Source organism: Streptomyces sp. NPDC014727, assembly GCF_043083485.1.
Taxonomy (GTDB): Bacteria; Actinomycetota; Actinomycetes; order Streptomycetales; family Streptomycetaceae; genus Streptomyces.
Map to the genome: position 1 here is coordinate 1 of NZ_JBIBYR010000022.1, position 57,671 is coordinate 57,671.

Consider the following 57,671-nt stretch of genomic DNA (forward strand, 5'->3'; position numbering starts at 1 on the left):
GTGGGGGGGCTCGGGGGGGGCCTGGGGGGGGGGTGGGGGTGGGGGGGGGGGGGGTGGGGGGGGGGCCCCCCCCCCGGGGGGGGGGGGGGGGGGGGGCCCCGGGGCCCCCCCCACCCCGCATCCTGCGATCTCAACTACCGCAATGGAAGCGGGCGTCACCCCAGTCCGCGTGGTCGTTGCCGTTGCCGTCCCCGCCGTCGCCGACGACGAGTTCGACGTACTTGGCACCGGTGACGTCCGCCGTGAGCGGCCAGGCGTTGTCGGCCGCCTTCAGGACCGGTGACTTCACCTTCTCGGTGCCGTCGGCCGTGACGCTGAACTGCACGCTGCCGCGTGAGGTCTGTACGTCGTCCACGCCCACCTGGGCGGTGAAGCTGGTGCACCGGCCGCCCAGGTAGTAGCGGATCCTCGCCGGGGCATGGCTGCCGAGGCCCTTGGTGTAGACGGTGCCGCCGAGGGTCAGCGGGGTCCCGTCGCCGCTGCCCTGCTCACCGTTGGAGAGGTCCCGTTCGACGGGGCCCCAGCCGTTCTCGGCGACCGTCCAGTCGAGGTCGCTGGCCCAGCTGTCGGCGGTGGGCGGCGGCGGCAGGGTCCGTACGGAGGTCTGCGCGCCGAGCGTGCGGCGTGCGCCGCCGACCGTGTACGACGCCTCGGAACTCAGGCCGTAGGTCTGGTACTTGGCGTCCACCGGCGGGGTGACCCGCCAGCTGCCGGTGACCTGGGCGCCCGCCGCGACCGAGTCGAAGGCGACGGCGCCCGCGGGCTCCGCCTTCCAGCCCTGGGGGACGGTCAGGCTCAGCGCGACGCCGGTGGCTGCGGTGGCCTCGTAGTTGGTGAAGCTCGCCTTGACGGTGTTGGCCGCGCCCGGCTCCAGGGTCTCGGCGCCCGCGTCGACGGCCAGCGTGCCGCAGGCGGCGATCTCACCGGCCGGGGCCGGACCGAGGTCGGTCACGGTGAACGCGTCGAGGACGAAGTCGGCGCCGTCGGGCGCGTCGCCGCGCTTGCGCAGCCCGGTCCAGGTGTCGCCGCAACCCGCGGTGACGGTCTCGGAGAAGTGGCCGGTGGTGCGCTGCTGTCCGATGGGGGTGGCGCGGGTCTCGACCGAGCTCGGCTTGCCGTCCGCGGTGATCCGGTCGTAGCCGTCGACCCACTCGTATGCCCCGGCGTGGCTGGACTGGTAGTCGTACTCCACCTTGTACCGGTGGCCGTCGGTCATCGGCACGGTCCAGGGCGCGGTGCGGTAGACGAGTCCGCCGTTCTCCTCGTGGGCCTTGAGGGACTCCTTGCCGCCGATCACGTCGTCGACGAGCTTTCCGTTCCAGCCGGCCTGGGTGTACGGGGCGTGCAGCTGGGAGATGACGGTCCGGGGGTCGGTGGAGCCGCCCGCGTCACCCTTGAGGAAGGGCCCCCAGCCCTGGTCGACGTCCTCGAAGTCCTCGTACACGACCGTGTTCTTCCGGGTCGCCGGGGCATGGGCGACGATCCGTACGTCATCGGCGCGTACCGTCGCCGTGCTGCCTGCCGCCGCCTCGATGCGGAGCGTGGCGCGGCCGTCCGCGGGGGCGGTGAAATTGACCTTGGCGCGCTGGAAGTACGTGCCGTGCCAGTCGGACGCGGCGACGTAGTCCTTCGCGGTGGAGCGGTCCACGGCGACGGAGCGTCCGCCGATCGAGAGCGTCGTGTGCCGGGTCTTTCCGGGCTGGACCTCGATGAGCGCGGACGCGGTGTAGCGCCGGCCGGGCTTGAGGCCGTCGACGCGCTGCGAGAGCGCCGCGGTGGAACCACCGGAGAGCTCGGCGCTGTTGCGGCCCTTGTCGTCGGTGTCACGGGCGACGGTTCCGGTCTTCGACCAGGCCCCCAGCCCGTCGTCGTTGAAGCCCGGGTCGTCGACCGGGGTCCCCTCGCCCCACTTGGGGTCGGCGGCCTGCGGCGCGTGGTCCGGGTAGAGGACGTACGGCTGACCGGCCTCGGCCGTGAGCGTGATCTTCCCGTCGACGGGCTTGACCGTGCCGGACTTGACCCGGCCGTTGTCGGTGAGCTTGTAGACGGTGTACGTGCCGTTGGACGGCACCGCCCAGCTGCTCGTACCGCCGGACTTGCTGTAGTGGTACAGCTTCTTGCCGCCGTCCCACGGCAGCAGGTAGTCGGTGCCGCTCAGCACCTTGCGGCCGTGGTCGTAGAAGGTCCGCTTGCCGTCCTCGACCGTGCCCCGGACGTCTCCGGTGAAGGTGATGTCGTTGCCGTCCCAGCGGATGATCTTCTGCTGCTGGGCGTACTTGGCGGGCAGGTCGCGCTGCCAGACGTTGTCGTAGAAGGCGTTCCAGTCGGTCTCGCCGGTCCAGCCCTCGAACTCGTCGATGGCGGTCTGGCCGAGGACCGGGTCGTTGTTCCAGGTGTCCCGCTCGCCGTTGCGGATGAAGCGGATGATCTTCGAGTTGAGGCCCTTGTTGGTGGCCCCGCCGTAGTCGAGGTCATTGGCCCAGTGCGACCACAGAGTGCCGCGCTCGAACTTGTCGGACCATTCGCTGCCGACGTTCCAGCCCTGCTTCTGCACGGCCTGAAGGGTCTTGTCGGCGATCCAGCCGTGCGTGTAGTAGACGTCGATGTAGAGGAAGCTCAGATTGCGGTCGGTCTCGTCGCGCAACTGCTGGAAGCGCTTGGCCAGGTCGCCGCTGTTGATGTCGCGGCGCTGGTCGATGTAGTAGCTCTGCCCCAGCCAGTTCCAGCCCGGCCTGGTCTTGTCGACGAGCTGCTCGTCGAACTCCCTGGCCTCCGGGTACGCCTCGGTGGCGTTGACGTGGACGCCGAAGGTGGCGCCCCACTTCTTGCCGTCCTTGAGGAGCTCGTTGAGGTCCTTCAGCCCGCCGGCGCGCTTGTTGTAGTCGCCGCCGTAGTCGGGGTGGGCGGAGTCGTGCCCCTCGGAGGCGTACCCCTTGAGGAGGGCCAACTGCCCGAGGCCGTCCGTGGACAGCGAGATCCGCTTGACGTCGTCCAGGGTGCGCAGGAAGGGGTGGGTGGCCTGGCTGGCGAAGTTGAACGGGATGTGGGTGATGACCCGGTCCGGGGTGTCCTCGCTGCCGGGCGCCTTGATGCCGATGGAGCGGAACGCGACGGCTCCGTCCTGCCAGTCGACCTTCTTGTCGCCGTTGGCGTCGGGCGTGACGACGACCTTCGCCCAGGGGAGGTCGTCCCCGCTCTCGGGCTTCGGCGCGCCGTCGCCGCGGTAGGTCCACTGTCCGGACCAGACCCCGACCCGGACACTGCCGTCGTCCGCCTTGCGGGCCTGGTGCCAGAACCGGGCATCGTCACCACCGGTGGCACCGGAGGGCTTGTCGTACGAGGAGTTGGACTCGACGGCCGCCGCGAGGGAGCCGGTGTTGAGAAACGCGTACGAGGCGCCGGCCGGTGCCTTGTCGGGCGCGGTGTCCGCGGTGACCGGGGCGAAGACGTCGGCGGTCTTCGTCGAGTCGTTGTCCAGCCGGGTGAAGGCGGTGGCGGCGCCGGTGTCCGTGGAGCCGACGGAGACCAGGTCGTGGCCGGGTATGTCGATGGTGCCGACGCGGAACGCCTCGGTGTCGCGGACGGCCGTGACCTTGAAGGTGGTGGCGCGTCCGGAGACGGAGAGCGAGGCGTCGATCTCGATGCCGGGCAGGTCGGTGAAGACCAGCGTGTAGCGGGCGACCGCGCCGGTGACCGTGGGCGAGCCCTTGAGCTTCACGGGGTGCGCGGTGCCGTTCAGGGTGACGGCGGTGACCGGTTGCGTACTGCCGAGCAGTCGGCTGCCACTCGCCTTGTCGGTGTACGCCAGGACGCGGGGGAAGTCGTCGGCGACGGCGACCGAGAGCTGCGCGGACTGGATGACGGTGGCGTCCGCGGGCACGGCCGACTCGACTGCGGCGGGTGACGGGGCGGCGGCGTCGGCGGGGAGCGCGGTCCCCACCAGCGCCAGGACGGCGGCTGAGGCGGCGGCGACAGCGCCCGCCGAAGTGAATCTTCGTGACATGTGCTCTGAGTAGTCCCCGTGACTGGACAGCGTCAACGACGTGCGGCCCCTGGGGGCCCTCCAGTCCAAGAACCGCTTTGCGTAAGTCCAAGTGGACGGTACGTCTTGGCGGTTCGGCGCCCGGGGTGCGCGGCGCGGTCGTCAGCCGTGCCGTCCGTCCGCTCCGGGGTCGTCGGCGCTGCCGGACGCTGCGGGCTCCGCCGATTCGGCGTTCTTGCCTTCCGCCCAGGTCAGGGCGGCCACCAGGGAGCGGAAGGCCGTCCGGTAGACGCGCGGCCCGGTGCCCGTGTGGTGCTGGAAGTGGTGGCGCAGGTTGGCGGGTGTACCGAAGCCGGTGCGTGCGGCGATGCGTTCCACCGGGTCGTTCCCGCGCTCCAGCAACCGCTGCGCCGCCTGGACGCGGGCGCGCAGCAGGTACTGGAGCGGGGAGAGACCGGTCTCGGCCCGGAAGCGCCGGTTCAGGCCACGCACGGTGAGCCCCGCGTGGTCGGCGATGTCCTTCAGGGTCAGCGGGTGGTCGAGGTGGGCCTCCATCCACCGGGTGGTGGGCCCGAGGCTGTGCCGGGCCGCGGCGGGAGGAGCCGCGCGGCCCGGGGTCTCCTCGGATCCGGCGGGTGCGTGGAGCTGCATGAAGACCTGCCGCTCCGTCTCGATGGCGACCGGCGTGCCGTGGTCCAGGGTGATCAGGTGCAGGCAGAGATCGAGGCCGCCGAGCACTCCGGCCGCGCTGTGGAACGGGTCCGCGTCCACGACGGCGCCCTCCGGATCGACGTCGATCAAGGGATGGCGCCGGGCCAGTTCCGCCGCGTACTGTCGCCCGGTGGCCGCCCGGCGTCCGTCGAGGAGCCCGGTGGCGGCGAGGGTGAACGTCCCGGTGCCGAACGCGCCGATGCGGGCTCCCCGGTCCGCGGCGGCCCGCAGCGCGTCGGCGACCCCGGGGTCCGGCTCGTCATGGAAAGCGGCGTGGCCGGGCAGCAGTACGGTGTCGGCGTCCACCAGCCCTTCCAGGCCCCACGGCGTGTGGATGGCGAAGGGCGCCGGGGTGCCGGTCCCGCGAAAGCCCGGGGCGGTGCAGTACCGCAGCTCGTACGCGACATGCGGGTGGTGCCGGACGGCTGTGCCGAAGCACATTCCGGGCCCGGTGAGTTCATGGCCCGGCACCCCGTCGAGCGCGAGGACGGCGATCACTGGCATGTCCAGAATTTAGCCGAGGGTGACATCGGGACCTCTTTTTCCGGACAGGGCCGTTACGCAGGATGGGTGGTGCGCGGCACCGGGAGCGAGACGACGCCCGGCAGCCGGTTCGCACACCCACCACGCGCACGACGCGCATCGGAACGAAGGAATCACCCGTGTTCACACGCAGTTCGCCGTCCGCCGCCCCGACCCGGTCCCGTAGGTCACGCTCCCGACGTGCGGGACGGTTCGCCGCCGTCGCCCTGGCCGCGACGGCCTGCGTCACGGCGATGTCCGGCAGCGCCAACGCCATCGTCAACGGGCAGGAGGCCACGCAGCGTTACCCGTTCATGGCCACGCTCCCGCAGTGGGCGGGCGAGGTGCACGCCCAGTGCGGCGCCTCGCTGATCAACTCGCGTTGGCTGGTGACGGCGGCCCACTGCGTCAACCCGAAGACGCTGGACGGCATCGTCCGCATCGGCTCCAACGACCGCGAGTCCGGCGGCACCGTGCGCCACATCAAGCGGACCGTCGCCCACCCCGCCTACGACGTCGAGTCCGAGCCCAGCAGGAACGACATCGCGCTCGTCGAGCTGGACCGCCCCGTCTCTGAGCAGCCCATCCGTATCGCCAAGAAGGTGGGCGAACCCGGCACCCCGACCCGCCTGCTCGGCTTCGGCACCGTCCTGGACACCGACAACCTCCCCGACGCGGTGTTCCCGGACAGGCTCCAGCAGTTGGACACCCGCATCGGCGCCGTGAACGAGTGCTCGCCCGGCCGCGCCGACAAGACCCGGATCTGCACGATCAGCAAGACACCGGGCTCCATGGCCTGCTTCGGCGACTCCGGCGGCCCGCAGATCCAGCGCGGCCGGGACGGACGCTGGGAACTGGTCGGCGCCACGTCGGGCGACGGCGACACCGACCCGACCTGCGGCACCGGCCCCGGCATGTACACCAACGTTCCCGCGTACGCGAAGTGGATCGACAAGACCGTCCACGCGCACCGCTGACGCGACACGCACCGGGCGGGCACACGCTCCTGCGGCCCGCTCGGGCACCCCCGACCACCGCGGCACCCCCGTCCCCTACCTTCGGATAGATTCTGCATATGTCCGTCATCGCCGTTCTTGTGCCCGACAGGCTCCCCGGACACCAGCTGACCACCCCCGGGCTGGTCTTCGGGACAGCGACGACCACCCACTCCGGCGCCGACTACGAAGTGCGGCTCTGCGCCGCCCCCGGCCTCACCGCCACGGGCGCGCCCGCCCCGCTCCGGATCTCCGTCCCGTGGGGGCTCGACGGCCTCGCCGGCGCGGACGTCGTCCTGATCCCCGGCCAGGACGGCGACGGCCCCCGCGACGAGCCCACGCCCGAGGTGCTCGCGGCGCTCCGGGCCGCGGCCGCACGCGGCTGCCGCATCGGCGCGATCGGCACGGGAGTCTTCACCCTCGCGGCCACCGGTCTCCTCGACGCCCGCCGCGCCACGACCGGCTGGCGGCACACCGAGGAGCTGGCCCGCCTCCACCCTCGTATCGAGGTCGATCCGATCGGCACGGTCGTGACGGACGGCCGGTTCCTCACCTCGGCCGGGATCTTCGGCAGCATGGACGTCTGCCTGCGCCTGCTGGCCCAGGACCACGGGGAGCGCGTGGCCGGTGAGACGTCCCGGAAACTCCTCACCCCCCTCCTGTCCCATGGCGACCGCGTCCAGGAGACCATCGACCGCGAACTCACCGAGAGCGCGGGCATCGAGCCGACGCTGCGCTGGCTGGAGGCCCGCCTGCACCTCCCCCTGACGCCCGCGGACATCGCCGCGCACGCCGGGATCAGTGTCAGCAGCCTCAACCGTCGCTTCCGTGCGCAGACCGGCGTCAGCCCGCCGCAGTACCTCCTGCGGCGGAGGCTGGAGCGGGCCCGGGAGCTGCTGGAGACCACCGACGAGAAGGTGGAACGGGTGGCGGCGCTGTGCGGCTTCGCCTCCCCGGCGAGCCTGCGCCACCACTTCTCCCGGCTGACGGGCACCACACCACGGGCCTACCGCACGAGGACCGGGGCGGCACGCCCGGCGCCTCGCAGCAAAAGGAATTCCGGCCGCGCGAGGTGAGGGCGCCGGACCGCTTCACCGCCTTCGTCACGGATCACGGGACGGCCGCTCACGGTGCGGTGCCGAGCTCCCAGAACCGGAAGACGGTCGACGTGTCCAGGCAGTTCTGCAGGCCCCGGACGTTCTCGTGGGCGACGGCGTACTGCTTTCCCTGCCACAGCGGCAGGAGCGGCAGTTGCTCCGCCACGATGTCCTGCAGTTTGCCGAACTCCTCCCGGGTGTTCGAGCGGTCGGTCACGGACGAAGTCTGCGGGATGATCTGCTTGGATATCTCGCTGTTCTCGTAATTGTTCGACAAGACATTGCCCTTGCCGAAGAACGGCTGAGTGAAGTTGTCGGGGTCGGGATAGTCCGGCACCCACCCCTTGACGTAGATCCCGTACTTTCCGTCGGCGATGTCCTTCTCGTACCGGTCGAACGGGACGGACTTCATCTTCGCCTCGAAGAGACCGCTCTTGTTGAGCTGATCGGCGATGGTCTGCAACTCGTCGTCGGTGGCGGGCCCGTAACGGCTCGGCGTGGACCACAGGGTGAGTTTCACCTTGTCGGTGATACCGGCGGCCTCCAGGGCGTCCTTCGCCCGTTGAGGCTGCGCGCTGTCGCCGTAGGTGTCGAAGAAGGAGGTGCCGTGGCCGGTGATGCCGGCCGGGATGATCGAGTAGAGCGGCGCCGCCGTGGACTGGTAGACCTTGCTGACCAGGGAGTTGCGGTCGACGAGGTAGGCGATGGCCTTGCGTACACCGAGCTTGCCGACCACGGGATCGGCCATGTTGAAGACCATGTGCTGGACCTCGGCGCTGTCGCCCTGGACGACCTCGATGCCGTTCTTCTCCGCGGTGGGCGACATGTCCAGGGCGGCTATCGCCTTGGCGGTGAGGCCACGGTAGGCGATGTCGACATCGCCCTTCTCCAGGGACGACTTGAGGGCCTGCTGGTCGCCGCGGAAGAGTTTCAGCGTCACGCCGCCGTTCTTCACCTCGGCCGTGCCGTGGTAGCCGGAATAGACCGAGAAATCTGCCTTCGACTTGTTGATCGAATCCAGCATGTAGGGACCGGAACCAACCGCCTTACCGCCCTGAAGCAGCCTGTCCTTGGGGTAGACCCTATGGTCCACGATGGAACCGGCACCCGATGCGATCTTGCTGGGGAAGATGGCGTCGGGCACCTTGAGACGGAAGACGACGGTCTTTTCGTCCGGGGTACTGATCGCCGAGATGGTGGAGAGCAACGGCGCCGGGCCCGCCGGGTCATTGATTTCGATTGCCCGGTCGAAGGAGTATTTGACGTCCTCCGATGTGAGGCTGTGGCCGTTGCTGAACTTCAACCCGTCGCGCAAAGTGCAGGTGTAGGTCTTGCTGCCGTCCGAGAAGCCGCAGTTCTTGGCGGCCTCCGGCACAGGTATGGAAGCCCCGGGCGGGAAGCTCAACAAGGACTGGAAGACATTGTTGAACAGTAGCCAGGACCCGGGGTCGTACCCCGCGGCCGGATCTGTCGCAAGAATGCCGTCGGACATCCCGACGACCATCTTCTCCTTGCTGTCGAATGCAAAGATCTGATCGTCGGAGCCGCAGCCTGTCAGCAGCGCCATTGCTAATCCCCCGGCGATGAGGATGCTCGACCGCCTCGTACGAACCTTCACAGAACGTGCCTCATACTCTCGGCCGGCCGTACGGGTGCCCCCTGACAACCGGGATCAGGTCAGGAACAACTGCAAACACCGCGACCGTCCAGCACTGGCGGCAGTCCGGGCGCGGAGGTGTGGAACGACTACCTGTCAGGACTCGGTGTCCCACAGGAATTCTACGCGCGGTGACTGGCAGGAACATTACAAGAAATGAACAGCGGTGGACAGGTCGTGGTCGATCTTGCGGCGCGTCGAACAACCCAGTAGTACACCGCCCGGCCCGGCGGCAAACCGCACGGGCAGGGAATCTTCCGGCCTTCGGCACCGTCGGCCCGGGATGCCCGATATCGGTACGCGACAAGGAAGACAAGCCGGGCCGAGAGAGACAGTGAGGTATTCATTGTGCGACGACAGCCACTTCGGCCCGGTCGGCATTAATCCCCTATTGCAGCAACTGTCGGCCGAATAGGTCGGACAGCAGGAATCCTCCACCTGCGGCGAAGAGCTGTCCCGTAATCCCTGGTGGGTCAGCGCGCGGCGTCAGATGCGGTGCATCGCGAGGCGGAGGGACGTCCGCATACTGGATGTATGCGGACGTTCCGACAACGCGGCGAGGTGCCGTAGCTGTCGTCGCGCGCCCACCAGGGATTACGGGACGGCCCTGAGAGACCGGCCGACCGCCGGAGGTGTCGGCGGCGACCGTGTCACCTCATCCGGAGAGCACGTCGGCGAGCCGATACGACTCAGGGCACGGGTCCGGTCCACGTACCGCGAACTCGCACCACACCACCTTGCCGGGATCCCGTTCCCCCACACCCCACTTGTCGGCGATCGCCGCCACCAGCAGCAGCCCGCGCCCGCCCTCCGCATCGGGGGCCGGGTCCGCGGCGACGGGGCGCACCTCCCCGTCGCCGCTGTCGTGGACCTCGACACGCAGGACACCGTCGACCGGCTCCAGATAGAGGTGGACACGGAATCCGCGACCGGGCGGGACCCCGTGCAGCAGGGCATTGGTGACGAGTTCGCTCACGCAGAGCAGTACATCGTCGACACGGGACTCGCACGCCCAGTCGACGAGTGCCTCGCGCACGAACTGCCGTACGAGCGGCACGGAACGGCGTTCCCTGCGGTGGAACGCCTCGCGGAAGCAGGGGAGTTGAGTTGGTTCGTTCACGCAGCCAACGTCACACAAAGTCACTAGCGTTGATCAGCGCGTCGGGCCGTACAACGCACTTGTACGGGCCCTGACGGGTCATCCGGGTTTCACGACGGGGAGAGGCAGTTCATGCACTCGGCGAAGAAGAACAAGCGGATCACGTCCTGGCACCTGATCGGCGCCCAGCTGGCGACGTTCCGCAAGGCGGCCCGGATGACGCAGACGGCACTGGCCGATCGGTGCTGCGTGGGTGAGGACACGATCGCGTCGATCGAACAGGGACGCAGGCCACTACAGGCGGACTTCGCGGCTCAGCTGGACGAACTGCTCGACACGAAGGGGGTGTTGCAGGTCGCGGTGTCGAAGGTGCCACAGAAGGAGCGGTTCCCGGCGTTCGTCCAGGACTTCGTGGACTATGAGCAGGACGTCCTGACACTGCTGTCCTATGAGAATCAGGTCGTTCCGGGGCAGTTGCAGACTCGGGAGTACGCGCGTGCGGTCTTCGTCTCCCTCTATCCGCCATTGGAAGAAGAGGAGATCGAAGAACGGGTCATGGCGCGACTCGACCGGCAGAAGGTCTTCGAGCGCAGGCCGAGGCCGACAGCCAACTTCCTTCTGGAGGAGAGCATCCTACGCCGCCCCATCGGGGGCCGCCATGTGCTCCGCGAGCAGCTTCGGAACCTGAGACGCTGTGCCGAACTCCCTTTTCTGAGCCTGCAGATCATGCCGACCGCTCGTGAGACTCATGCCGCGCTCGACGGCCCGATGGTGCTCCTGGAGACCCCCGATCACGATCAACTTGCCTACATCGAGGGACAGCGCATCAGCTTCCTGATCGACGACCTCGACGAGGTCAGTGTCCTCCAGCAGAAATATGGGATGCTGCGTTCTCAGGCGCTCTCTCCTGAGCAGAGCATGCGCCTATTGGACGACTTTGTTGGAGAGTCATGACTCGCGCAGCACACCCGGACCACGGCTCCGCGCTCGCCTGGTTCAAGTCCAGCTACAGCGCCAGTGAAGGCGGCAACTGCGTCGAAGTCGCCTACGACTGGCGCAAGTCCAGCTACAGCAGTGATGAGGGCGGCAACTGCGTCGAGGTATCCGCCCACCCCGCCGCCGTCCACATCCGCGACTCCAAGGTCATGGACGGCCCTGTCCTCACCGTTCCCCCCGCCGCCTGGACCGCCCTCCTCGGTGCCACGGTCTGAGAACCGGTGCTCGCCGCGGCGGCTGCCGGGCGGGTCCCGAAAGCGACGGACAGGGTGACCGTTGAGGGGTTGCGGTGGTTACCAAGTGGCAGTTCACGCACACGGCACTCACTTGAGGGAAGCAGTAGTGAAGTCTGGCCGCAGGCCCATGAGGTCATCGTCGTCCCGCCCGCAACTGTACGTGGGCTGACCGCAGTTGCAGCAGTAGGTGCGTTTCTGGCCTCGGCATGCAGCAGCGGCGACACGAAGGCGCAGCCCATCACACTCGCCCCTACGCCCACTACCGTTGCCGCGTCGTCCACCCCTCGTCCCGCGAATCCTGTCGCAGCACAGGAGGCGCGGCCAGCGGCCGCACAGGGCCGTGCTCACGACACTCGCAAGACGCTTTGTGGCCGCCTCGTCGGTCGGGACGCTCGTCACCCCCTGGCGAGGAGCGCCGCTGTTTCATGGCCAGTTGGATCATGCTGATAGCGTCTGCCGATTGTGGAGGCACGAGACGACTGTGCCGCCGGACCGGGGGAGGATGCATACACGATGATGGGCCATTCGCATGCCGTGAGCGGTGCACTGCTCTTCGCAGGCACGGCGCCATACCTGCCGCCGCTGGTGATGCACGCTCACCTGCAGCCGCAGGAGATATTGATGGGCACAGTGCTCTGCGCCGGTGCCGCACTGTTGCCTGACCTGGACCACCACGACGGCACCATCGCCAACTTCCTTGGCCCGGTGTCCAAGACCCTGTGCCGCTTCGTCGCTTGGGCCTCCGGCGGTCACCGCCATGCCACGCATTCGCTGTTCTTCGTGGCCCTCATGACCGTCGGCAGCTGGGCGGGGGTGACCTACCTGGGACGGCCGTTCACGCTGGGCATGACCTTCTTCCTGCTGGCGTTGGCCGTGCGGGCACTCAACCTCTGCCCGCCCGGACACGGGTTCTCCGCCTGGGGCACCATCGTGTCGATGGCCAGTATCGGCACCGGGGTGATTGCCAAGTTCATCCCCTCGGCACCTGGCTGGCTGCCCTATGCGATCGGGCTGGGCTGTGTGGCGCACCTGCTGGGGGACTCCATTACGAAGAGGGGCGCTCCCTGGTTGTGGCCGCTCAGAACTCGCTACGAGATCGTGGTGATCAAGAGCAGTGGCAACAAGCTGGAGACGGAGATACTCACCCCGATCATGGGCGTCGCCACCGTCGCCCTGCTCTGGTTCACCGCGCTCTCGCCCGATGCCATCAGCTGACCACGGGCTCGGGCGCTCGCGGGGCGGGCTGACCACCAAGCTCCACCTTGCGGTTGAGCAGGGGCAGAAGCCGCTGTCGATCGTGATCACTGCGGGGCAGCGAGGTGACTCACCTCAGTTCGAGCCGTGTCGGAACGTCCGCATACATCCAGTATGCGGACGCCCCTCCGCCTTGCGATGCACCGCATCTCACGCCGCGCGCTGATCCACCACGGATTACGGGACAGCCCTTAGGTGGCTCGGCGAGTCCGGGGTTGCGTCACCACAGTCAGCTTCGCTGAATGCCGGCGAGCAAGATGTCCGCAAGATGGTCGGCGTAGTCGTCAGGGTCGATGTGGGGGTGGTTGGTTCCGAGGTATCCGAGCATCATGTCGATCGCGCCTTGGTAGGTGATGGCCATCACGCGGGTGTCGAAGTCGCGAAGAGTTCCCTCGGTTTGGCCGCGTCGGAACAGTGATTCCTGTGCTTGGTAGGTCTCTTCGTAGTCTTCAGGTGTCAGGCGCGGCGAGCCATCGGGGTGACGCAGGTTGTGAACGATGCGGTTGAGTGCGGTGAGTTCTCCCCGATGGGTGACGGTCAAGGCCGCAACTCGGCGTAGGGCTGCGCGAATGATGTCCGGGACGGGCTCGGTCAGGTCGAGCGAGTTCGCGATGCGATCGCGGATGGTTGTCATCGTGGCCTTGGCAGTGGACTCCATCAGATCGTCCTTGTCGGCGAAGTAATGCCAGATCAGACCCTTGGAAACGCCGGCCCGCTCGGCCACGCGAGTCAACGACAGGCCGTCATAACCGCAGTCGGCGAGTTCCTCCACGGCTGCGGTCATGATTTGCGCCCGGCGTTGATTCTCGTCGAGTCGCTGCCGACGCGTACCCGACCTTGTGGTTTGTGAGGACGAAGTAGTCATGCCGTCACTGTGGACCGCTGGCCCGGTCATTGGCGACCGGCTGTCGGTTACGGCGAACCCGGACTGACAGGATCGCAAGAGTCAGCATCATCGCAGCGATGACGAGCATCTCTACGCGCATCCATGGAGGGAAGACGCCAGGCAATGCGGCCTCGACGAGATTCACCGCCAGCAGGACACATCCGATGATGGTGAGTGCACGAAGGCCGGAGGGACTCCCTTTGAGTGCGGCGCGCATCCGTAGGGGCAGCACGATCGCGAACGCGGCGACGATCACGGCGTGGCCCCATGCCTCTGAGGTCGCCAGATGTGGTGCCGCCACCGCCAGGACAGCCAGCGCCGCCAGTGTGCTCAAGGCCACTACCACGTAGGCGGCTACCAGTCGCCTCACCCTTGCGAGCGATAAAGACGCAAGTGATGCCGACTCGCGCTCATCTCTTTCAATGCTATTGACCATACGGTCAATGCTATCCCGGTTGACCGCGCGGTCAACAGAGGGGCTCCTCACCGTCAACAGCGCCTCGGAACTGACGAGTTGTGAAGAACCAACGGTCTTGAGAGCGCTCTCAGTCACAAGTCTTGACGCTCTCCCCGGCCACCGCGACAGTGGTGCACACCCGCGGACGGCTCCCGGACCCCAGCCCCGCACGACGTGTCCCGTCCGCGCCCCCCACACACCTCAGGAGCCCTCTCATGCCTTCGCGCAGAACATTCCTGACGGGCACCGTCGCCGCCTCCGCGACCGCCCTCACGTATCCCCTCTGGGGCGGCGCCCTGAGTCCGAGCGCCTCCGCAGCCCCAGCGACCTGCGAACTCGCCCTGCAGAACCGCTCGTTGCCGGGCAGGGTCAACGCCTACGTCACCGGTCACGAGCAGGGCACCGACCGCTGGGTGCTGCTGCGGGCCGACGGCGGTGTCTACCGTCCCGACTCCCCCGCCGCGCCGCAGACGCCACTGCCGGTCGACTGCGCGATCCCGTTGAACGCGGCGGGCGGCGCGCCGGTCGTGCTGACTCTTCCCCAGATGTACGGTGCCCGCGTCTACTTCGTGCGCGACGACACCCTCACCTTCTACCTCAACCCCGGCCCCGCCCTCGTCGAACCGGCGTTCGCCACCTCCACTGACGCCAATTACGGTCGGACCTGGTCGTTCTGCGAGTTCACCTTCAATCCTCAGCAGCTGTACGCGAACATCAGTTACGTCGACCTCGTCACCGCTCTGCCGATCGGTCTGGCCCTGGAGGGCGACAGCACGCACACCGTGGCCCCACTCCCGGACGGCGCGGTCCAGCGGATCGCCGACGGTCTCACCGCCCAGGCCGCCGCCGACGGGCAGCCGTGGGACAAGCTGGTGATCCGCGGCGCGGACGGCGGTGTGCTGCGGGTGATCTCGCCGCAGAACCTGATGGCGCCGTTCTTCGACCGGCCGGACGAGATGCCGTTCCGCGATGTGTTCACGGCCTACATCGACCAGGTCTGGGAGAAGTACCGCTCCACCGATCTGCGGATCGATCTGCAGGGCGGTCGCGGTGTCCGCACCGGCCGGGTGAGCGGCGATCTCCTGACCTTCGACGGCGGGCACTCCTTCACCAAGCCGGCCTCCAAGGACGTCTTCACCTGCAACCACGGCCCGTTCGCCAACAACCCGGGCGACCCCGACGACAAGAAGGCGCTGCTGGCCCGGCTCGCGGCCGGCTTCAACCGCTCCCTGATGCTCACCCACCCCAACCAGCCGAACGGCACCTCGGCCGCGGACTACTACCAGGGCGTGGCGACCAACCACTGGTCGCGCGTCGTCCACGCCAACACCCCGATCGGCTACGCCTTCCCGTACGACGACGTGCGCCCCGACGGGCAGCCGGACGTCTCGGGCGCCGCGAACGACGGCAACCCGCGGCGGTTCACGGTGAGCGTGGGGGCCTGAGTCCCCCAACACCGGTGAACAGCCCTTCACTGCTGCCGCCCATCCCCGCATGGGTGCCAAAGGCGTCGGCCTGTTCCAGCACCGCGAGCGCGAAACGGACACGACGAACCGCTGCGCCACCGTCCGAGAGGAAGCCCTGTCGTCGGGCGCACGGGCGCGCGGGAGAGGAGCCGGGGGGCTCCGCCCGCTCGTGTCAGCCGTAGATCCGATGGAAATGCATGCCGGGGACCTTAGCTTGCCTCCGGGCCACCGTGCACAGTGTTTGTCGCATGCTCCGGGCCAGGGACGGCGACGGCGACAGCGACGGCGACAGCGACGGCGACGGCGACGGCGACGGCGACGGCACAGGCTCTCGGCCGGCCGACCCGTTCGCCGTGACCGACCACGATGAACGTCCTTGCGTCCGCGTCGAGTTGCCCCTCTCCGTTCACCCCGCGCAACGACGTCGGCCTCCACGACCGCTTGAGCAGGTCGTGGAGGCCGAGGTCACGCGGACCCCGAATCGGCCAACGGCGTCCGTGGCGGAACGAGGCACCCCGTGCGAGCGGATACGACGCGGTCAGCAGCCGCCGCAGTTGTAGTACGTCACGTCCCAGTGGTTGCCCTCGTCCGCGTAGATGTTGCCGGAACCGGCCTTGTACTGGGGTGCGCCGTCGCCGCGCAGCCCTATGTAGGTGAAGACGCCGTGGACGTAGTTCGTGAGGCAGGTGGACTTGCCGAAGTCGAGCTTGTAGCCGTTCCAGTGCGAGTACGTGCCACTGGCGTGCCCGGTCTCGGTGCCGCCGGTGATGTTCAGCGCGCAGCCGGTGGCGCTCTTGAGGGTCTGGGCGCCCTGTGCGGTGGCCAGGTTGAGCTGGTCGAACGAGGTGCAGGTGGCCACGTTGCGGTTGGAGCAGTTGCCGGAGGACGACCAGGTGATCCCGGAGGAGCTGAACCGGGCGGTGGCCTGGGCGTGGGTGAGCTTCGTGTCGGCGTGGGCCTGGGTGGCACCGCCGCCGAGGACGCCGACGCCGGGGGCGAAGAGGACGCCGAGGACGAGGGCGAGGGCGGTCAGGACGGGACGCAGTGTCATACGGGACACCATGGGGGGATCCTCCTGCTCATGACAAGTAAGGGGCAGGGAGATACTGCCCGAGTTCTACGCGCGTCGCCAGGGGGGCGGCGAGACCGGAGACTCCTCCCGCGACAATTCACCTGCCTGATGTTGAACTTTGAACTAGATCGCGCTAGAGTCAATCTCGTTGAAGGTTAAACAACAACTTCGACCGCCGCTCGATCACGTCCCCCGAGGAGGAGCCATGGCTCTGTTCAACCGCAAGAACAACAACGCCCCGTCCGCCACCATCGCCACCCCCGTGGACCCGGCTCTGGCCGCCCTCACCGGCGACTACACGATCGACCCGGCGCACAGCAGCATCGGCTTCACCGTGCGCCACGCCATGGTCACCAATGTGCGCGGCTCCTTCGGCGAGCACGAGGGCAGCCTGAAGCTCGACGGTCACAACCCCGCCAACTCCACCGCGTCGATCGATGTCAGGATCGCCAGCGTCGACACCGGAATCGCCGACCGCGACGGCCACCTGGTCAGCGGCGACTTCTTCGACGCCGAGAAGTTCCCCCTCATGACGTTCCGTTCCACGCAGGCCGAGCAGCTCGGCGGCGACGCCTACCGCATCACCGGCGACCTCACGATCAAGGACGTCACGCGCCCCCTCTCCATCGACCTGGAGTTCAACGGCTCGGCCACCGACGTCTACGGCAACGAGCGCGTCGGCTTCGAGGGCAGCGCCGACATCCTGCGCTCCGAGTGGGGCCTGACCTGGAACGCGGCGCTGGAGACCGGCGGCGTGATGGTCAGCGACAAGGTCAAGCTCAACTTCGACATCTCCGCGATCAAGGCCGCAGCGACGCAGGCCTGACACGTCCCGCCGTCTCGTGCCTGACCCCGAGCGCGCCCGCCTTCCCCCTCCCCCGCCAGGGACGGAAGACGGGCGCTCGGCGTCGTCGGGGGGCGGGGCAGCGCGGCGACGGCGGCTTGCCCGAGCGGCAGATCCCAGGGCCGCGTTCGAGGCCCTTGCCTCGTCAACTCCCTCCGACGTACGAGAAATTGCGGGCGGAACTCTCCGCCGCCGTAGGTCGCGGTTGACACGGTGACGCTGCTCGGCCCAAGACGTGCCGGGTCAGACGGTCGGGCCCGCGTGCGCTTCTCGGTGCATGCCCATGCACAGCGCCCAGACGGCAAGGATGTTGACGGCGATCAGCACCATGGCCCACAAGGGGTAGTACGGCAGCCACAGGAAGTTGGCGATCGCGCCCAGGCCGGCGACGGCGACACCGAAGAAGCGCGCCCACAGGGCTCCGCTGAACACGGCACAGCCGGCGAGGACGAGAACGATGCCCAGGATGAGGTGGACCCAGCCCCAGCCCGTCAGGCTGAACTCGAACACGTAGTGGCGCGTGAAGACGAACAGGTGGCCCTTCGTAAGGGCAGCGACCCCCTCGAAGATCGCCATGGCTCCACCGATGACCATCAGGACTGCTGCCAGGACGGTGGTACCGGATGTGGGCGCGTGCGTAGGGCTCGGGTACGTGTGGCTTGCCGCGGTCCCGTTCGTGTCACCGGCCATGTCGATCTCCTCGGGTGGCAGAACCGTCGGTCCGGCGGCCATGCCGGGACCGGCGGGATCCTCGTCCCCCTGTCGGCGAGATCCCGTCCCCCTTCATTTCAGCGTGTCACGGCGGCTCCGCGTCGGCACTCCGGGCGACAACCGCCCAGGGCCTTCCACAGCACGCTTCAGTCGTTCTTCCCCTTCCCCCCGTTCTTCTCGTCCTCCTCGTTCTCCTCCTCCGGTTCGCCGACCGTCTGCTCGGACCAGATCACCTTGCCCGTCTCGGTGTAACGGGTGCCCCACCGTTCGGCGATCTGGGCGACGAGGAACAGGCCCCGGCCGCCCTCGTCCGTCGTCGCCGCGTAGCGCAGGTGCGGCGAGGTGTTGCTGGTGTCGGACACCTCGCAGATCAGGTTGCGGTCGTACAGGAGGCGGACTTCGATCGGTCCGCTGCCGTAGCGGACCGCGTTGGTGACCAGCTCGCTCAGGATCAGCTCGGTGGTGAACGCCTCCTCGTCCAGACCCCGGTCGGCGAGCCACTCGGCGACGTTCTTGCGGACTCCGGCCACGGCCGCCGGGTCGATGGCGACGTCCCACTGCGCGACCTGGTCGGGATCGAGCATGTGGGTACGGGCCACGAGGAGCGCGACATCGTCGGACGGCTGCTCGATCAGCATCGCGTCGAGCAGGTCGTCACAGGTCTCCTCCGGTGTCCGGTCACGACCGGCGAGGGTGGTGCGCAGCAGCTCCAGGCCGGTGTCGATGTCGCGGTCACGGGGTTCGATGAGACCGTCCGTGTACAGGATCAACCGGCTTCCTTCGGGTACGTGGAACTCGGCCGCCTCGAAAGGCATGCCGCCGATGCCCAGGGGCAGGCCGGCCGGTACCTCGGGGAACTCGACGGTGCCGTCGGGGAGTACCAGCGCGGGGGACGGATGGCCGGCGCGGGCCACCGAGCAGTTGCCGGAGACCGCGTCGTAGATGGCGTACAGGCAGGTGGCACCGGCGATCTCGGCACTGTTGTCGTCGGCGGTGGTTTCACCCTGGTCGATCCGGCTGACCGCTTCGTCCAGATGTCCGAGGAGTTCGTCGGGCGCGAAGTCCAGTGCGGAGAAGTTGTGGATGCTGGTGCGCAGCCGTCCCATGGTGGCCGCCGCGTGCAGCCCGTGCCCGACCACGTCGCCGACGACCAGGGCGACCCGGGCGCCGGACAGCAGGATCACGTCGAACCAGTCGCCGCCCACCTCGGCCCGCGCCGGCAGGTAGCGGTGGGCGACGTCGAGGGCGTTCTGCTCGGGCAGGTCGCTGGGCAGCAGGCTGCGCTGCAGTGTCACGGCCATCTCGTGTTCGCGTGTGTACCTGCGGGCGTTGTCCACGCTGACGGCCGCCCGCGCCACCAGTTCCTCGGCGAAGGACTGGTCGTCGTCGTCGAACGGTTCGGAATCGCCCGCGCGCCAGAAGTTGGCCAGGCCCAGGATGATGCCACGTGCGTGCAGCGGTACGGACAGCACCGAGTGGAAGCCGTAGTCGAGGATGCCGGCGGCCCGCTCGGGATCCCAGTAGCGCCAGCCGAGCTGGTTGATCACCTCGGGACCCAGCCCCGTCTCCGCGCTGTCCACCCGCATGGCATGGATCCTGGAAGGAACGAATCCGACCAGTCGGCCGACCGGGTACAGGGGCTGGTCCGGGTCCGTGGTGGCGACAGCGGTACGGCGCATGTCCAGCGGGGTGTCGGACTGAGCGGTCGGTTCCTCCCCGGGCATCGCCGGATCGGCGAGGTCGACGGTGGTCACGTCGGCGAATCCGGGCGTCGCCACCTCCGCCAGCTCCTGGGCCGTCCGGGTCACATCGAGGGTGGTGCCGATGCGGGTACCGGCCTCGTAGAGCAGCAGCAGGCGTTCGTGGACGAGTTCCGCCCTGCCCGTGATCTTGCGGAGCTCGGTGGTGTCCCGCAGGGTCGCCACGGTGCCGGGCGGCCCGCCGCGCGCGTCCGTCGGTCTGAGATTGACGGCCAGCAGGCGGTTGCCGCTGCGCAGTACCTCGTCCGTGACGGTCCGGCCGGAGGCGAGCAGTTCGGCGGTGGCGGGCTCCAGTCCGAGGTCCGTCACCGCCCGGCCCTCGGCGTCGGGGGGGAGGCGGAGCAGCCTGCGGGCCTCGTCGTTGGCGAGTGTCAGCCGGCGACCGGGCCCGATGATGAGGACGCCCTCGCGGACCGCGTGCAGCACCGCGTCGTGGTGCTCGTACATCCGGGTCATCTCCCGGGGGCCGAGCCCACGGGTCTGCCGCCGCAGCCGTCTGCTCACGAGCGCCGCGCCGGCCGCGGTCGCCGCCAGGGCCACCACCCCGGCACCGATGCTGAACGGGATGGACCGGTCGGCCACGCTGCTCACCGACCGGTCGGTGATGCCCACCGACACCAGTCCGGCCACCGATCCGTCGGGCCTCGGCACGGGCACCACCGAATTGACCGAGGGCCCCAGGGTGCCCTTGAACGTCCGGGTGAAGCCGGGGCCGGTCAACGCTTCCTTCCAGGGGCCGACGAGGTGTTTCCCGATCAGCGCGGGGTCCGGATGGGTGTAGCGGATGCCCTGGGTGCTGGCCACGACGACGTATTCCACATGGGCGTCCTTGCGCACCTGCTCCGCGCGCGGCTGCAGAATCGCGGTGGGGTCCTTGCTGTCCAGCGCCGCCACGATGCCCGGCGAGTGCGCGAAGGTCTGGGCCACGCTCAGTGTGCGCATCCGGACCTCCTGCAGACTGTCGCGGCGGCCCTGCAGCACCAGCGCGACCGCGAATCCGGTGATCAGCAGCACGACGAGCCCCAGCACGAAGCAGAAGACCTGGCCCGCCACGGTGCGCACGCTGAACAGCGAGAGAAGGTCGCGGCCCGGGGAGCGGTAAGTCGTCTCCTGGCGCGACGGCGCGGGGGTGGCTCGGCCCGAGCTCCCCCCATCGTGCCGATCTGAACTCCGGACGGAGCGTCGCAGCCTCGCCCGGAATCGGCCGATACCAGACATAACTTCAGGTCTAGCATGGATCGCCCCTGCCCGAGAGTTCGCCGATCAGCGGCTCAGAACCCGCCGCCGTCGAAGCCGCCGCCCCCTCCGAGGTCGCCGCCGCCCCCGAAACCTCCGCCGTCGAAGCCCGACGGGTCGAAGTCGGCGCCGGAGAAGTCTCCGCCGCTCCAGTCACCGCCGGAACCGAAGTCGCCGCCGCCGTACTCCGCCGCGTACGCGGGGGACGACAGCATCGAGCCGAGCAGCGTGCCGGCCAGCAGCCCGGGGAGCAGGCCCCCGCCGAAATAGCCGCCCGCCCAGGGGCCGTACGCCGGGCCCGCCTCCCAGTACGGGCCACGGCGGCCGTCGCCCGTGTCGACGGTGCGGCTCAACGGCTCCTCGCCCTCGCGCAGCCGGATCTCGTCGGCCGCGCAGACCGGGACCTCACGGCCCGTGCCGCCGGACGGGGACCACCGGACGTCGGCGACCGAGGGCCCGTGGCGCGGGTCGAAGAAGCACGGGGGGCGGCGGGCGGGCAGCTCACCGCCCGTGCGGCGGGCCTCCAGGACGGCGAGGGAGTAGCGGCCTTCCTCCAGTGCCTGGGTGACCCCGCGCACGTCGGACGGGCGCCGGGCCCGGTCCATGCGGGATTTCGCGGTCTCGTAGGAGTCGAGCGCCCGCTCGTAGTCGGCGCGCATGGCGTCGTCGGCGCCCGCCTCGGCGGGATGGAAGTCGAGACGGTCCAGCGTTTCGCCGTACGCGGTGATGTCCTCGTCCACGACGACCCGGAGCTTGGCGAGTGCGGCCCGTTCGTCCTCCTCCTTGCGCCTGCGGTTGCGCCGGACGAGCGCGTAGGCCGTGCCGCCGCCGAGCACCAGGACGGCGCCGACGGCGATCAGTCCGGCGGTGGACGACGATCCCCTCCCCGCGGCCGATCCGCCCCAGGAGGCGGGGGCGCTGCCCCGGGCCTGTTCGACGGCGCGGTCGACGAAGGCGTTGAGCTGGGTCGCGGCGTCGGTGTCCGTGCCGGGTGTCTTCACGGCGGCGGTGAGGTTCTGGACCGCTCGCGTGGTCATGACCCGGGGGTCGGCGCCCGCGTTGAACCCGTTGCCGAGACGGACCGCGTAGACACCGGTGATGCCGGTGTCGGTGCGCAGGGTCGGCAGCACGGTCTGCGCGGGGAATGCCGGGGTTCGCGGCAGTACCGCGACGAACACGGGCTTGCCGGCGTCCTTGATCTTCCTCGTCAGGGCGGCGGCCTGGCCCGGGGAGAGCTGGTCGGCGGCGGCCGGGTCGACGTAGACCGGGCCCTTGCGCAGCGCCTGCGCGACCTCGTTGACGGTCGATGCGCGGGCTGCCCCGGGCGCGGCGCTCGGTGCCATGGCGAGCACGACCACCGAGAGGATCAGCAGCAGACCCGCCAGCAGCGTCGGGAACAGCCTGTTCCGCATATCTCGAAGCTAACCCAGGTGGGTGACGGCTGCGCGGTCACCCACCGGGCCGGCTCCCCGTGCGCCGGGCGGGACAGCCCTTACGCGGCGCGGGTGAGGCGGATCGTGTCGCGGTACCACTCGGCGCTTTCCTTGAGCGTCCGCTCCTGTGTGCCGTAGTCGACGCGGACGATACCGAATCGCTTGTCGTAGCCGTAGGACCACTCCAAGTTGTCCATCGGCGACCAGGCGAAGTAGCCCGGACATCCGCTTCCGCGGCGCGGATGCTGGTACCGGTACCGGCGTTGCGGCGTGAGTCAACCCCGCTGGAACAGTGCCGTGAATACATCACGCCGACATTGGTCCGTACCGATCTCCCGTGCAGGCAGGACGAGTTGTGTGTTTAGGTTCTGAACGCACACCCTCTAGACGCGGCCGTCCAGGAGCAGTTCACTCTCGCCTCGATCGGCGGCTGCTCCCCACAACAACCCGGCTAGTGTGATCAGATGACAGAACTCGGCATCCTTGGCGACAACACGGACTGGCGGAAGGACTTCGAGCGACGGCTACGCGCCTCGTACACGACGGCCGGGCTCGGTGTGGCCGCGGCGGAGCGCATGCTCGAAGACGTACGCGACGGCATCGGCAACTGGACCGTCGCCGAGATCACGGACGCCGGGACCCGAGTGGGATACGTCGCCGTAGTCGTGGCCGACGACAACGGTGCGCTCGCGGGCCGTATCGGCGACCTCCACGTCGATGCGCTCCACATCGGCCGGGGGCACGAGCAGGCCGCCCGGGACTGGGCCGAGGGATGGTGCGCGGAGCGCGGCGCAGGCCGAATCGACATACGGCTCACCGAGCCCGCCGGTGAGCTGTTCGACGGTTACGGCGTCCGCGGCCAGCTCAGGACGCGGCGCGTCAGTACCCCGCCGGAGCCAGTCGATGGCGTCACCGCCCGGCCGATGACGCAGGCCGAGTATCCCGAGTGGCTCGCCTCCGAGAAGGTCGCCTACGTCGGCGACATCGTCCGGGCCGGAGCCCTGAGCCACGAGGAAGCCGTACTCAAGTCCGACCGCGACTTCGCCGAGCTGATCCCCGAGGGCCTGGCCACGCCCGACAACACGTTCCTGGTGCTGGAGGCGGCGGGCGGGCCGATCGGCACCGGCTGGTTGAAGCACGGGCACCTCCCGGGGGTCACCTACGGCTACTCGCTGTACGTCCAGGAGCGGCACCGCGGCAAGGGGTACGGCCGGGCCGCGATGTCGGCCGGCGAACAGGCGACGCTGGCGGCCGGCGATTCGACGCTGATGTTCACCGTGTGGGGCGGCAACGAGGTGGCTATGAACCTGTACACGAGCGCCGGTTACCGAGTCGTGGAGGAAATGCGCTCCCTCGGCCTTCCGCGCTCCGCCGCCTGAGCGGCACGGCCGGCCATGTCGGAGACCAGCGTCCGCATTGTGTTCACCCGTAACCATCCTCGGTCAGTCTGGATCGCCCATGTCACTCCGCGTTGGTAAGCGCGCCGCCGCCCTCACCGGGGCCGCCGCGGTCCTCGTCGTTCTGTGTGTGGCTGCCGTCTGGTGGTTCAACCGCACCGACGACACCCCGTACGCACTCGCCGCCGAGCCGAAAGTGAGCGTCACCTACGAGGGCGAGCGTCCGCCCGAGGAGGTGCGTACCTTCCTGACGGTGTTCGTGCAGCGTCTGGCGGACGGGGATGTACAGGGCATCGACGCACTGGCCGCCGGCTACCCCGACGGGGCGGCGACGACCCGGGAGTCCTCGGACTTCCTGCGTCCGCTCGCCACGGCGGCAGCAGGCGGCCCGGTCACGGCCCGTGCTGAACCAGTGCGCGACAACCGGTCGTTCCTCCAGCGTCTCAAGGCCCCTCAGGGCGGTACGTCCGAGGCCGAACTCACCCTGTCGGACGGCAAGCAGGTACGCGTCCAACTGGCCAGGGAACACGGCGTGTGGTGGGGCTACGCCCTCGCCTCGGCCGACTGATCCCAGGTCTCGACCAGCACCGCGTCCCGCACCCGACAGCTGCCGGGTGCGGGACGCGGTGTGCGTGGCCCTTCCGGTCGCCCGCCGGAACTGCGGTGCGGCTGTCCCTCCGCCTCCCCACGGCCTGAAGGGCTACTCCGTCGGCTCGATCCCGGCCCGCCGCAGCCCGTACGTGTAGGCGTCCTCCAGCGCCTGCCAGGACGCCGCGATGACGTTCTCCGCGACGCCGACCGTCGCCCAGTCGCCGTTGCCGTCGCCCGTGGTGATGAGGACTCGGGTGGTGGACTCGGTGCCGGTGCGGCCTTCGAGGATGCGGACCTTGTAGTCGACCAGCTCCAGCTTGGCGAGCTGCGGGTAGATCCGCTCCAGGGCGACGCGCAGAGCCCGGTCGAGCGCGTTGACCGGGCCGTTGCCCTCGGCGGTGGCGACGATGCGCTCGCCCTTGGCCCAGAGCTTCACGGTCGCCTCGTTGGCGTGCGTGCCGTCGGGGCGGTCCTCGACGATGGCGCGCCAGGACTCGGTGCGGAAGTAGCGGCGTACCCGCCCCTCGGCCTCGGCGCGCAGCAGCAGCTCGAAGGAGGCGTCGGCGGCCTCGTACGTGTAGCCCTTGAGCTCGCGTTCCTTGACGCGCTCGACGACCCGGCCGACGAGTTCGCGGTCGCCGCCGAGGTCGATGCCGAGCTCCTTGCCCTTGAGCTCGATGGAGGCACGGCCGGCCATGTCGGAGACCAGCATCCGCATGGTGTTGCCGACCAGCGCGGGATCGATGTGCTGGTACAGGTCGGGGTCGACCTTGATCGCGGACGCGTGCAGTCCGGCCTTGTGGGCGAAGGCGGAAACACCCACATAGGGCTGGTGGGTGGAGGGCGTCAGGTTGACGACCTCGGCGATCGCGTGCGAGACGCGGGTCATGTCGGCGAGGGCGCCCTCGGGCAGGACGGACTTGCCGTACTTCAGTTCCAGGGCGGCAACGACGGGGAAGAGGTTGGCGTTGCCGACCCGCTCGCCGTATCCGTTGGCGGTGCACTGGACGTGGGTGGCGCCCGCGTCGACGGCGGCGAGGGTGTTGGCGACGGCGCAGCCGGTGTCGTCCTGGGCGTGGATGCCGAGCCGGGCGCCGGTGTCGGCGAGCACGGTGGAGACGACGGCCTGGACCTGGGCGGGAAGCATGCCGCCGTTGGTGTCGCAGAGGATCACGACGTCGGCGCCCGCTTCGTGGGCGACGCGGACGACGGACTTGGCGTACTCGGGATTGGCGCGGTAGCCGTCGAAGAAGTGCTCGCAGTCCACGAAGACCCGGCGGCCCTGCTCGCGGAGGAAGGAGACGGTGTCACGGACCATCTCCAGGTTCTCTTCGAGGGTGGTGCGCAGCGCGAGCTCCACATGGCGGTCGTGGGACTTCGCGACCAGCGTGATCACGGGGGCGCCGGACTCCAGCAATGCCTTGACCTGCGGGTCCTCGGAGGCCTTGCCACCGGCCCTGCGGGTCGCACCGAAGGCGACCAGCTCGGCGTTCTCGAACTCGATCTCCCGCTGGGCACGGGCGAAGAACTCGGTGTCGCGGGGGTTGGCGCCGGGCCAGCCCCCCTCGATGAAGCCCACGCCGAAGTTGTCCAGGTGCCGGGCGATGGTCAGCTTGTCCGCGACCGTCAGGTTGATGCCTTCACGCTGGGCGCCGTCGCGCAGCGTGGTGTCGAAGACATGGAAACTGTCGTCGGTGGCCTTGGCCTTGGTGGTCATGCTGGTCTGACTCCTGTCGGATGAGTGGATCCGGACGTTCAGGCTCCACTTGCCCCCATCATCCCGCGCGCCTCGTCCCGGCCGAGGTGAGGGCCGGAAAACGAAAAAACCCCTCGCGGGTGCGAGAGGTCTGCGCGCGGGTCTGGGGCACGGTGGCCGTGCCGTACATGGTGGTACGGACGATCACTGCGGACCGGCGCGCCTGTTGCCAATAATCATGACGAACGAGGGCACGGAAGCAGTCTTGCACAGGGCCGCCTCCGTGCCGTGCCCCGTCTCAGGATGCGGGCGTCGCACTCGTCGCGCCCGACGGCTCCGTCCGCCCGTGCGGCGACTCGCCGGCGCCGACCCGGCCCAGGTCGATGTCGCGGGTCTCGCGCATGGTCAGGTAGACGACCACGGAGACCGCGGCGCAGCCCGCCACGTACCAGTAGAAGCCGGACTCGACGCCCGCCTTCTTGAACCAGAGCGCCACGTATTCGGCGGTGCCGCCGAAGAGCGCGTTGGCGATGGCGTACGGGAGGGCGACGCCCAGGGCCCGGACTCCGGTCGGGAAGAGCTCGGCCTTCACACAGGCGTTGATCGAGGTGTACCCGGTGACGACGACCAGGGCGAGCAGGGCCAGGCCGAAGGCGGGCCAGAAGGTGCCGGCGTGCCTGAGCATCGTCATGATCGGCACGGTCAGGAAGGTGGAGCCGATCGCGAAGGTGATCAGCAGCGGGCGGCGGCCGATCCGGTCGGAGAGCAGACCGGCCAGGGGCTGGATGCACATGAAGACGAACAGCGCGCAGAAGCTGACGAGCGAGGCGGTGGACTTCTCCATGCCCGCGCTCTTGGAAAGGAACTTGGTGAGGTACGTCGTGTACGTGTAGTACGCCACGGTCCCGCCCATGGTCAGCGCCATCACCAGGAACGCCTCGCGCTTGTGCTGCCACAGCGCCTTCAGCGTGCCGCGGTCCGCCTGCTCCGCGGCGCCGGACTCCGCGTACACCTCGGTCTCCAGCATGGAGCGGCGCAGATAGAAGACGACCGCGGCACCGAGCGCGCCGACGATGAACGGGATGCGCCAGCCCCAGCTGTGCAGCGCCGCGTCGGACATGTTGCGCTGCAGGACGATCTGGAGGCCGAGGCCGACGAGCTGGCCCGCGGTCATGGACACGTACTGGAAGCTGGAGGCGAAGCCGCGCCGGTGGGGCGCGGACGCCTCGGTCAGATAGGTGGCGCTGGCGGCGTACTCGCCCCCGACGGAGAGACCCTGGAGCAGCCTGGCCACCAGCAGGACGGCGACCCCGCCGTATCCCGCGACGTCGTACGTCGGCGCGACGGCGATCAGGATCGCGGAGGCCGACATGAGGGTGACGGTGAGGGTGAGCGCCGCCTTGCGGCCCCTGCGGTCACCGATGCGGCCGAGCATCCAGCCGCCGACCGGCCTCATGAAGAAGCCGACGGCGAAGATGCCCATGGTGTTCATGAGATTGGCGGTCTCATTGCCTTCGGGGAAGAACGAATCCGCGAAGTAGACCGCGAAGGTCGCGTACACGAACCAGTCGAACCACTCGACCATGTTGCCCGCCGAGCCGACCCAGATCTTCTTCCACTGCTCTCGTCCCATGGTCCGTCACCGTGCCCGAACAGCCGGGAGCACAACAAGAGCGCAACGGGCAACGATCACGCGTACTTACGTACGTTTCGTTCACCGCGGTGGGTGCGGCTCCGCGGCGATGAGTGAATCGTCGATGAACTCCCTGACCTGTTCGAGGACTTGAGAGCGTCCGGTGCCGGGGATGCCGACGGCGACATGGACGCTGAACCCGTCGAGCAGGGCGCGCAGCCGGGTCGCGAACCGCTCGGCGTCGACCGTACGGAACTCGCCGCGCGAGGCGCCCTCGGCCAGCAGCGCCACCAGATCGCGGTGCCACGCGCCCTCGATCGCCGCCTGCCGGGCGCGTGCGTCGTCGTCCGCGCTCCGCGAACGGTTCCAGACCTCCAGCCAGAGCGTCCAGTGCGGATCGCGGTGACCGTCGGGAAGGTACAGATCGATGTACGCGTCCAGCCGTTCGCGCACCGTCACCGGCCCGGACAGCAGGGTGCGCCGCTGTGCGCCGAGCCGTCCCTCGCTCCACTCCAGGGCCTGGAGCAGCAGCTCGTCCTTGGTGCGGAAGTAGTAGAGGAGATGTCCACTGCTCATGCCGACCTCACGGCCGAGACCGGCCATGGTGAGGCCGTCCAGACCCCGTTCGGCGATGGTGGCCATGGCGGCGGCCAGCAGTTCCTCGCGGGGCGGGGCGGCGTTGCGACGGCGTGGAGCGGGGGGCACGGTTCAGACCTTCGGCTGCTGCTGGGTGATGCAGTGGATGCCTCCACCGCCGGCAAAGATCGTACGCGCGTCGACGAGGGTCACCGTACGGTCGGGGAACAGCTCGCCGAAGACGGCCGCCGCTTCCTTGTCGCGCGGGTCGTCGAAGGCGCAGAGGATCACGCCGTCGTTGCAGAGGTAGTGATTGATGTAGGAGTAGTCGACCCACTCGCCGTCGGCCTCCAGCACGGTGGGTGCCAGGACCTCCACGACGTTCAGGGAGCGGCCCCTGGCGTCGGTCGCGGCACGCAGGACGCGGACGGTCTCCCGGGTGATCTCGTGGTCGGGGTGGGCCGGGTCCGGCTGGACATGGGCGACGACCGTGCCGGGGCGGACGAAGGCGGCGACGATGTCGACATGACCGAGGGTGCCGTACATCCCGTAGTCACCGGCCAGCCCGCGGGGCAGCCAGATGGCCTTCTCGGTGCCGAGCCGGGCGTGGATCTCGGCCTCGACCTGCGCGCGGCTCCACTCGGGGTTGCGTTCCTTGCCGAGCTGGACGGTCTCGGTGAGCAGGACGGTGCCCTCGCCGTCGACGTGGATGGCGCCGCCCTCGTTGACGAGCGTGGAGCGGTGCACGGGGACGGCGGCGAGTTCGGCGACGGAGCGGGCGATGTGCCGGTCGTGCTCCCAGCGGGCCCAGTCCTGGGCGCCCCAGCCGTTGAACGTCCAGTCGACCGCCGCCAGTTGGCGCCCGTCGGTGACGAAGGTGGGACCGATGTCCCGCATCCAGGCGTCGTCGAGCGGGCGGACGGCCAGCTCGATGTCCGGGCCGAGGAGGGCGCGGGCGCTGTCCTCCTGGCCGGGGCCGACGACCATCGTCACGGGTTCGAAGCGGCGGACCGCGCGGGCGACGGTGGCCCAGGCGGCGCGCGCCCCGTCCAGCTCGGCGTCGGTGTCGAAGGTGGGGTTGGGGCCCGGCCAGGCCATCCAGGTGCGCTCGTGCGGGGCCCACTCGGGCGGCATGCGGAAGGTCATGAAGTGTCCTAGGGGGCGTCAGAGGAAGTAGAGGCGGTTGAGGGAGACGGAGTCGGCGGGCTCGGAGCGCAGCGGATCGCCGTCCAGGGTGACCAGGCCGCTGCGCGCGTCCACGGCGACCTCTCCGGTGCGGGAGTTGTGGACGAGGTCGCCGGGGCCGATGCCGCGGGTGCCGCGCACCCCGACGCGCCGTCGGCGCGTGGGCATCCGGTCGGCGCCGAGCTGGGTGGCGGCCTGCGAGACGAAGGCCACGGAGAGATCGGCCGCGGTGGCTCCGTACGCCCCGAACTGCGGCCCGAGGACGAGGGGTTCGCAGGTGTCGGTGGCGGCGTTCGGGTCGCCCGTGACTCCGTACGCCGGGAAGCCGGCCTTCAGCACGAGCTGTGGTTTCGCGCCGAAGAACTCCGGACGCCACAGCACGATGTCGGCGAGCTTCCCGGTCTCGATGGAGCCGATCTCGTGCGAGAGGCCATGGGCGATGGCGGGGTTGATGGTGAGCTTCGCGATGTAGCGCAGCACCCGGGCGTTGTCGTCCGCGGGGCCGTCGCCGTCCATCGGGCCGAGCTCGGCCTTCATCTTCCCGGCCATCGCGAAGGTGCGGCGCACCGTCTCACCGGCCCGTCCCATGCCCTGCGCGTCGGAGGAGGTGATGCCGATGGCACCCAGGTCGTGCAGGACGTCCTCGGCGCCCATCGTCCCGGCGCGGATGCGGTCGCGGGCCATGGCCGCGTCGCCCGGCAGGTCCGTCTTGAGGTCGTGCACGGAGACGATCATCCCGTAGTGCTCGGCGACGGCGTCCCGGCCGAAGGGCAGCGTCGGATTGGTGGACGAGCCGATGACGTTCTCGACGCCCGCCATCTTCAGGACGTTGGGGACATGACCGCCGCCGCAGCCCTCGATGTGGAAGGCGTGGATGGTGCGGCCCTCCAGGACCCGCAGGGTGTCCTCGACCGACAGGCACTCGTTCAGCCCGTCGCTGTGCAGGGCGACCTGCACGTCGTGGTCCTCGGCGACCCGCAGCGCGGTGTCCAGGGCGCGGGTGTGGGCGCCCATGTCCTCGTGGACCTTGAAGCCGCAGGCACCGCCCTCCGCGAGCGCCTCGACCAGCGGGGCCTGGTGGGAGGACGAACCGCGGCCCAGGAAGCCGATGTTGACCGGCCAGGCGTCGAAGGCGTTGAAGGCGTGGCGCAGGGCCCACGGCGAGTTGACGCCGACCCCCCAGACCGGGCCGAACTCCTGGCCGATGATCGTGGTGACGCCGGAGGCGAGCGAGGCCTCCATGATCCGTGGCGAGAGCAGATGGACATGGGTGTCGACGGCGCCCGCCGTCGCAATCATTCCCTCACCGGAGACGATGGTCGTCCCCGTGCCGACGACGACGTCGACACCGTCCAGCGTGTCGGGATTGCCGGCCCGTCCAATGGCCGCGATCCGGCCCTCGCGGATACCGATCGACACCTTGCGGATGCCCTGCACGGCGTCGATGACCAGCACATTGCTGATGACGATGTCGCAGGTGTCCCGGACGGCCGCGGCCTTGAGGTGCAGCCCGTCGCGGGCGGTCTTGCCGAATCCGGCGAGGAACTCCTCGCCGTACCGCTGCGCGTCGGACTCCACGCGGACGGTCAGCCCGGAGTCACCGAGCCTGACCCGGTCCCCGGCGCGCGGGCCGTGCACGGAGGCGTACTCGTACGGATCGATGCTCATCGCTCGGCTCCCAGATATCCACAGGCCGCGGCGCGCCGCAGGGCCTCCTCGCGTGCGCCGGGCGCGTCGAGCGGCCCGTCCACCAGACCGGCGAACCCGACGGCGATCCGGTCACCGCCGATGGGCACGAGACCGACCTCGACCGACTCCCCCGGCCCGAAGCGGACGGAGGACCCGGCGGGTACGCACAGCCGCATCCCGTACGCCGCGGCCCGGTCGAAGTCGAGCCGCGGGTTGGCCTCGAAGAAGTGGAAGTGCGACGTGACGGAGACCGGGACGGTCGCCGTGTTGTGGACGGTCAGCCGCGCCGCGGGCGCCGGCTCGGGTGTGGCGGGGCCGGGGACGACGGCACCGGGCGCGTCGTCGCCGAGCCCGTCGCCCAGAGGCCGGGAGACCACGGCGAGCCGCGAACCGTCGTCGAAGACGGCCTCCACATGGACCTCGGTGACGACGTCGGCGACCCCGGGCAGCACGTCGTCGGGCCCGAGCACGGACCGCGCGGCCTCGATGGCCTCCGCGAGCCTGCGCCCGTCGCGGGCCGCCTCGCAGACCGTGTCCGCGATCAGCGCGGTCGCCTCGGGGACATTGAGCTTCAGCCCCCGGGCACGGCGGGCCCGGGCCAGTTCGGCGGCACCGAAGAGCAGCAGCCGGTCACGTTCCGTCGGGGTCAGTCGCACGCCCGCACACCTCCTGTTTAGAGCAGCACTCTAACCAGAGGCGACACAGATGCGAAAGTGCCAGTTCGATTTTTGGAGTGACGCTCCAATCAGGACGTTTCGGTGTCTGCCGCATGCCGTAGCTGCGAGAGAACCGGCCGCCGGAGAGCACGGCGACGCCACCCCGGCCCGGAACTCCCCCGCTCCCGCGGGGTCCGGCCGGCGCCGGCCCGGCCCAGGTCAGTCGCGGCGGATGAGCTCTGGATCGATACGGCGCCCGACCAGCGGCCAGGTGCCCGCCGTCGCGAGCGCGAGGACGCCGACCATAACGGCCACCAGCAGGGGGACCCCCGCGCCGTCCCAGAAGATCTCGCCACCGCCTGTGATCAGGTAGGCGGACTCACGCAGCCGTGGCGGCCCCGGGGGCCGCCACCGGTGGCGCGCGGCACTTCGACCTTTGGGGCGGACGCCCCCTCGACACCGCAGCCTGACCAACCGCGAACTTACACAGCCACAGCGCATCGTCGGTCCGCTCGTAGCCAAGCGCGGACGACCGAAGCGTGGTGAAGATGATCTCGGCTGGGCAGACCCGGAGCCCCGAACGGGGCCGGTTCAGGAGAAGGACGCCGCCAGAGGAGAATGACTCAGGAGGCGGACGACTCGATCTCCCCCGCGAAGACGATGACCTGGTCGATGAGGCTCCGCCGCAGATGGACGACGTCCGTTCCCGCCAGGCGGGGGCCTCCGTCCGGCGTCGTGAAGACCCACTGGTACCGGGCCCACTCGTCCGGCATGTCCACCGCCGAACAGCGCACCATCGTGCCGGTCCCCGCGGGGTGGCGCCGGATGTCCAGCACGAACCGCTCGACCGCCTCGATCCCCTCACTGCGGCCCAACGGTCCCCAGAAGACCACGTCCGAGGTCAGGGCCTGGGAGAGCAGCTCAGTCACATAGCTGTCGTCCGAGGCGTTGAACGCGGAGATGAACGTGTCGATCGCGGACCGCGCGGTCTCTTCCTGCATGCACCAGTAATACCACTCGCCTCGCGGACCGCGCTCGTCCCGTGAGCCGTCTCCCGACCACGGTGAACCATCCCGGTCACAGCACTAGCCGTGGGACACAGGCAGGTGTGCGACTGCACAGCAATACCAGGAAAGATCCACGGCGCCTCCGCCCGCCCCGACCTGCGGAGCGCTCCTGCACCCGGCAACGTGCCGGCCGGCCGGGGGCAGCCGCCGGTGCGCACGCATGACGCGCGAAGGCCGCGCCCGGCAAACAGCCGGGCGCGGCCTTCGTACGTACAGCGTCTGGACCGAGGCATCTCTCTCGGATCACGGCGACCGATGACGACGCGGTGAGCGAGCGTGCGTGCCGCACCTCGCGAGCCCGGCCTGATCCGGGCTGAAGACCCTGGTACCCCTCCCGGCACTAGCCGAGCGGGTGCATCCAGCCGTGGGTGTCCTCGGTGACGCCGCGCTGGATGTCCAGCAGGCGCTCGCGCAGCTTCATCGTGACCTCGCCGGGCATGCCGTCGCTCTGGGCCCACTCGCCGCCCGCGGACTTGACGGTGCCGACGGGAGTGATGACGGCGGCGGTGCCGCAGGCGAAGACCTCGGTGAGGGTGCCGTTCTCGGTGTCGGCCCGCCACTGGTCGATCGAGACACGGCCCTCCTCGGACTCGTAGCCGAGGTCGCGGGCGACCTTGAGCAGCGAGTCACGGGTGACGCCGGCGAGCAGCGAGCCGGTCAGGGCCGGGGTGATGATCTTGTTCCCGTACACGAAGTACAGGTTCATCCCGCCGAGCTCCTCGACCCACTTGTGCTCGACCGCGTCGAGGTACGCGACCTGGTCGCAGCCCTTCGCGGTGGCCTCGGCCTGGGCGAGCAGGGACGCGGCGTAGTTGCCGCCGGTCTTGGCATCGCCCATGCCGCCGGGGACGGCCCGCACCCGGTCCTCCGAGAGCCAGATCGAGACCGGCTTGACGCCACCGGGGAAGTACGCGCCGGCGGGCGAGGCGATCACCAGGAACAGGTACTCGTTGGCGGGCTTCACCCCGAGACCGACCTCGGTCGCGATCATGAACGGGCGCAGGTAGAGCGACTCCTCGCCGCCGTGCGTCGGAACCCACGCCTTGTCCTGCTGGACGAGCGCGTCACAGGCCGCGATGAACGTCTCGACGGGCAGTTCCGGCATGGCGAGCCGGTGCGCGGATGCCTGGAAGCGCTTGGCGTTGGCCTCGGGACGGAACGTGGCGACCGAGCCGTCGGGCTGGCGGTAGGCCTTGAGGCCCTCGAAGATCTCCTGCGCGTAGTGCAGGGTCATGTTGGCGGGGTCGATCGACAGCGGTGCGTACGGGACGAGCTGGGCGTCGTGCCAGCCGCGGCCTTCGGTCCACTTGATCGTCACCATGTGATCGGTGAAGTAGCGGCCGAATCCGGGCTTGACCAGGATTGCCTCGCGCTCCGCGTCGGACAGCGGATTCGAGGAGGGCTTGAGCTCGATCGTGGGCGTCGTCATGAGTGCGTGTCCTTCACGTTGTGTGTGTTGGACCGCGCTCGCGCCGCTCCTGCCGGGCAGGTGCTAGGACGTCCGAGCTTCAGTGCGAGCGACGGCCCCGTTCGATTATCGCTCCCGGGGGGCCGTGCACGAAATGACGCGAATGCGGTCCGTGGTCGATGGTTGCACCCGGGGCCGCACAGGAGAAGCCGCCGGGTGCGGTTGCGACCCGGCGGCTTCGAAACGGAGTCGTCGGGTCAGCTCGCTACTCGTACCGCGAGCGCGTCGCCGATCTGATCGGTCGTACGAGTCGTCCGTCCGTCGCGCTCCGCGAGGTCGGCGGAGACGGCGTCCTCGATGCGCACGGCCTCGGCCTCGTAGCCGAGGTGGCGCAGCAGGAGGGCGACGGAGAGAACCGTGGCGGTCGGGTCGGCCTTGCCCTGGCCCGCGATGTCGGGGGCAGAGCCGTGGACCGGCTCGAACATCGACGGGAAGGTGCCCGTCGGATTGATGTTGCCGGACGCGGCCAGGCCGATGCCGCCGGTCACGGCAGCGGCGAGGTCGGTGAGGATGTCACCGAAGAGGTTGTCGGTGACGATGACGTCGAAGCGCTCCGGCTGGGTGACGAAGAAGATCGTCGCGGCGTCGACGTGCAGATAGTCGGTGGTGACCTCGGGATACTCGGTCGCGACCCGGTCGAAGATGTTCTTCCACATGTGGCCCGCGTACACGAGGACGTTGTTCTTGTGAACCAGCGTCAGCTTCTTGCGCGGGCGGGAGTTCGCCCGCTCGAAGGCGTCACGGACGACGCGCTCGACACCGTACGCGGTATTCACGCTGACCTCGGTGGCGACCTCGGCCGGCGTACCGGTGCGCAGCGAACCGCCGTTGCCGGTGTACGGGCCCTCGGTGCCCTCGCGGACGACGACGAAGTCGATGTCCGGGCGGCCGGCCAGCGGGGTCGCGGTGTTCGGGAACAGCTTCGACGGCCGCAGGTTGATGAAGTGGTCGAAGGCGAACCGCAGCTTCAGCAGGAGCCCGCGCTCCAAGACACCGGAGGGCACGGAGGGGTCACCGATCGCGCCGAGCAGGATGGCGTCGTGGCCCTTGAGGGCTGCCAGCTCCGCGTCCGGAAGGGTTTCGCCAGTACGGTGCCAGCGCCGGGCGCCGAGGTCGTACTCCTTGGTCTCCAGCTTCACATCCTGCGGGAGAACAGCGTTGAGGACCTTGAGGCCCTGGGCCACGACCTCCTGGCCGATACCGTCACCGGGGATCACTGCGAGATTGATGCTGCGAGACATGTCCGCACCATACTGCGCGTCCCACCCCATGACACGTCACGTCCACCATACGGACGCATGGGGAGCTGTACGTGTACCGTTCACCCACTCGACGGGACGGCGTAGGGCGGCGGGTGGATGTTCTGCTCCATGGACATCCCCCGATTCGGAATTCCCGAGAAGCTCGCCGGCCGCATGAGCATGGCCGAGCAGCACGAATATCTGCGTACCCGGCTGACCCGGCGTGGCGCGCTCCGTACGGGCGTGGCGACCGCGGCCGTCGCCGGTGCCGGTCTCGGCACCTCTCTCGCCGCCTCGCCCGCCTACGCCACCGGCACCGTCCTCACCTCGCGTCGCACCTCCACCCAGGTGGACGGCGCGCTGGTGGCGCCGTTCGGCCGGCACCTTGCGTACGGGGCCGACCCGAAGACGCAGATGACGGTCTCCTGGCAGGTCCCGTTCGCGGTGAAGCGACCGTACATCCGCATCGGCCTGGAGCCGTGGGCGCTGAGCCGCCGGATCGACGCGGAGGTGCGCCACCTCACCACGCCCGAACTGAACGGGGGGAAGATCGCGGCGGCCGAGCAGTTCTACCTGCACGCGAGCCTGGAGCGGCTGCGGCCCGGCACGACGTACTACTACGGCGTCGGCCACGACGGCTTCGACCCCGCCGACACGCGCAACCTGGGCACGCTCGGCACCTTCACCACCGCGCCCTCGCGCGCCGAGCCCTTCACTTTCACCGCCTTCGGCGACCAGGGCGTCAGCTACCACGCACTGGGCAACGACCAGTTGATCCTCGGTCAGAACCCGGCGTTCCATCTGCACGCCGGTGACATCTGCTACGCCGACCCGTCCGGCTCCGGGCAGAGCACCGACAGCTACGACGCCCGCACCTGGGACCAGTTCCTGGCACAGACGGAGACCGTGTCGAAGACCGTGCCGTGGATGGTGACCACCGGCAACCACGACATGGAGGCGTGGTACTCACCGGACGGCTACGGCGGCCAGAACGCGCGCTGGACGCTGCCCGACAACGGCCCGGACCCGGTGAACCAGCCCGGTGCGTACTCGTTCGTGCACGGCAACGTGGGGGTCGTCGCCCTCGACGCCAACGACGTCTCGTACGAGATCCCGGCCAACTTCGGCATCAGCGACGGCCGGCAGACGCGCTGGCTGGACCGGCGCCTCGGTGAGCTGAGAGCCCGTCACGACATCGACTTCGTCGTGGTCTTCTTCCACCACTGCGCCTTCTCGACGACCAACGCGCACGCCTCGGACGGCGGAGTGCGCGACGCCTGGGTGCCGCTCTTCGAGAAGCACCGGGTGGACCTGGTCATCAACGGCCACAACCATGTGTACGAGCGCACCGACGCGATCCTGAAGAACGCGGTGCAGCGCAAGGTGCCGATCGGCGAGCGCACCGACCCGACGCGGGACGGCATCGTGTACGTCACGGCGGGCGGCGCGGGCAAGGCGCTGTACGACTTCCCGGCGCCGGACAGCTACGAGGGGCACGTGAGGGACCAGGACGGCGTGGCCACGTACCACGTGGTCAAGGGCGGCGGGAGGGCGAGCGAGACCGTGGAGTGGTCGCGGGTGCGCTACACCGGCTTCTCGTTCCTTGCGGTGGAGGTGGAGCCCGGCCGGCACGCCCGGATGAAGGTCACCGCGCTCGCCGAGTCGGGCGAACGGATCGACCACTTCGAGATCAGCCGCGGCTGAGCGCCTGCTGAAGCCCGCCGAGGCCCGGCGGAGCGGTGATCCCCGGGCCGGTCCCCCCGACCGGCCCGGCGGCCGATCGGGGCGGGCCGCCGGTCTCTCGGTGGCTCGTACGGGCGGCTCGTACCGACACACCGTACGGGCGACCCGTCTCAGTGGCCCGTGGAGCCGCCGTTGTCCCGGCGGTCGAGGGCCCGCTGCAGGGCGGCGGCGGCTTTCTGTCGCTCCGACTGGGTCGGGCGGTGGGTGTGACGGACGCGGCGGACAGTCGTCTCGGCCATGGTGGATCGACTCCTTGAGATCGCGAGGATTTCGAGATCGAAAAACCGTGAAAGTGATTTCGAGATCGGGATTTCGAGGCGCCGGAAGGGGCGGGAAGCGGGCGCCGCAGGGGTTGCCTGCACGGGGCGCGCGCTCACGACCGCCAGTCGCTGGATCTAGCGAGACGTTCGGCTTCTACAAAGCTAAGGCAGTCCGGCCGGTCTGTCTCCACAATTACTCGGACTTCCTACTATCTGAGACGGAGGTTTACGGCCGACCGCCCGCGGTTCCCAGGTTCGGTCCGGGTCAGCACCGATCTCGCGTACGGTACGGGGCGCGGCAGGCCGCTCCGGAGGACGACGCCACGGTGCCCGGCGGCCCGACGTGGGGTGCGTACGCGCAGTCCAAGGCGGCCGCCGAGGAGGGGGTCGCGGGACGCCGGGGTGCGGGCTCCGGCGATGGGCGGGCTCCGCTCAGAGCACGTCCCCGTCCCGCCAGTCGAAGACCAGGGTCCCGGACACCCGGGGCAGTGCGCGGCCGGCCCCACCGCGGACATAGGTGCTGCCCTCCTCGTCCGGCAGCATCTCCACCCCGTGCCTTCCCTGCACGGCGATCCGTCCCGGCCACACCTGCCAGCCGCGTCCCGCGTACAGCGCCGCCCCTGCGGCCGACGCGGACAGGGCCCCGAAGACGTACGCCCCGTCGACGACCTGTTCCAGCGCGGCCATCACCCGCCCGCCGAGCCCCTCCCGGCGCCGGTCGGCGCGGACGGCCACGGCCTCCACGTAGCCGACCCGGTACGAGCGGTCCTCGTGGATCACCCGGCGCTGGACGACGCTGCCGTGCGCGAGGAGCCCGCTGTCGTCCCGTACGAGGGCGTGGATGCCGCCGAGGGCGTGGTCCCAGTCGTCGGCGCTGAACTCCCCCTCGAAAGCGGTGTCCAGGAGGGCGCGGATCTCATCGAGGTCGGCGGGGGTCAGGCGGTGGGTGTGCGTGGTGCGCAGGATCGGGTCGATCGGCTCGGTCATGCGCACCATCCTCCCGGACACCACGGCCGCCGGGGTGGGGCCCGTACCCGTCACGCGCCGGGGGCCGTGCGCCGCACGGGAGTCGGCCCCTGCGACGGCCTCCTCGCTCCCGGGCTCCCGCTCCCGGGCCCATGACCTGCCCGCTCTGCGGACACCGACCGGCCGGGAGCGCCGATTCTGTCCGGCGAACCCCTGGTCCGGACCTGCCGTCGGCGCCACACTGCCGACATGTCTGACACCACAGCCCTGCCCCCGCGGTGGACCCCCACCCATGGAGAGCCGTACCGGCCGGTCCCCTACCGTCCCGAGCGGGCCCCGGCCGATGAGTCCCTTTCCCGTTCCGCGGAGTTGCGGCGGCGGATGGACGAGCGCAGAACCGTACGCCGGTTCTCCGCGGATCCCGTGCCGGAGCAGGTCGTGAAGGACGCGATCGCCTGCGCCGCGACCGCCCCGTCCGGCGCCCATCAGCAGCCGTGGACGTTCGTCCTGGTCAAGGACCCCGAGGTGCGGCGGCGCATCCGGGAGGCGGCCGAGCACGAGGAGCGGATCAGTTACGACGGCAGGCTCGGCGAGGAGTGGCTGGCGGCGCTGCGGCCGCTGGGCACGGATTCCGTCAAGGCGCACATGACGGATGCCCCGGCCCTCGTCGTGGTGTTCCAGCAGCGGTACTGGATGGGCGAGGACGGCACCCGGCGCAAGCACTACTACGTCGACGAGTCCGTCGGGATCGCGGTCGGGATGCTGCTCTCGGCCCTGCACCTGGCGGGCCTGGCCGCGCTGATCCATACGCCGAGCCCGATGCGGTTCCTGCGGGAGGTGCTGGACCGCCCGGAGAACGAGAAGGCGTTCGCGGTGATCCCGGTCGGGTATCCGGCGGACGACTGCGAGGTACCCGGCCTGGTACGGAAGTCCCTGGACCAGGTGCTCGTGGAGATCTGAACCCGCCGGTCCGGGCGCCGGTCCGGATGGAAACCGCCTCCCGGCCGGCAGGGGAACCGGGCGGGAGGCGGGACTCGTGGCGGGGCGCCGGGATGCGGCGCCCCGGAGGGCTCAGCCCTGGTGGGGGTAGGTGTAGTCGGTCGGCGGAACCAGCGTCTCCTTGATGGCCCGGGTCAGGGTCCAGCGCTGCAGGTTCTGCGGGGCGCCGGCCTTGTCGTTGGTACCCGAGGCACGGCCGCCGCCGAAGGGCTGCTGGCCGACGACGGCGCCGGTCGACTTGTCGTTGATGTAGAAGTTGCCCGCGGCGTACCGCAGCTTCTCCATGGTGTGCGCGGCCGCGGCGCGGTCGCCCGCGATGACGGAACCGGTCAGCGCGTAGTCGGAGACCGACTCCATCTGCTCCAGCATCTCGTCGTACTTGTCGTCCTCGTAGACGTGCACGGCGAGGATCGGGCCGAAGTACTCGGTCGTGAAGACCTCGTTCGAGGCGTCGGTGCACTCGATGACGGTCGGACGGACGAAGTAGCCCACCGAGTCGTCGTACGTGCCGCCCGCGATGATCGTGCAGGACGGGTCCGACGTGGCGCGGTCGATCGCGGCCTTGTTCTTGGCGAACGAGCGCTCGTCGATGACGGCTCCGATGAAGTTCGACAGGTCGGTGACGTCACCCATGGCGATGGAGTCGACCTCGGCGGCGAACTTCTCCTTGAAACCGGAGTTCCAGATGGAGGCCGGGACGTACGCGCGGGACGAGGCCGAGCACTTCTGGCCCTGGAACTCGAAGGAGCCACGGGTCAGCGCGGTCTTCAGGACGGCGTGGTCGGCCGACGGGTGGGCGACGACGAAGTCCTTGCCGCCGGTCTCGCCGACGAGCCGCGGGTAGGTGCGGTAGTTGGCGATGTTGTTGCCGACCGTCTTCCACAGGTGCTGGAAGGTGGGGGTCGAGCCGGTGAAGTGGATACCGGCCAGGTCGCGGTGGTTCAGGGCCACCTCGGAGACGGCGATGCCGTCGCCCGTCACCAGGTTGATGACGCCCTTGGGCAGGCCCGCCTCTTCCAGGAGCTGCATCAGCAGCACGGCGGCGTGGGTCTGCGTCGGGGACGGCTTCCACACCACGACGTTGCCCATGAGGGCGGGCGCGGTGGGCAGGTTGCCCGCGATGGCCGTGAAGTTGAACGGCGTGATCGCGTAGACGAAGCCCTCCAGCGGGCGGTGGTCCATGCGGTTCCACACGCCCGGCGAGTTGGCCGGGGGCTGCTCGGCGAGGATCTGGCGCGCGTAGTGCACATTGAAGCGCCAGAAGTCGACGAGTTCGCAGGGGGTGTCGATCTCGGCCTGCTGGGCGGTCTTCGACTGGCCGAGCATCGTGGACGCGGCCAGCGTCTCGCGCCAGGGGCCGGACAGCAGCTCGGCGGCGCGCAGGATGATCGCGGCGCGGTCGTCGAAGGACATCGCGCGCCAGGCCGGGGCGGCGGCCAGCGCGGCGTCGATCGCGTCCTGGGCGTCCTGCTGCGTGGCGGCGGCGAACGTACCGATGACGGCCTTGTGGTTGTGCGGCTGCACGACGTCGAAGCGCTCGCCGCCGCCCATCCGCTTCTCGCCGCCGATGGTCATCGGAAGGTCGATCGGGTTCTGGCTGAGCTCCTTGAGCTTCGCCTCCAGGCGGGCGCGCTCCGGGGAGCCCGGGGCGTAGGAGTGGACCGGCTCGTTGACCGGCGCGGGGACCTGGGTCACAGCGTCCATGAGTGCCTTGTCTCCTTGTGTCAGGGGGTGGGGGTCAGCCGGGCAGGTCAGCCCTTGGTGAGGATGGAGCGGCCGAAGAACAGCAGGTTCGCCGGCTTCTCCGCGAGACGGCGCATGAAGTAGCCGTACCAGTCGGTGCCGTATGCCGTGTAGACGCGCATCCGGTGGCCCTCGGCCGCGAGCCGGACGTGCTCGTCGCTGCGGATGCCGTACAGCATCTGGAACTCGTACTCGTCCAGCTTGCGCCCTGCCTTGCGGGCCAGCTCCTGGGAGATGGCGATCAGCCGCGGATCGTGCGACCCGATCATCGGGTAGCCCTCGCCCTCCATCAGGGTCTTCAGGATGCGGACGTACGCCTTGTCGATCTCGGCCTTGTCCTGGTACGCGACGGAGGCGGGCTCCTTGTAGGCGCCCTTCACGATGCGGACGCGGCTGCCGGCGGCGGCCAGGCGGCGGGCGTCCTCCTCGGTGCGGAACAGGTAGGCCTGGATCACGCAGCCGGTCTGCGGGAAGTCCTTCCGCAGCTCCTCGTGGATGGCGAACATCGAGTCGAGGGTGGTGTGGTCCTCGGCGTCCAGCGTGACCGTGGTGCCGATCGCGGCGGCGGCCTCGACGACGGGGCGGACGTTGGCGAGCGCCAGCTCGTGTCCCGCCCGCCACCCGCCACCGCCCTTGGCCGAGAGCCCTTCGGGCTCGCTCCCTTCGATGTCCAGCGACTGGCCGAACATCGAGAGCTTGACGGACATCTCGGCCCTGGTGCCCAGGCCCAGGTCCTTGAGACGGTCGACCAGTTCGAGGTAGGCGTCGCGGGCGGCGGCGGCCTGCTCGGGGGTGGTGATGTCCTCGCCGACCACGTCGAGGGTGACTTCGAGACCCTTGTCGGCGGCGTCCTCGATGACCCGGACGACCTGGTCGACGGTCTCACCGGCGATGAACCGGTCGACGACCTGCTTGGTGCCAGGTGCGGCCGAGACGAAACGGCGCATCCTGTCGCTGCGGGACGCGGCGAGAATCACGGGACCCAGCACGGGGCACCTCCACGGAAAGTACGAACGAAGGCCGTACCGGCAGAGGGGGGAACAAGGCGGTACAGCACGGAGAACCACCGTGAAATCTAAGGATCCCTCCGATCGTGTGCCATCGACAGCTGTCACGCATCCGTTCCCGGGTTCTCAGACATATGTCTGAAGGGGTGCGAGAATGACCGGGTGAAGGGCGATTACCAGGAGCTGGTCGACGAGATCTCCGGGCTGCTCGGCGCCCCCGCGACGCTGGAGAACCGGGATTTCGGCCTGGTCGCCTTCGGTGCGCACGACAGCGACGACGACACGGCGATGGACCCGGTCCGCACCCGCTCGATCCTGACCCGGCGCTCAACGCCCGCGGTCCGCGCCTGGTTCGAGGGCTTCGGCATCGCCCGCGCCACCGGCCCGGTCCGTATTCCGGCCGCCCCCGAGGCAGGGGTGTACCGGGGTCGGATCTGTCTGCCGGTGCGCCATCGGGGTGTCGTGCTCGGTTACGTGTGGCTGCTCGACGCGGACCCCGGTCCGACGGACGAGCAGCTGGCGGCGGCGATGGAGGTGGCGGCCCGGATCGGGGGGCTGCTCTCCGACGAGGCGCGGGCGAGCACGGATCTGTCCCGGGAGTTCGGCGCGGTCCTCACCGCCGGGCGGGGCTGGCAGCGCGACATGGCGGTGGCCGCGCTGCAGGAGGCGCTGGGCCGGGACGCGGAGGGGCTGCACACGGTGGTGTGCGTGACCCCGTGGCCGGACGATCCGCCGTCGGTCCGCACGGTGTCGGCGGCGGCCGCCCTGTCCTCGGTCCCCGCTCCGGAGGCGACCGGGGCCCCCTCGCTGGCCGCGCTGATCCGGCTGCGCTCCACCGATGTCCTCGACCCGGCGCTCAGCGCCGCGGACCGGCTGCGTGCCGGCGCGGGCCGGGACGCCACCGCCGGGGTCGCGGTGCCCCGGCGGGGGCTGACGGACCTGGCCGGGGCCTGGCACGAGGCGTCGGCCGCGGCCCGCGCGGCGGCGGCCGAGGCCCGCTTCGGGCCGGTCACCGAGTGGTCGGCGATCGGCCCGTACCGGATGCTGACCGCTCTGCCCGCCCAGGCGCACGCCGACCCCGCGGTCCGCGCCCTGCTCACCCCTTCGCACAGGGATCTGGCCCGCACCGCCGAGGTGTTCCTCGACTGCGCGGGCCAGGCGTCCCGGACGGCCGCCGCGCTCGGCATCCATCGCCAGACGCTCTACTACCGGCTCTCCCGGGTCGAGCGGCTCACCGGCCTCGATCTGAACGACGGCGAGGACCGGCTGCTGCTGCACATGGCACTCAAGGGCGCGCGGCTCTGACCCGGCGCGCCTCCCCCGAGACCGCGTACTCCGGCGCGGCCACGGGGTGGACGGGCCATGTCACTCGCAGGTGCCCGCCGCCGTGGCACGGGTCACGACGTCCCAGACCCTGCCCGTATCCGCCCCCGCTACCGCACCCGCCCCTCAAGGACCGCCTTCAGCCCGTCCGTCAGGTCCTGGGCGGAAGGTGCCGAATCACTGTCCATCAGCCACTGCACCATCACCCCGGCGAGCAGCGCCTGGCAGAACAGCCCCGCCACCCGCGCCTTCTCCGGGTCCGTCTCCGGGTCGATGCCGAGCATGTTCTCGGCGAGCCCGTCACGGCCCTCGCGCTGCGGGCCCACCAGGGCCTTCTTCAGCTCGGGGTCCTGGTCGATCCGGGAGACGACCTCCATCTGGAGCTGCCAGACGGAACGGGTCTGCTCATAGCTCTCGATCACCCGCTCCCAGGTGTCGCGGAACTGGTCCAATGGCGACCGGGGCCCGCCGTCGGCTTCCGCGACCTCGTCCGGCTGCTCGGTGAGCACATCGCCCCACTCCTCCGTCACCTTGAGGAAGGCGAGATTGAGCAGGGCCTCCTTCGAACCGTAGTGGTAGCCGATGGAGGCGAGATTCGTACCGGAGGCGGCCACGATGTCACGGGCGGTCGTCCGGGCGTACCCCTTGTCCAGCAGGCAGCGCTTGGCTCCTTCGAGCAGATCCTCACGGTGTCCCATGGAAAGCAGCGTACCCGGCACACAGACGTTTGTGTAAAACGTACGTCTAGATACCGGGTACCCGAGGCCAGAAGGCCGTCAGTCGGTCAGGTTCACCGTGCGGGCCGACGCGGCACCGATCTCCGTGGAGATCTCGGCGAGCACCGACGACGGGACGTCGTCGTCGACGGTGAGCACCACCAGGGCCTCGCCGCCCGCGCCCGTCCGCGAGACCTGCATGCCCGCGATGTTCAGACCGGCCTCGCCGAGAATCCGGCCGACCGTGCCGACGACACCGGGACGGTCCTCGTAACGCAGCACCACCATGTGGTCGGCCAGCGCCAGGTCCACGTCGTACTCGCCGACGGCAACGATCTTCTGGAGGTGCTTGGGCCCGGCGAGCGTGCCGGAGACCGAGATCTCCTCGCCGCCCGAGAGCGTGCCGCGCACGGTGACCATATTGCGGTGGTCCGGCGACTCGGAGCTGGTCGTGAGGCGGACCTCGACACCGCGCTCCTGCGCGAAGAGCGGCGCGTTGACATAGGACACGGTCTCGTCGACGACGTCCTCGAAGACGCCCTTGAGCGCGGAGAGTTCGAGCACCTTGACGTCGTGCTGGGTGATCTCGCCGTACACCTCGACGTCGAGGCGGACCGCGACCTCGCCCGCGAGCGCGGTGAAGATCCGGCCGAGCTTCTCGGCGAGCGGCAGGCCCGGACGCACGTCCTCGGCGATCACGCCGCCCTGGACGTTGACCGCGTCCGGCACCAGCTCACCGGCGAGGGCCAGCCGTACGGACTTGGCGACCGCGATGCCCGCTTTCTCCTGGGCCTCGTCGGTGGAGGCGCCGAGGTGCGGGGTGCAGACCACCTGGTCGAACTCGAACAGCGGGGAGTCCGTGCAGGGCTCCTTCGCGTACACGTCGAGTCCGGCGCCGGCGACCCGGCCCTCCTTGAGGGCGGAGGCGAGCGCCTCCTCGTCGACGATGCCACCGCGCGCGGCGTTGACGATACGCACCGAGGGCTTCACCTTGTGCAGCGCCTCGTGGCCGATCAGGCCGATCGTCTCGGGGGTCTTGGGCAGGTGCACGGTGATGAAGTCGGCGACCTCCAGCAGCTCGTCCAGCGCGAGCAGCTTGACGCCCATCTGGGCGGCGCGCGCGGGCTGCACATAGGGGTCGTACGCGACGATCTTCATACCGAAGGCCGACATGCGCTGCGCGACCAGGACACCGATGCGGCCGAGGCCGACGACGCCGAGGGTCTTCTCGCTCAGCTCGACGCCGGTGTACTTGGAGCGCTTCCACTCACCGTTCTTGAGGGCGGTGTTGGCCTGCGGGATGTTGCGCGCGGTGGCGACCAGGAGACCGCAGGCCAGCTCGGCGGCGGTGACGATGTTGGACGTCGGTGCGTTGACGACCATCACGCCGGCCTTGGTGGCGGCGGAGACGTCGACGTTGTCCAGACCGACGCCCGCGCGGGCGACGACCTTGAGCTTCTTCGCGGCGGCGACGGCCTCGGCGTCGACCTTGGTGGCGGAGCGCACCAGGATGGCGTCGACGTCGGCGATCGCGGGGAGGAGTTCGGCGCGGTCCGCGCCGTTGCAGTGCCGGATTTCGAAATCCGGACCCAGGGCGTCAACCGTGGCAGGCGACAGCTCTTCAGCGATGAGTACGACAGGTTTCGAGCTCACGTGAGTCCTCACAGGTCCAGTGCGGACGGCCGTCCCGACGGCCGCAGGCGGTGGAGGGGCTTGCCGCGTGGAAGACGCACGACACTGTGGGCCTGACGCGTGTATGTGTGGAGAAGTGTAGTCATGCGCCAGGGCGCATACTGCGCCCCGATGGAAGGATCACCCACACGGGGGTGGACGACTTGTACACACGTACGGCGCCGCCTCTTCCAGCGGTGAAGGAAAACGCCCCCGGGGCAGGTCCTCGGACCCGCCCCCGGGGGCGTCGGTGTTACGCGTCCTCGTCGTTGACCCAGCTCATGAGCTTGCGCAGCTCGCGGCCGGTGGTCTCCAGGAGGTGGTCGCTGTCCGCCTTCTTGTACTCGTTGTACTTGGGCAGACCGTTGTGGTACTCGGCCATCCAGTTCTTGGCGAAGGTGCCGTCCTGGATCTCCGCGAGGACCTTCTTCATCTCGGCCTTGGTGGCGTCCGTGATGATCCGCGGGCCGGTGACGTAGTCGCCCCACTCGGCGGTCTCCGAGATGGACCAGCGCATCTTCTCCAGGCCGCCCTCGTACATGAGGTCCACGATGAGCTTCAGCTCGTGCAGGCACTCGAAGTACGCGATCTCCGGCTGGTAACCGGCCTCGGTCAGGGTCTCGAAACCGGCCTTGACCAGAGCGGCGGTGCCACCGCAGAGCACGGCCTGCTCACCGAAGAGGTCGGTCTCGGTCTCCTCGGTGAAGGTCGTCTTGATGACGCCGGCGCGGGTGCCGCCGATGCCCTTCGCGTACGACAGGGCGAGCGCCAGACCGTTGCCCGAGGCGTCCTGCTCGACGGCCACGATGCAGGGAACGCCGCGGCCCTCCTCGTACTGACGGCGGACCAGGTGGCCCGGACCCTTCGGGGCGACCATGCAGACGTCGACGCCCGCCGGCGGCTTGATGAAGTCGAAGCGGATGTTCAGGCCGTGGCCGAAGAACAGCGCGTCGCCGTCCTTGAGGTTGTCCTTGATGGACTCCTCGTAGACCTGGGCCTGGATCGGGTCCGGGACGAGGATCATGATGACGTCGGCCTCGGCCGCGGCCTCGGACGGGGTCACCACGCGCAGGCCCTGCTCCTCGGCCTTGGCCTTCGACTTGGAGCCCTCGTGCAGACCGACACGGACGTCGACACCCGAGTCACGCAGCGACAGCGCGTGGGCGTGGCCCTGGCTGCCGTATCCGATGACCGCGACCTTGCGGCCCTGGATGATGGACAGGTCGGCATCGTCGTCGTAGAACAGCTCGGCCACTGGGTCTCTCCTTGGTGTGCAGGTGTTGCGTCCCACCGTACGGCGGGGTGCCTGAGATGCGTTTTCGGGTCTCGCCATACGGGCGGCGAGGGGGCGGCGCCACGGTGCCACGGCAGCGGGCCGGGCCCGTGCGGGGCCGGGCCGCGCGGGCCTAGGCCGTGCGGTCGAGGGCGCGCAGCGAACGGTCGGTGATCGAGCGCGCGCCGCGCCCTATGGCGATGGTGCCGGACTGGACCAGCTCCTTGATGCCGTACTGCTCCAGCATCTTGAGCATGGCCTCCAGTTTGTCGGCGCCGCCGGTCGCCTCGATCGTGACGGCCTCCGGGGAGACGTCCACGGTCTTGGCGCGGAACAGCTGGACGATCTCGACGATCTGGGAGCGGGTCTCGTTGTCTGCGCGGACCTTCACCAGGACGAGCTCACGCTGGATCGCAGCGGTCGGCTCCAGTTCGACGATCTTGAGGACGTTCACCAGCTTGTTGAGCTGCTTGGTCACCTGCTCAAGAGGCAGGTCCTCGACACTGACGACGATGGTGATGCGCGAGATGTCGGGGTGTTCGGTGGTACCGACCGCGAGCGAGTCGATGTTGAAGCCGCGGCGGGAGAACAGCGCGGTGATCCGGGCGAGGACACCGGGCTTGTTCTCGACCAGGACGGAGAGCGTGTGCTTGGTGGACATGGAGTCGGTCTCTCTCTGTCTCTCAGTCGTCTTCGTTGTCGCCGAAGTCGGGGCGGACCCCGCGGGCGGCCATGACCTCGTCGTTGGAGGTGCCTGCGGCGACCATCGGCCACACCATGGCGTCCTCGTGGACGATGAAGTCGATCACGACGGGGCGGTCGTTGATGGAGTTGGCCTCTTCGATGACCTTGTCCAGCTCGGCCGGGTCCTCGCAGCGGATCGCGTGGCAGCCCATGGCCTCGGACAGCTTGACGAAGTCGGGGACGCGGGTGCCCTTCGCCGGGACGCCCTCGGTGTCGGCACCGGAGTGCAGCACGGTGTTGGAGTACCGCTGGTTGTAGAACAGGGTCTGCCACTGGCGGACCATCCCGAGCGCGCCGTTGTTGATGATGGCGACCTTGATCGGGATGTTGTTGAGCGCGCAGGTGGTGAGTTCCTGGTTGGTCATCTGGAAGCAGCCGTCGCCGTCGATCGCCCAGACCGTGCGGTCCGGCATGCCGGCCTTGGCGCCCATCGCGGCCGGGACCGCGTAGCCCATCGTTCCGGCACCGCCGGAGTTCAGCCAGGTGGCGGGCTGCTCGTACTGGATGAAGTGCGAGGCCCACATCTGGTGCTGGCCGACGCCCGCCGCGAAGATCGTGCCCTCGGGGGCGAGCTGTCCGATGCGTTGGATGACCTGCTGCGGCGAGAGGCTGCCGTCCTCGGGGAGGTCGTAGCCGAGCGGGTAGGTGTCGCGCCAGCGGTTGAGGTCCTTCCACCAGGCTTCGTATCCCGTTCGGGCGGCCTCACCGATGTGACCGTCGTTGTGCTCGGCCTGGACGGCCTGGACCAGATCGGCCAGGACCTCGCGGGCATCGCCCACGATCGGAACGTCGGCGGCGCGGTTCTTGCCGATCTCCGCCGGGTCGATGTCGGCGTGGACGATCTTGGCGTACGGGGCGAAGCTGTCCAGCTTGCCGGTGACGCGGTCGTCGAAGCGGGCTCCGAGGGCGACGATCAGGTCGGCCTTCTGCAGCGCGGTGACGGCGGTGACCGCACCGTGCATGCCCGGCATTCCGACGTGCAGCGGGTGGCTGTCGGGGAATGCGCCGAGCGCCATCAGTGTGGTGGTGACGGGCGCTCCGGTGAGCTCGGCGAGGACCTTCAGTTCGGCGGTGGCCCCCGCCTTGATGACTCCGCCGCCGACGTAGAGCACCGGGCGCCTGGCCTGGGTGATCAGCTTGGCGGCTTCACGGATCTGCTTGGCGTGCGGCTTGGTGACCGGGCGGTAGCCGGGCAGGTCCTGGGTGGGCGGCCAGCTGAACGTGGTCTGCGCCTGGAGGGCGTCCTTGGCGATGTCGACGAGGACGGGGCCCGGACGGCCGGTGGAGGCGATGTGGAAGGCCTCGGCGATGGTGTGCGGGATGTCCTCGGCCTTGGTGACCAGGAAGTTGTGCTTGGTGACCGGCATGGTGATGCCGCAGATGTCGGCTTCCTGGAAGGCGTCCGTGCCGATGGCCTTGGAGGCGACCTGGCCGGTGATCGCGACCAGCGGGACGGAGTCCATGTGGGCGTCGGCGATGGGCGTGACCAGGTTGGTGGCGCCGGGGCCCGAAGTCGCCATGCAGACGCCGACCTTGCCGGTGGCCTGCGCGTAGCCGGTGGCGGCGTGTCCCGCGCCCTGCTCGTGGCGGACCAGCACATGACGGACCCGGGTGGAGTCCATCATCGGGTCGTACGCCGGAAGGATGGCGCCGCCGGGAATGCCGAATACCGTGTCGGCACCCACTTCCTCAAGAGACCGGATGAGGGACTGCGCACCCGTGACGTGCTCAACGGTGGCGGCGGACGATCCGCCGTTACGGGCCCGCGGCTGGGGATGGTGGGCCCCGGTGGCCTGCTCGGTCATCGGCATTCTCTTCTCGAAGCTGAGGGTTCTTGCGGGTGTTTTGCGACGTTTTGCGTGGTTCCAGTGCAACAAAAAACCCCTCGTGCCGTGAGGCAAGCGAGGGGAGCGCGTCGGAGTGGTCTGCAGAGTGTCTATGAGGGACTCAGCTTCAGCCGACGCGCTTTCCAAGTACGAGAATTCGGGTGCGCATGGCAATGACCCTCTCTCCGACGCACGCGGCGTGTCAAGTGGGTGGGACGGGCGTCTCAGAATGTGAGCCGCTGAGAAGGGAGGTCGAGCCACCGGCCAGCACCGGCTGGGCGGTGGTGCTGCCGGGCACCGGGAACTCGCCCCGGGCCAGGGCACGGCGCAGCCGGTACTCGTCGAGCGGCCCGGAGAAGGCCATTCCCTGGCCGTGCGTACAGCCCATGGCGCGCAGCGCGAGGACCTGCTCCGGTACGTCGACCCCGTCGGCCACGGACTGCATGCCGAGGTCGCAGGCGATGCGCAGGAGGCCGCTGGTGATCTTGTGCAGTCGGGCGGATTCCACGACTCCCTCGACGAGACCGCGATCCAGCTTCAGCACGTCGATGGGGAGCCGACGCAGGGCGTTGATCGCCGCGTAGCCGCTGCCGAAGCCGTCGAGCGCGATACGGACGCCGAGTCGGCGGAGCGCGACGAGGCGCTGTTCGAGTTCGTCGAAGGGGATCCGGGGGTCGCTGTCGGACACCTCGATCATCAGGGCACCGGAGGGCAGGCTGTGCCGGGTCAGCAGCGCTTCGATGGAACCGAACGGCATCCCCTTGTCGAGGAGCCTGCGGGCGGAGAGCCGCACGGCGACGGAGACCGGGTGCCCGGCCCTGGCCCGGTCGGCGGCCTGCTCGACGGCCTCTTCGAGGAGCCAGCGGCCGAGCTCGGCGGTGCGGTCGCTGTCCTCGGCGACGCGGAGGAATTCGGCCGGGGTGAACAGAATCCCCTGCGCCGAACGCCAGCGGGCCTGCGCGGCGACGGCGACGACGGTGCCACTGGCAAGATGCACCACGGGCTGATGGAGCAGGGCGAACTCACCGTCGCGCAGGGCGGTGCGCAGCCGGGCCGCCAGCTCGGAGCGACGGACGACTTCGGCCTGCATCTGCGGGGCGTACAGCTCGACGCGGTCCTTGCCGCCCGCCTTGGCGCGGTACATGGCGAGATCGGCGTTGCGCATGAGGTCGCTGGGGGTGATGCCGGGTTCGGCGAAGGCGACCCCGATGGACGCGGCGACCCGGACCTCACCGGCGCTGATGCGGTACGGCTGGGAGAGGGTGAGGCGCAGCCGGTCGGCGATCTCGTGGACCTGGCATTCCCGGGCGGACTGGTCACGGGTGCCGTCGCCGAGGATGATGGCCGCGAATTCGTCCCCGCCGAGGCGGGCAGCGGTGTCACCGGCTCGCACGGACTCGTGGAGGCGGCGGGCGGCCTGGATGAGGAGCTCGTCGCCCGCCTGGTGGCCGAGGCGGTCGTTGACCGCCTTGAAGCCGTCGAGGTCGATGAAGAGCACAGCGGTGCCGGGGTCGCCGGAGCGGCGGCCTCCGAGGGCCTGGCGGACCCGCTGGGTGAACAGGGCGCGATTGGGCAGGTCGGTGAGCGGGTCGTGCTCGGCGTTGTGCTGCAACTGCGCCTGCAGCCGCACCCGTTCGGTGACATCGCGGCTGTTGAGGATCAGCCCGCCCTGGTGGCGGTTGACCGTGGATTCGACGTTGAGCCAGTCCCCCGTACCGGATCTGAAGCGGCACTCGATCCGGGTGGCGGGTTCCTCGCCCGGAGGGGCGGCGAGGAACCGGCGCAGCTCGTGGACCACTCGTCCCAGGTCCTCGGGGTGGATGATCGAGGCGAGTTCGGCGCCGACCAGGTCGTCGGCGTCACGCCCGTACACCCCGGCGGCGGCGGGGCTCACGTATCGCAGGACGCCGGTCGGGGCAGCGATCATGATGACGTCGCTGGACCCCTGCACCAGGGAGCGGAAGTGGTTCTCCTTCTGCGCCAGTTCCTGGGTGAGGGCGATGTTGTCGACAAGCATGATGCCCTGCCGGACGACCAGGGCGAGCACCACCGTGCAGCCGGTGAAGACCACGACGCGGTCCACTCGGCGACCCTCGATGACGTTGTAGAGAATGCCGAGGGTACAGACGGCGGCGGCGAGATACGGCGTCAGCGCGGCCAGCGATCCCGCGATGGGGCGGCTGGTGGGGCGGTGCGCGTCGCGCAGCGGGAGAGCGTCGTCCGTCGCGCTGTGGGCGCCCCAGGGCGCGTACGCGAGGAGCAGGGAACCGCCGAACCAGCCTGCGTCCAGCAGCTGGCCGGAGTGGTAGCTCTGGCGCAGCAGCGGGGAGGTGAACAGGGCGTCGCACAGGACCGTCAGGGCGAGGGCGACGATGGCGGTGTTCACCGCGGAGCGGTTGGCGTTGGACCGCCGGAAGTGCAGGGCCAGCACCATGGAGACCAGCACGATGTCGAGCAGCGGGTAGGCCAGCGAGAGCGCCGCGCGGGCGACGCTCGCCCCCTCGGCGTCCACGAGATGGGCGGTGTGGGCGAGGGCGAGGCTCCAGGAGAGCGTGAGCAGAGAGCCGCCGATCAGCCAGGAGTCCAGGGCGAGACAGACCCAGCCGGCCCTGGTGACGGGGCGTTTGGCGAGGACGAGCAGCCCGACGATGGCGGGAGGGGCGAAGCAGAGGAAGAAGACATCGGCGAGGGAGGGGCTGGGCACCGAGCGCCCGAGCACCACCTCGTACCAGCCCCAGACCGCGTTGCCCCCGGCGGCCATGAACGAGGAGACCGAGAACAGCAGCCAGGCGGGCCGGAGCCGGTCGCCGGCGGACCGCGCGTAGAGAAAGCAGGAGACGGCCGCGATCAGCGCGGCGGCGCTGAGGCCGAAGTCCCCCATGAAGAGTGCCAGTTCCGAGGAACCCCAGCCGAGGGCGGCCCCCACCGCGTACCCGCCGCAGACGAGGCCGAGCAGGACCTGCGGAACCAGTGCGGACGCGCCGCCGACGGTCGACCGCCGGGAGAGGAACGCCCCGAGCGCTCCGGCCGGCGCGCTCATCGGGGCGCACCCCATGCCGGGGCCCGCTCCGGGTCCGCCGTCCACGTCACGACACCCGGCACCCACGCTCGCCGCGTCGCCGGTCCCGTCCGGGCGCCCGCGGTACGCGGACGGCCCGCCGCGCGGGACGCCGCGACACCCACCGCGCGGGCGGACGACGGGGGAACCGGAGCACACCCCGGTCGCCGTCGACCACTCCGCGGTACCGGATCGTTCGCCCATCGGCCGTACATCGCCCGTCGCCCCCTCGTGTGTTGCGTCCTCCCCGGCGCCGTCCCCTCCTCGGCGCAGCGCCCCTTTCGGGACGATACACCAGACCAGTCACGCAGGGACATAGGTTATCTACGCTCAGTGACGACAAGTGGGATTGTCGGCACTGTGCGCAGCCGTTCGGACTCACAGCGTGGTCAGCCCATGACGCGTACGACGTTCCGCACCGGCTCGCCCGAGGCGAATCGATTCAGCTGCCCGGCCACCAGACGCTCGGCGCGCGGCAGGAACGCCGAGGAACTGCCGCCCACGTGCGGAGTGATCAGGACGTTCGGAGCATGCCAGAGGGGGTGGCCGGAGGGCAGGGGTTCGGGGTCGGTGACGTCCAGGGCGGCGCGCAGCCGCCCGGATCCGAGTTCGAGGAGCAGCGACCCGGTGTCGACGACACCGCCCCGTGCGACGTTCACGAGCAGCGCCCCGTCCGGCATCGCGGCGAGGAACTCCGCGTCCACCAGCCCTTGTGTGGACGGGTTCAACGGGGTGGACAGCACGACGACGTCGGCCTCGGGCAGGAGTGCGGGCAGATCGTCGAGTGCGTGTACGGGTCCGCGTGCTGTCGCCCGTGCGGAGCGCGCGACGCGCGCCACCCGCGCGCACTCGAAGGGCGCGAGCCTGTCCTCGATGGCGGCGCCGATCGATCCGTACCCCACGATCAGTACGGACTTGTCGGCGAGGGCGGGGTAGAAGCCGGCCCGCCACTCCTCCTCGTCCTGGCCGTGGACGAACCCGGGGAAGCCTCGCAGAGAGGCGAGGATCAGGGCGAGCGCGAGTTCCGCGGTCGACGCCTCGTGGACCCCCTTGGCATTGCACAGCCGCACCCCGGCCGGCAGCAGGCCGAGGCCCGGCTCGACATGGTCGATGCCCGCGGTGAGCGTCTGCACGACCCGGACCCGTGTCATGTCGGCGAGCGGACGGACCGCGATCTCGGAACCCTTCATGTACGGCACCACGTAGAACACGCAGTCGGCCGGGTCGGCGGGGTAGTCCCGCTCGCCGTCCCAGAATCGGTAGTCGAAACCGTCGGGGAGTCCTTCGATCTCATCGGCGGGGAGAGGCAGCCATACGTCGGGGATCTTCTTCGAAGTCATGGTCAGGAGGCTAATCGCCGGGAGGCTGCGCGCGGGGGCGCGGTCGGCAGAGGCTACGTTGGGGGTGCGTTGTGGTCCCGCGACGGCGGGACCTAGGAAAGGTTCGGGGAGTTGGAGCGCAGGAGTCTCGGGGCGGCGGCGCTCGCCGTGGGTGCGGTCGGTCTTGGCTGTATGCCGATGAGCTGGGCGTACAGCGCCTCGCAGCAGCGCGGTGACCGTGCGTTGCGAACGGTGCACGCCGCGCTCGACGCGGGGGTGCAACTGCTCGACACGGCCGACATGTACGGCCCCTTCACCAATGAGCTGCTGGTGGGCCGGGCGTTGAAGGGCCGCAGGTCCGAGGCCTTCGTCTCCACCAAGTGCGGGCTGTTGGTGGGCGATCAGCACATCGTCGCCAACGGCCGCCCCGGCTATGTGCGGCGGGCCTGCGACGCCTCGCTGCGGCGGCTTCAGACCGATGTGATCGATCTGTACCAGCTGCACCGGGCCGATCCCGAGGTGCCGGTGGAGGAGACCTGGGGCGCGATGGCGGAGCTGGTGACCGCCGGCAAGGTGCGGGCGCTCGGGCTCTGTGCCGTCGGGGCGCGGGCCTCACGTCGGCCGGGTGCCCGCATGTATGACGAAACGATCCGTCAGCTGGATCGGGTGCAGCAGGTCTTCCCGGTGAGCGCGGTGCAGGCCGAGCTCTCGGTCTGGTCCCCGGAGGCGCTGGAGTCACTGCTTCCGTGGTGCTCGGCGCGGGGCGTGGGGCTGCTGGCGGCGATGCCGCTGGGGAACGGCTATCTGACGGGGACACTGACCCCTGGACAGGGCTTCGAGCCGGAGGACCTGCGGGCCAGACATCCGCGGTTCACGGCCGAGATGATGGCGGCGAACCAGCCGGTGGTGGTCGGCCTGCGGCGGATCGCCGAGCGCCACGGGGCGACTGCCGCGCAGGTGGCGCTCGCCTGGGTGCTGCGGCAGGGGTCCCATGTGGTGCCGGTGCCCGGGACCAAGCGGGAGCACTGGGCGGTGGAGAACGCGGGGGCGGCCGGGCTGACACTGACCGCGCAGGATCTGGTGGAGATCGCCCGGCTGCCCGCGGCGCGGGGGTCGTGGGACTGATCACCGGGCCGTCTTCGTGATCGCCCGTGGAGAAACTCGGCGCGCACGGGAACCCGGGGCGGGGCCGCGGTGTAAGAACAGTAGTCGGCTGGCCGTCGAAGGGATCGATGCTGTGCGCGGTGTTCTGTTCGGATCTGTACGAGGCCCCGTGGGGCGTCGCCGGGGCGGGCGCCGGGGGGCGGTGGCCGCGTTGGTGGCGGGCTCGCTGGTGCTGGCTGCGGGGTGCTCCCCGGGCAACAGCGCGGGCGGTCCGGCGGGCGGCGGAGGCGTGCCGTCGGCGTCCCGCCCCTCGCCGACCGGCTCGGGCCCGTCGGCCGACCTGCCACCCGCGAAGGGCTCGGTGAAGGTGGTCTCCACGCTCACCGAGGGTCTCGACTCGCCGTGGGGGCTGGCCGAGCTGCCCGGCGGCGATCTGCTGGTCTCCTCGCGCGACAAGGGCACGATCACCCGGATCGACGCGAAGAACGGGAAGAAGACGCTGCTGGGCGCCGTGCCCGGGGTGTCGCCGGGCGGCGAGGGCGGGCTGCTGGGCATCGCGGTCTCCCCCACGTACGGTTCGGACCATCTGGTGTACGCGTACTTCACGACCGCGTCCGACAACCGCATCGCACGCATGCAGTACGACGAGAACGGCACCACGCCGGGACGGCTGCTGGGTGCCCCGGACACCATCCTCCGGGGCATCCCGAAGGGCTCGATCCACAACGGCGGGCGGATCGCCTTCGGCCCGGACCACATGCTGTACGCGGGCACCGGGGAGACGGGGGACCGCGAGCTCGCGCAGGACAAGAAGTCGCCGGCCGGCAAGATCCTGCGGATGACCCCCGACGGTCTGCCGCTGCACGGCAATCCGGAGGCCGACTCCGTGGTGTATTCGTACGGACACCGCAATGTGGAGGGGCTGGCCTGGGACGGGCACAAGCAGTTGTGGGCGTCCGAGTTCGGGCAGGACACCTGGGACGAGCTGAACCGGATCGTGCCGGGTGGGAACTACGGCTGGCCGGAGGTCGAGGGCAAGGCGGGGAAGAAGGGTTTCATCGATCCCGTGGCACAGTGGAAGACGTCCGAGGCGTCTCCGAGCGGCATCGCGTTCGCCGAGGGCTCCATCTGGATGGCGGCTCTGCGCGGTGAGCGGCTCTGGCGGATTCCGTTGTCCGGCAAGGGGAACGGGGAACCCCTGGCGGCCCCGCAAGCGTTCCTGAAGGGGAAGTACGGCCGTCTGCGCACCGTGCTCGCCGCGGGCGGCGACAGGCTCTGGCTCGTCACGAGCAATACGGACACCCGTGGCACCCCGAAGCCGGGAGACGACAGGATCCTGGTGCTGGAGGTGCGATAGCGGCCACAGCAGACGAAAGGGCGTGCGACCGGTGTTCAACTTCTTCGAGGAACTCTTCGCGCCGGGCCGCAGGCATGCCGCCGAGGAGCAGAAGCGCCTGGAGCTGACCCGCGTGGACCTCGGCGTCGGCGACCCGGGGCGCGGGCCGATAGACCTGGCCTCCGGAAAGGTGATCGTCAGGGCCTCCGGTACCGGTGCGGACGGGGCTTCCGGCGGCGGTGCGGACGGCGCTTCCGGCGGCGGTGCGGACGGCGCTCCGGGCGAGTACGAGGGCGGCACCGGCGGCGGTCCCGAGGCCGGTGGTGGGACGCCATCCGGCCAGGGCCGGGCCGCGGACGCTCCGGACGGGGCGTCCGGGCCGGATGCCTCGAACGCTCCGGGGGCCGTTCCGGACACGCGGTAGACGGTCCTTCCGGACGCACGGTCGCAGAGGGCCGGTCCGGGTGCATCGCTGCAGGAGGACGGTCCGGGCGGCCGGGGCGCGGCTCCCTGACCAGGGAATCGGGCCGGGCGGCCCGGGGCCGTTCCCGGACCGGTAGGCGCTCCTGGGGTCAGGAGGCGCTCCCCGCCGGGTACAGGCGCAGCCGGTGGGCCAGCGCGGCCGCCTCGCCGCGGCCGGCGACGCCCAGCTTGGCGAGGATGTTCGAAGCGTGCACGCTCGCGGTCTTGGGCGATATGTAGAGCTCCTCGGCGATTCTGCGGTTGGTGTGACCGGCGGCGACCAGACGGTGCACATCCTGTTCGCGTCGTGTCAGCCCGAAGGACTCCAGCGCCGCCGCGGCCGCCTCGCGCAGGTGGTCCTCGGTCTGCTCGCGGTCCACGGCCTCGTCGGAGCCGCCGTCCCGGGCGGGGACGATGACGGCGGCGGGCATCTCGTGGGCGGGAGCCGGGGTCCGGTCGGGCGGGGTGAGCGTGACACGGGCCCGGCCGGCCAGTAGCTCGATGGCCT

Annotated in this window: 46 protein-coding genes and 2 pseudogenes (1 of these 48 running past the window's edge); 16 read left to right on the forward strand and 32 right to left on the reverse strand. The window is 69.8% G+C overall.

What is annotated here, in order from left to right:
- Positions 1-130: 130 nt before the first annotated feature.
- Together ACF1B9_RS27990 and ACF1B9_RS27995 are read right to left on the reverse strand one after the other, a co-directional pair.
- The gene (locus tag ACF1B9_RS27990) at positions 131-4,003 is read right to left on the reverse strand and encodes an endo-alpha-N-acetylgalactosaminidase family protein (RefSeq protein ID WP_391742783.1); all 3,873 of its coding nucleotides are present in this window, start codon (positions 4,001-4,003) and stop codon (positions 131-133) included.
- A gap of 141 nt (positions 4,004-4,144) precedes the next feature.
- Complete coding sequence (locus tag ACF1B9_RS27995) at positions 4,145-5,197, reverse strand: GlxA family transcriptional regulator (protein ID WP_391742782.1); 1,053 nt, start codon at positions 5,195-5,197, stop codon at positions 4,145-4,147.
- 158 nt (positions 5,198-5,355) lie between these two features.
- Between ACF1B9_RS27995 and ACF1B9_RS28000 the strand changes: the two genes are divergently transcribed.
- Positions 5,356-6,192 carry a S1 family peptidase gene (locus ACF1B9_RS28000; RefSeq protein WP_391742781.1) on the forward strand — a complete coding sequence of 279 codons (837 nt, stop codon included), beginning with the start codon at positions 5,356-5,358 and terminating at the stop codon, positions 6,190-6,192.
- A 98-nt stretch (positions 6,193-6,290) separates the two neighbouring features.
- On the forward strand, positions 6,291-7,286 hold the full coding sequence (locus tag ACF1B9_RS28005; RefSeq protein ID WP_391742779.1) for a GlxA family transcriptional regulator: 996 nt from the start codon (positions 6,291-6,293) through the stop codon (positions 7,284-7,286).
- Between the two features lie 49 nt (positions 7,287-7,335).
- On the opposite strand, the gene ACF1B9_RS28010 is transcribed toward ACF1B9_RS28005, so the two are convergent.
- A complete protein-coding gene (locus ACF1B9_RS28010; RefSeq protein WP_391742777.1) occupies positions 7,336-8,925 on the reverse strand; it encodes an ABC transporter substrate-binding protein in 1,590 nt (529 codons plus the stop codon).
- Positions 8,926-9,619: 694 nt separating this feature from the next.
- Positions 9,620-10,084: an ATP-binding protein gene (locus ACF1B9_RS28015; RefSeq protein WP_391742776.1), complete on the reverse strand. Its 465-nt coding sequence runs from the start codon at positions 10,082-10,084 to the stop codon at positions 9,620-9,622.
- Between the two features lie 111 nt (positions 10,085-10,195).
- On the opposite strand from ACF1B9_RS28015, the gene ACF1B9_RS28020 reads away from it, so the two are divergent.
- The 4 genes and pseudogenes from ACF1B9_RS28020 to ACF1B9_RS28035 all read left to right on the forward strand — a co-directional run.
- Complete coding sequence (locus ACF1B9_RS28020; RefSeq protein ID WP_391742775.1) at positions 10,196-11,017, forward strand: helix-turn-helix domain-containing protein; 822 nt, start codon at positions 10,196-10,198, stop codon at positions 11,015-11,017.
- Entirely contained in the window at positions 11,014-11,274 is a 261-nt protein-coding gene (locus ACF1B9_RS28025; RefSeq protein WP_391742773.1) for a DUF397 domain-containing protein, read from the forward strand. The genes ACF1B9_RS28020 and ACF1B9_RS28025 overlap by 4 nt, the downstream gene beginning before the upstream one ends.
- Before the next feature lie 534 nt (positions 11,275-11,808).
- A complete protein-coding gene (locus ACF1B9_RS28030) occupies positions 11,809-12,510 on the forward strand; it encodes a metal-dependent hydrolase (RefSeq protein ID WP_391742772.1) in 702 nt (233 codons plus the stop codon).
- A gap of 7 nt (positions 12,511-12,517) precedes the next feature.
- Positions 12,518-12,676: pseudogene (locus ACF1B9_RS28035) on the forward strand (IS5/IS1182 family transposase); the annotation flags it as partial.
- A gap of 102 nt (positions 12,677-12,778) precedes the next feature.
- Here ACF1B9_RS28035 and ACF1B9_RS28040 read toward each other — a convergent pair.
- Both ACF1B9_RS28040 and ACF1B9_RS28045 read right to left on the reverse strand, forming a co-directional pair.
- Positions 12,779-13,333 carry a TetR/AcrR family transcriptional regulator gene (locus tag ACF1B9_RS28040; RefSeq protein ID WP_391742771.1) on the reverse strand — a complete coding sequence of 185 codons (555 nt, stop codon included), beginning with the start codon at positions 13,331-13,333 and terminating at the stop codon, positions 12,779-12,781.
- A gap of 85 nt (positions 13,334-13,418) precedes the next feature.
- Complete coding sequence (locus ACF1B9_RS28045; RefSeq protein ID WP_391742770.1) at positions 13,419-13,988, reverse strand: hypothetical protein; 570 nt, start codon at positions 13,986-13,988, stop codon at positions 13,419-13,421.
- Positions 13,989-14,107: 119 nt separating this feature from the next.
- On the opposite strand from ACF1B9_RS28045, the gene ACF1B9_RS28050 reads away from it, so the two are divergent.
- Entirely contained in the window at positions 14,108-15,337 is a 1,230-nt protein-coding gene (locus ACF1B9_RS28050; RefSeq protein ID WP_391742768.1) for a glycoside hydrolase family 64 protein, read from the forward strand.
- Positions 15,338-15,896: 559 nt separating this feature from the next.
- On the opposite strand, the gene ACF1B9_RS28055 is transcribed toward ACF1B9_RS28050, so the two are convergent.
- Positions 15,897-16,421, reverse strand: coding sequence for a hypothetical protein (locus tag ACF1B9_RS28055; protein ID WP_391742766.1), 525 nt, complete (start codon positions 16,419-16,421; stop codon positions 15,897-15,899).
- Between the two features lie 214 nt (positions 16,422-16,635).
- On the opposite strand from ACF1B9_RS28055, the gene ACF1B9_RS28060 reads away from it, so the two are divergent.
- Positions 16,636-17,256: a YceI family protein gene (locus ACF1B9_RS28060; RefSeq protein ID WP_391742765.1), complete on the forward strand. Its 621-nt coding sequence runs from the start codon at positions 16,636-16,638 to the stop codon at positions 17,254-17,256.
- Positions 17,257-17,517: 261 nt separating this feature from the next.
- On the opposite strand, the gene ACF1B9_RS28065 is transcribed toward ACF1B9_RS28060, so the two are convergent.
- The 4 genes and pseudogenes from ACF1B9_RS28065 to ACF1B9_RS28080 form a co-directional block, all read right to left on the reverse strand.
- Positions 17,518-17,964, reverse strand: coding sequence for a hypothetical protein (locus tag ACF1B9_RS28065; RefSeq protein WP_391742764.1), 447 nt, complete (start codon positions 17,962-17,964; stop codon positions 17,518-17,520).
- A gap of 167 nt (positions 17,965-18,131) precedes the next feature.
- Positions 18,132-20,798, reverse strand: a complete 2,667-nt coding sequence (locus ACF1B9_RS28070; RefSeq protein WP_391742944.1) for a SpoIIE family protein phosphatase — start codon at positions 20,796-20,798, stop codon at positions 18,132-18,134.
- A gap of 218 nt (positions 20,799-21,016) precedes the next feature.
- Complete coding sequence (locus ACF1B9_RS28075) at positions 21,017-22,393, reverse strand: hypothetical protein (RefSeq protein WP_391742763.1); 1,377 nt, start codon at positions 22,391-22,393, stop codon at positions 21,017-21,019.
- 80 nt (positions 22,394-22,473) lie between these two features.
- Positions 22,474-22,638 (reverse strand): annotated as a pseudogene (locus ACF1B9_RS28080) (family 1 glycosylhydrolase); the annotation flags it as partial.
- A gap of 240 nt (positions 22,639-22,878) precedes the next feature.
- On the opposite strand from ACF1B9_RS28080, the gene ACF1B9_RS28085 reads away from it, so the two are divergent.
- Together ACF1B9_RS28085 and ACF1B9_RS28090 are read left to right on the forward strand one after the other, a co-directional pair.
- A complete protein-coding gene (locus ACF1B9_RS28085) occupies positions 22,879-23,793 on the forward strand; it encodes a GNAT family N-acetyltransferase (RefSeq protein WP_391742762.1) in 915 nt (304 codons plus the stop codon).
- A gap of 79 nt (positions 23,794-23,872) precedes the next feature.
- A complete protein-coding gene (locus tag ACF1B9_RS28090) occupies positions 23,873-24,379 on the forward strand; it encodes a hypothetical protein (RefSeq protein ID WP_391742761.1) in 507 nt (168 codons plus the stop codon).
- A 132-nt stretch (positions 24,380-24,511) separates the two neighbouring features.
- Here ACF1B9_RS28090 and cimA read toward each other — a convergent pair whose 3' ends face one another.
- From cimA to ACF1B9_RS28135, 9 genes are all read right to left on the reverse strand, one after another.
- Entirely contained in the window at positions 24,512-26,119 is a 1,608-nt protein-coding gene (cimA, locus tag ACF1B9_RS28095) for a citramalate synthase (RefSeq protein WP_391742759.1), read from the reverse strand.
- Between the two features lie 277 nt (positions 26,120-26,396).
- Positions 26,397-27,731 (reverse strand): MFS transporter, encoded by a 1,335-nt coding sequence (locus tag ACF1B9_RS28100; RefSeq protein ID WP_391742757.1) that lies wholly within the window; start codon positions 27,729-27,731, stop codon positions 26,397-26,399.
- A gap of 81 nt (positions 27,732-27,812) precedes the next feature.
- Positions 27,813-28,436: a TetR/AcrR family transcriptional regulator gene (locus tag ACF1B9_RS28105; RefSeq protein ID WP_391742756.1), complete on the reverse strand. Its 624-nt coding sequence runs from the start codon at positions 28,434-28,436 to the stop codon at positions 27,813-27,815.
- 3 nt (positions 28,437-28,439) lie between these two features.
- Positions 28,440-29,453: an agmatine/peptidylarginine deiminase gene (locus ACF1B9_RS28110; protein WP_391742754.1), complete on the reverse strand. Its 1,014-nt coding sequence runs from the start codon at positions 29,451-29,453 to the stop codon at positions 28,440-28,442.
- Between the two features lie 18 nt (positions 29,454-29,471).
- Entirely contained in the window at positions 29,472-31,160 is a 1,689-nt protein-coding gene (locus ACF1B9_RS28115; RefSeq protein ID WP_391742752.1) for an urease subunit alpha, read from the reverse strand.
- The gene (gene ureA, locus ACF1B9_RS28120; protein WP_391742751.1) at positions 31,157-31,837 is read right to left on the reverse strand and encodes an urease subunit gamma; all 681 of its coding nucleotides are present in this window, start codon (positions 31,835-31,837) and stop codon (positions 31,157-31,159) included. The genes ACF1B9_RS28115 and ureA overlap by 4 nt, the downstream gene beginning before the upstream one ends.
- 623 nt (positions 31,838-32,460) lie before the next feature.
- A complete protein-coding gene (locus ACF1B9_RS28125; RefSeq protein WP_391742750.1) occupies positions 32,461-32,838 on the reverse strand; it encodes a nuclear transport factor 2 family protein in 378 nt (125 codons plus the stop codon).
- A 406-nt stretch (positions 32,839-33,244) separates the two neighbouring features.
- Positions 33,245-34,333 carry a branched-chain amino acid aminotransferase gene (locus tag ACF1B9_RS28130; RefSeq protein ID WP_391742749.1) on the reverse strand — a complete coding sequence of 363 codons (1,089 nt, stop codon included), beginning with the start codon at positions 34,331-34,333 and terminating at the stop codon, positions 33,245-33,247.
- Between the two features lie 236 nt (positions 34,334-34,569).
- A complete protein-coding gene (locus ACF1B9_RS28135; RefSeq protein ID WP_391742748.1) occupies positions 34,570-35,613 on the reverse strand; it encodes a 3-isopropylmalate dehydrogenase in 1,044 nt (347 codons plus the stop codon).
- A gap of 129 nt (positions 35,614-35,742) precedes the next feature.
- On the opposite strand from ACF1B9_RS28135, the gene ACF1B9_RS28140 reads away from it, so the two are divergent.
- Positions 35,743-37,317, forward strand: a complete 1,575-nt coding sequence (locus ACF1B9_RS28140; RefSeq protein WP_391742747.1) for a purple acid phosphatase family protein — start codon at positions 35,743-35,745, stop codon at positions 37,315-37,317.
- A 149-nt stretch (positions 37,318-37,466) separates the two neighbouring features.
- Here the strand turns inward: ACF1B9_RS28140 and ACF1B9_RS28145 are convergent, their stop codons facing one another.
- Together ACF1B9_RS28145 and ACF1B9_RS28150 are read right to left on the reverse strand one after the other, a co-directional pair.
- The gene (locus tag ACF1B9_RS28145; RefSeq protein WP_391742746.1) at positions 37,467-37,595 is read right to left on the reverse strand and encodes a hypothetical protein; all 129 of its coding nucleotides are present in this window, start codon (positions 37,593-37,595) and stop codon (positions 37,467-37,469) included.
- 453 nt (positions 37,596-38,048) lie between these two features.
- The gene (locus ACF1B9_RS28150; RefSeq protein WP_391742744.1) at positions 38,049-38,603 is read right to left on the reverse strand and encodes a GNAT family N-acetyltransferase; all 555 of its coding nucleotides are present in this window, start codon (positions 38,601-38,603) and stop codon (positions 38,049-38,051) included.
- Between the two features lie 228 nt (positions 38,604-38,831).
- Here ACF1B9_RS28150 and ACF1B9_RS28155 point away from each other — a divergent pair, with 228 nt between their 5' ends.
- Positions 38,832-39,542: a nitroreductase family protein gene (locus tag ACF1B9_RS28155; protein ID WP_376222138.1), complete on the forward strand. Its 711-nt coding sequence runs from the start codon at positions 38,832-38,834 to the stop codon at positions 39,540-39,542.
- 111 nt (positions 39,543-39,653) lie between these two features.
- Here ACF1B9_RS28155 and pruA read toward each other — a convergent pair whose 3' ends face one another.
- A complete protein-coding gene (pruA, locus tag ACF1B9_RS28160) occupies positions 39,654-41,285 on the reverse strand; it encodes an L-glutamate gamma-semialdehyde dehydrogenase (RefSeq protein ID WP_391742742.1) in 1,632 nt (543 codons plus the stop codon).
- 47 nt (positions 41,286-41,332) lie between these two features.
- On the reverse strand, positions 41,333-42,313 hold the full coding sequence (locus ACF1B9_RS28165) for a proline dehydrogenase family protein (RefSeq protein WP_391742741.1): 981 nt from the start codon (positions 42,311-42,313) through the stop codon (positions 41,333-41,335).
- A gap of 180 nt (positions 42,314-42,493) precedes the next feature.
- Here ACF1B9_RS28165 and ACF1B9_RS28170 point away from each other — a divergent pair, with 180 nt between their 5' ends.
- A complete protein-coding gene (locus ACF1B9_RS28170; RefSeq protein ID WP_391742740.1) occupies positions 42,494-43,636 on the forward strand; it encodes a PucR family transcriptional regulator in 1,143 nt (380 codons plus the stop codon).
- Positions 43,637-43,764: 128 nt separating this feature from the next.
- Here ACF1B9_RS28170 and ACF1B9_RS28175 read toward each other — a convergent pair whose 3' ends face one another.
- The 7 genes from ACF1B9_RS28175 to ACF1B9_RS28205 form a co-directional block, all read right to left on the reverse strand.
- The gene (locus tag ACF1B9_RS28175) at positions 43,765-44,352 is read right to left on the reverse strand and encodes a TetR/AcrR family transcriptional regulator (RefSeq protein WP_376222143.1); all 588 of its coding nucleotides are present in this window, start codon (positions 44,350-44,352) and stop codon (positions 43,765-43,767) included.
- 78 nt (positions 44,353-44,430) lie between these two features.
- A complete protein-coding gene (gene serA, locus ACF1B9_RS28180; RefSeq protein ID WP_391742739.1) occupies positions 44,431-46,023 on the reverse strand; it encodes a phosphoglycerate dehydrogenase in 1,593 nt (530 codons plus the stop codon).
- Positions 46,024-46,294: 271 nt separating this feature from the next.
- A complete protein-coding gene (gene ilvC / locus ACF1B9_RS28185; RefSeq protein ID WP_361447182.1) occupies positions 46,295-47,296 on the reverse strand; it encodes a ketol-acid reductoisomerase in 1,002 nt (333 codons plus the stop codon).
- Positions 47,297-47,447: 151 nt separating this feature from the next.
- Complete coding sequence (ilvN, locus tag ACF1B9_RS28190; RefSeq protein ID WP_351080820.1) at positions 47,448-47,975, reverse strand: acetolactate synthase small subunit; 528 nt, start codon at positions 47,973-47,975, stop codon at positions 47,448-47,450.
- 22 nt (positions 47,976-47,997) lie between these two features.
- The gene (locus ACF1B9_RS28195) at positions 47,998-49,869 is read right to left on the reverse strand and encodes an acetolactate synthase large subunit (protein WP_391742738.1); all 1,872 of its coding nucleotides are present in this window, start codon (positions 49,867-49,869) and stop codon (positions 47,998-48,000) included.
- Between the two features lie 217 nt (positions 49,870-50,086).
- Entirely contained in the window at positions 50,087-52,924 is a 2,838-nt protein-coding gene (locus ACF1B9_RS28200; RefSeq protein WP_391742736.1) for a putative bifunctional diguanylate cyclase/phosphodiesterase, read from the reverse strand.
- Between the two features lie 407 nt (positions 52,925-53,331).
- Positions 53,332-54,282 (reverse strand): 2-hydroxyacid dehydrogenase, encoded by a 951-nt coding sequence (locus ACF1B9_RS28205; RefSeq protein ID WP_391742734.1) that lies wholly within the window; start codon positions 54,280-54,282, stop codon positions 53,332-53,334.
- A 111-nt stretch (positions 54,283-54,393) separates the two neighbouring features.
- On the opposite strand from ACF1B9_RS28205, the gene ACF1B9_RS28210 reads away from it, so the two are divergent.
- From ACF1B9_RS28210 to ACF1B9_RS28220, 3 genes are all read left to right on the forward strand, one after another.
- Positions 54,394-55,386: an aldo/keto reductase gene (locus tag ACF1B9_RS28210; RefSeq protein WP_391742733.1), complete on the forward strand. Its 993-nt coding sequence runs from the start codon at positions 54,394-54,396 to the stop codon at positions 55,384-55,386.
- Positions 55,387-55,534: 148 nt separating this feature from the next.
- On the forward strand, positions 55,535-56,722 hold the full coding sequence (locus ACF1B9_RS28215; RefSeq protein ID WP_391742731.1) for a PQQ-dependent sugar dehydrogenase: 1,188 nt from the start codon (positions 55,535-55,537) through the stop codon (positions 56,720-56,722).
- A gap of 22 nt (positions 56,723-56,744) precedes the next feature.
- Complete coding sequence (locus ACF1B9_RS28220; RefSeq protein ID WP_391742730.1) at positions 56,745-57,125, forward strand: DUF6191 domain-containing protein; 381 nt, start codon at positions 56,745-56,747, stop codon at positions 57,123-57,125.
- Positions 57,126-57,273: 148 nt separating this feature from the next.
- Here ACF1B9_RS28220 and ACF1B9_RS28225 read toward each other — a convergent pair whose 3' ends face one another.
- On the reverse strand, positions 57,274-57,671 hold the 3' end of the coding sequence (locus ACF1B9_RS28225) for an AAA family ATPase (protein WP_391742942.1). Its footprint extends 2,755 nt past the window's final position; 398 of the gene's 3,153 nt are visible here — the last part of the coding sequence; its start codon lies off the right edge, out of view; its stop codon occupies positions 57,274-57,276.

Bases quoted from the DNA above. Each gene is read 5' to 3' on its own strand.
- ACF1B9_RS27990 (WP_391742783.1), bottom strand. From the start codon at position 4,003: ATGTCACGAAGATTCACTTCGGCGGGCGCTGTCGCCGCCGCCTCAGCC.
- ACF1B9_RS27995 (WP_391742782.1), bottom strand. From the start codon at position 5,197: ATGCCAGTGATCGCCGTCCTCGCGCTCGACGGGGTGCCGGGCCATGAA.
- ACF1B9_RS28005 (WP_391742779.1), top strand. From the start codon at position 6,291: ATGTCCGTCATCGCCGTTCTTGTGCCCGACAGGCTCCCCGGACACCAG.
- ACF1B9_RS28020 (WP_391742775.1), top strand. From the start codon at position 10,196: ATGCACTCGGCGAAGAAGAACAAGCGGATCACGTCCTGGCACCTGATC.
- ACF1B9_RS28025 (WP_391742773.1), top strand. From the start codon at position 11,014: ATGACTCGCGCAGCACACCCGGACCACGGCTCCGCGCTCGCCTGGTTC.
- ACF1B9_RS28030 (WP_391742772.1), top strand. From the start codon at position 11,809: ATGATGGGCCATTCGCATGCCGTGAGCGGTGCACTGCTCTTCGCAGGC.
- ACF1B9_RS28040 (WP_391742771.1), bottom strand. From the start codon at position 13,333: ATGACCGCAGCCGTGGAGGAACTCGCCGACTGCGGTTATGACGGCCTG.
- ACF1B9_RS28050 (WP_391742768.1), top strand. From the start codon at position 14,108: ATGCCTTCGCGCAGAACATTCCTGACGGGCACCGTCGCCGCCTCCGCG.
- ACF1B9_RS28055 (WP_391742766.1), bottom strand. From the start codon at position 16,421: ATGGTGTCCCGTATGACACTGCGTCCCGTCCTGACCGCCCTCGCCCTC.
- ACF1B9_RS28060 (WP_391742765.1), top strand. From the start codon at position 16,636: ATGGCTCTGTTCAACCGCAAGAACAACAACGCCCCGTCCGCCACCATC.
- ACF1B9_RS28065 (WP_391742764.1), bottom strand. From the start codon at position 17,964: ATGGCCGGTGACACGAACGGGACCGCGGCAAGCCACACGTACCCGAGC.
- ACF1B9_RS28075 (WP_391742763.1), bottom strand. From the start codon at position 22,393: ATGCGGAACAGGCTGTTCCCGACGCTGCTGGCGGGTCTGCTGCTGATC.
- ACF1B9_RS28085 (WP_391742762.1), top strand. From the start codon at position 22,879: ATGACAGAACTCGGCATCCTTGGCGACAACACGGACTGGCGGAAGGAC.
- ACF1B9_RS28090 (WP_391742761.1), top strand. From the start codon at position 23,873: ATGTCACTCCGCGTTGGTAAGCGCGCCGCCGCCCTCACCGGGGCCGCC.
- cimA (WP_391742759.1), bottom strand. From the start codon at position 26,119: ATGACCACCAAGGCCAAGGCCACCGACGACAGTTTCCATGTCTTCGAC.
- ACF1B9_RS28100 (WP_391742757.1), bottom strand. From the start codon at position 27,731: ATGGGACGAGAGCAGTGGAAGAAGATCTGGGTCGGCTCGGCGGGCAAC.
- ACF1B9_RS28110 (WP_391742754.1), bottom strand. From the start codon at position 29,453: ATGACCTTCCGCATGCCGCCCGAGTGGGCCCCGCACGAGCGCACCTGG.
- ACF1B9_RS28115 (WP_391742752.1), bottom strand. From the start codon at position 31,160: ATGAGCATCGATCCGTACGAGTACGCCTCCGTGCACGGCCCGCGCGCC.
- ACF1B9_RS28125 (WP_391742750.1), bottom strand. From the start codon at position 32,838: ATGCAGGAAGAGACCGCGCGGTCCGCGATCGACACGTTCATCTCCGCG.
- ACF1B9_RS28130 (WP_391742749.1), bottom strand. From the start codon at position 34,333: ATGACGACGCCCACGATCGAGCTCAAGCCCTCCTCGAATCCGCTGTCC.
- ACF1B9_RS28135 (WP_391742748.1), bottom strand. From the start codon at position 35,613: ATGTCTCGCAGCATCAATCTCGCAGTGATCCCCGGTGACGGTATCGGC.
- ACF1B9_RS28140 (WP_391742747.1), top strand. From the start codon at position 35,743: ATGGACATCCCCCGATTCGGAATTCCCGAGAAGCTCGCCGGCCGCATG.
- ACF1B9_RS28145 (WP_391742746.1), bottom strand. From the start codon at position 37,595: ATGGCCGAGACGACTGTCCGCCGCGTCCGTCACACCCACCGCCCGACC.
- ACF1B9_RS28150 (WP_391742744.1), bottom strand. From the start codon at position 38,603: ATGACCGAGCCGATCGACCCGATCCTGCGCACCACGCACACCCACCGC.
- ACF1B9_RS28155 (WP_376222138.1), top strand. From the start codon at position 38,832: ATGTCTGACACCACAGCCCTGCCCCCGCGGTGGACCCCCACCCATGGA.
- pruA (WP_391742742.1), bottom strand. From the start codon at position 41,285: ATGGACGCTGTGACCCAGGTCCCCGCGCCGGTCAACGAGCCGGTCCAC.
- ACF1B9_RS28175 (WP_376222143.1), bottom strand. From the start codon at position 44,352: ATGGGACACCGTGAGGATCTGCTCGAAGGAGCCAAGCGCTGCCTGCTG.
- ilvN (WP_351080820.1), bottom strand. From the start codon at position 47,975: ATGTCCACCAAGCACACGCTCTCCGTCCTGGTCGAGAACAAGCCCGGT.
- ACF1B9_RS28195 (WP_391742738.1), bottom strand. From the start codon at position 49,869: ATGCCGATGACCGAGCAGGCCACCGGGGCCCACCATCCCCAGCCGCGG.
- ACF1B9_RS28200 (WP_391742736.1), bottom strand. From the start codon at position 52,924: ATGAGCGCGCCGGCCGGAGCGCTCGGGGCGTTCCTCTCCCGGCGGTCG.
- ACF1B9_RS28205 (WP_391742734.1), bottom strand. From the start codon at position 54,282: ATGACTTCGAAGAAGATCCCCGACGTATGGCTGCCTCTCCCCGCCGAT.